We start from the raw sequence: 56,833 nt of genomic DNA, 5'->3' as shown, positions 1-56,833 counted from the left end.
TGTAGGAAAGCGCATAGGCCGCCTCTGGCAGACCATCGCCGCTGGCAATGGCGACACCCCATCCCTTCAGCAGCGCAACGCGTCCGCCGGCTCAGCGGTCACCGAAGGACGCATAGTCGGTGCATCGCGTAGCAGTACACCCAGAGACCGATGGTCAGCACCCACACGCCGATGTCGACGAGTGAGAACCTGGGGCCGAGGATGGCCCATCGGTCCATGAACCCGAACGTGATGACGAGCAGGCACAGCTGGGACGTCGCGGCGATCAACGCTGTCAGGGTCGCCCGGCGGGAGCGGAACAGCAGCAGCAGGGCCGCCGCCAGGCCGGCGGCGATGTTGATGGTCCAGAAGACAGCCGGAATCGCCGGATAGTCGGTGAAGTACGCGATCTGGGCAGGGCCGTAGCCTTGTTCGTCGAAGTACCCCTGGTTCAGCGTCCTGGTCAAGACGTAGTCACGCGCGCCGACGAGGTACAGGGCCAGTAAGACGAGCCCCACGACCCACAGATGCCACGGCCTTGCCGCACGACGTTGCTTGGTCTGCTCAGCTCGATCCATCGGCTCTCCTTGGTGGTTGAACATTGCGGTGAGCCCGAGGACGGCATGCTTCCCTTCATCGACTCGCTCACCAGACTCGGCCAAGCCCGAATCGCAGGCCATCCCCGAGCGGGCACCGGACGCGCCCTGACATGTCGCCTCATAACGCCGTGGCGACTCCTAACGCGAGCAGGAGAGCAGCCGGCAAGGCGAGGTGTATCCAGCTCCAACGGGACGCCGTCCTGCGTGTGAGCGGCAGGTCCGGCCAGCGGAAGACGGCCAAGCCTGCGGCCACGGCCAGCACGCCGGCTCCGCAAATCCACACGATGGGCGTTACGGCATCCCAAGGGCCGGCGTTGCGCGCCACGAACAGCAGCAACAGTGCCCATAGTCCTCGACCGACGACTGACAGTCGGTCGGGCACGCGGTTGCGAGCGGCTGACACCACGAGCCAGAGGCCGCTGAAGGAGAAGAGGATCATCACGATCGCCGTCATGGGAGAGCGGCTCTCGTCATCAGATTTCTCTATGCCGAGCAGGCGCAGCCCCACGGCGTCCACCGGTTTGTTGGTGTTGCTCAGGACGACTACGCCGCGTCCGGTTGCGCGGTCGAAGCCTACGTACGAGGTGAACCCGCCGGTGGCGCCGTTGTGCCAGGTGATGCTCTTGGCGCCGTAGCGGGTGGTGAACCAGCCGTAGCCGATGCGCTGGCGTTCGTTCTGGCTCCAGCGCGGGGTGGCGGCGTCGGCACCCGGGGCGGTGCCGTTCATGGCAGCGCCGACCAGCTTGGCCATGTCCTCCGCGGTGGACCAGACACCGCCGCCCGCCGCTGCGTGACCGTGGCTGCGCCAAGGATCCATGGCCAGGCCGTTCTCGGCTCGGCCCGTGGCACGGTCGGGTGGGAGGTCGTCCTGAGGGCCGAGTGCCACGGTGGAGGTCATGCCCAGCGGGGCCAGGACACGCTTGCGCAGGAGGTCGGCATAGGTAGTGTCCGAGCGCTTGGCCAGGGCCAGGCCGAGCAGGGCCATGCCCAGATTGGAGTAGGCGACCTTGCCTCGCTCACCGGCCCTGACAGCCGCCGCGTCGGCCAGCACTGTGTCGGGACCCGCGCTTCCGTACGGGTCGGCGCCGGTGTACGGGCTCAGCAAGGCACCTGCGATGATCTGCGGCGTCATGCGGAGCCGGGGTATGCCGGAGCGGTGCGAGGCCAGCTCTGCCAGGGTCGCCGGAGTGGACAGGCCCGCGTCGGGCAGCAGGTCACGGACCGGCGTGTCAGGGGACAGGCCGTCCTCGGCCAGATCCGCCAGGATCATGCCGGTCATGGGCTTGGCGATCGAGCCCACCTCGAACGGTGTGTGCTCCTCGACAGGACGAATGCCGTCCGCGGTGCCTATGCCTGCGAACCGAGATCGGCCTTGCTCCAGTAGCGCCACCGACAGGCCTTGGTAGCCGTCCGCGCCGGCGAGGTCCCGCACCTGGCGAGCGAGAGCGGCGTCGCCGGACGTCTGCGGGCCGATGGCCGGTGGCCGTGGAGCCACGAACAGGGCGAGGGCGAACACCGCCAAGGCCGATAGGGCCACGCCCAGCTTCAGGACCACGTCAGTCACTCCTGGTCGAGGTCATGCGTTCTCCTTCGCCACCCGGGTGATTCACCCTTTCGCCGAGCACACGCAGACCTCCTCAACCTCGCGGCGACCTTTACAGACGGCGTTCGACGCGGTTTTCCAACGGGCGCTGCGCTCTGTCCTCGCTGCGGCTCGAGCGGCGCCGGCTGGCGGCTGCAGGCGCTGCATGGGTCGTCGCCTCGAACAGATGCCAGGCGTCCAGATCATTGCATGGCAGGGACTCGCATGTTCCTCACGTAGTGGTGCTGTACACGCTGTGCGAACAATTAGAAGACGGGATGCTGGGTTGGGTGGTCATATCCGGACGGCGGTCGGTCCGCAGCCAGCGCCCTAAGAAGATCGACCTTTAGATGCGGCCGACCTCCACCACCGCGGGGCCTGACCGCGGTCACACCGGTGCGCGTTCCGCCTCCCGCCAGGTGAACTGCGGCTGCCAGCCGAGCACCCGGGCCGCCTTGCCGACGTCCCACACGGACGCGTGCCCAGGCAGCGGCCGGCGGATGACGGTGTCCGGGTGGTGGCGGCGCATGAGCTCCGCGGTGGGCACCTCGCTCAGGGTGTCGGCCGCGGCCACCGCGAACACCTCCCAGCCGATACCCTCGGCGGCCACTGCGGCGGCAAAGGCTCGGGCCAGGTCGCGCACCTCGACGTACGCCCACAGACCCCGGCGCAGGAAGCCTGGCTCGGCTCGCTCCCGGCGGACCCGCTCCCGCAGCAGCTCGGGGGTGCCGATGGCGGGGAAGCGCAGCGCCGCCACCGACAGCCCGGTTGCCCGGTGGAACATCGCGCAGGCGGCCTCGTCGGCTTGCTTGGACAGGGCGTAGCCGTCTTGTGGACGTACGGGGTGTGCCTCGTCGAGTGGCGCGTACAGCGGGGACAGCTCGTGCGGCCCGCCGGAGATGCCCAGCACCGACCCGCTCGACGCCGTCACCACGCGCGGCACGCCCTCGGCGGTGGCGGCGTCGAGCACGGCGTACGTGGCCGCGGTATTGGTGGTGTAGATCGTGTGCCCGGGGCCGATACGCGGGTTGGGCATGGCGGCGAGGTGGATGACCGCCCGGGCACCCCGGAAGACGGGCCGCAGCGCGCTGGGGTGCCCGATGGGCATGGTGTACACGCGCATGCCCGGGGGCGTCGGCGCGGCCACGCGGTCCACGCCGACCACCTTCACGCCGGCCGCCACCAGGTGCTCGACGACCGCCCTGCCGAGCCGTCCCGCTGAGCCGGTGACGACGACGGCGTCCTGTGGCTGGATCATGGCCGGTCCTCACACCATGTGAACGGATTCGGGGCGGTGGATGAGCTTCTTGAAGGTGTCGAGCCGCTCGCCGTCGAGCACCCAGGTGCCGTTCGGGGACTCCACGCCCGAGTTGAAGTACGACAGGGCCACCACCCCATGATCCAGCGCGTACTGGTACGCGTCGACCAGCCAGGCGGCGGACTTGCCCGGCTCCCGGGAGGCGTGGCGGACGCCGTACTCGGCCACGAACAGCGGCTTGCCCCACTGGCGGCAGGTGGCGACGGGCCCGCCCCAGATCTTCTCCGGGGTCTTCCACGGGCGGTAGTTGGGCTCCGAGGTGTCGTAGGTCCACCAGGGGTTGTAGTCGTCGACACCGATGAGGTCGGCCTCGGGGATGTGCCAGGCCTCGACGTCGTCGCCGCCCTGCCAGATCCAGCCGTTGAGTATCGGGGTCACGGCGATGTTCGGGAACCGGTGCAGGATCGGGGCGGCGTGCTTGTACATCGCGCGGTAGGCCGCGGGCGTCTGCTCGCCGCGCGGCTCGTGGTGCAGGCAGAACCAGACCGGGCCCGGCACGCTGCCGAGCGCCGAGGCCACCTTGCGCAGCCAGGCGTCGTGTTCGCCGTCGGCGACCTCCTGCCAGGGGCCAGGCAGCTTGGTCGAGATGACGGGGATGCGATGGTGCTTGATGTCGTCCAGCGCGACCCGCCGCATGTCACGCCACTGCTCGTCATTGACGTACTTGAAGTAGCTGCGGTGGCAGCCGAGCGTCGTGCCGATGCCGGCCTCGAAGACCGGCACGGTCTGCTGCGGGCCCATCGAGGACCCATACACGATCTTGCCCTTGCCCGGGTCGCCGGGGAAGCGCCCCCTCCGCCACCGGGGCGTGGCCGCCGCAGCCGGGGCGGTGGGCAGCATACCGAGACCCGCGGCGCTTAGCGCGGCCGCGCCGCCGAGCAAGATCGAACGCCGCGATGGCGTGCTGTCGCCTGTCATCTCCTTCTCCTTTGATCAAAGTCGAGGTATTAACTTCTAGCAGAAGTTAATTGTCAAGGCCACCCCTTGGTACGATCTGGGCAGGGATGGCTCACCCATTGACTGCCTGGTCATCGGACGTTTAACTTCATTTCGAAGAAAATATGCCCCGATGGTGCTAAAGGGGAGTGATGCCATGCGGAGCCCCAGTGCGGCCTCTCGCGCCGCGGCGACGTTCGACGTGCGCAGGCACAACGTGGCCGCGCTGCTGCGGGCCCTGCTCAGGGAAGGGCCCGCTCCGCGCATCGATCTCGCCGAACGCCTCCGCCTGAGCTCGGGGGCCACCACCCGCATCACGGCCGAACTGACCCGGGCGGGGCTGTTGGAGGAGTTGCCTGCACTCGTGTCCGGTGACGCCGGTCGCCCGCGCGTGCCGCTCGACCTCGCCTCTACCCGCTTCCACGCCGTGGGCATCCACGTCGGCCTGCGCCGCACCACCATCGGCCTGGTGGACCTGCGCGGCCGGCTCGTCGGCAGCGCCGTGCGGATCACGCACGACGGCGAGCTCGACCCTGCGGTCGTGGTCGCCGAGGCCGCCGAGCGCGTGGCTGAGCTCGCCAGGGAGACCACCGCGCAGATCATCGGCACCGGCTTCACCACCGTCGGCCGGGTCGACGGGGCCTCGGGCCGCATAAGAGACCAGGACGTGCTCGGCTGGACCGACGTCGACATCCCAGCGCTGGCGGCCGGCCGCTTCCCCGGCCTCCTCGTCGTCGAGTCGACCCAGCGCGCCCTGTGCCGGGCGGAGATGTGGTTCGGAGCCGATCGGGCCGTACAGGACTTCGTGCACCTGTTCATCGGCAACGTGATCGGCGCCGGCATCGTCATCGGCCGCGAGCTGCACCACGGTCAGGGCGACGGTGCCGGGCAGATCGCCCATCTCCCGCTGTCCCGGCCCGCTCAGATGCCGTGCGAGTGCGGCCGTGGCAGCTGTCTCATGTCAGTCGCCGGCGATCGCGCCGTCGTCGGCCGTGCCATGCGCGAAGGGCTGCTCGGCGACGGGCAGACGATCTACGACCTGGCCGAGCTCGCCCGCGGCGGTGGCGCCCTGGCTGATTACCTGCTGCGCGAGCGCGCCCGCGCGATCGGGGAGGCCGTCGTGATCGTGATGGACCTGCTGGCGCCTGACCAGGTCATCGTTTTCGGCACGCCGTTGCTGGTGCCCGACCACATCAACGAGATCCGCGGAGAAGCGCGGCGGTGGATGCGGCGGGAGTTCGACGCGGAAAGCTTGATCAAAGCGAGCGCCCTCGACGACAACGCGCCGGTGATTTCTGCCGCCACCTGCGTGCTCGAGCGCTTCTATGCCGACCCTTTCGCGCTCATTGGCTGAGCTTTTTCTGACCCCTGAAGTCAGTTGGCTCTATTAGCTTATGTCAGAAGTTAATATTGGCCCCTGCCGCCGTGGGGCAGGGGCCACCGGTCCGCTACCGCGTCAAGTCTTGACGAAGACGGCCGCGTAACGACCGCTCTCGCTGTTCACCTGCACCGGATAGAGACCTCGAGCGCGCTGCTGGTCGAATCGCCACTGGTAGCCTGAGCCAGACATCTCGATGAAGTGCGACCAGGAACGCAGGCCATCCTTGCGCCAGACGGCCGTGTACGTGCCGTCTGGGCCTACGGCCACCTGCGTCGGCCGGAAGCCCTGCTTGGTGCGCTTGGCGTACTCGGCCTGGTGCTGCGCGGCCGTCTTTCCAACGGTGTAGAACCAGCTTCCGCCCGGGTTGGCCGTCCAGACGCCCACGTAACGCGGATTGGCGGCGCCGCCGTACACGTCGACGGACGTGAGCACGTAGCCGGCCGATGACAGCTTCTGGTTGATCGACGCGAACTGGTTGGCACTGATGTTGTACCGCGTCTGGAACTTGCCGCTCTTCTTCTCGAAGATGGCGGCGAACTTCACGCTGCTGCCCGAGCCGGTCGCGGATACCGAGTACGGCTGGTACCCCTTCTTGATGAAGTTGGCGTACCGCCTCAGGTAGGCGGGGTAGGACATCTCATGAGAAATCCCCCAAGCCGGGCCGCTGCGTCTGATCCACACCGCAGCGTACTTGCCGCCGTCCGAGATGTTGACGGTGATAGGGCGGTAGCCCTGCTTTGTGAGCGTCTTGGCGTATGCGGCGTGCCGCCCGGCGCTCGTCGCGTGGTAGGCGATGTAGGCGGGATTTGCCGCCTCCGCCCCTGCAGGTGAGACGACCGCCGCGGGCGCCAAGACACCGGCCGCCACCGCCATGGCGGTGGCGATTTTCCTGATCACAGGCACTTCCCCTTCCGAGGGCTAATTTCTGTGGACGGAAGTTAAACCGAGCCTGACTGGGGCTGTCAACCAGAGTTAGCTGTCCTCGAGAGAAAACCACCGCCCTCGGCCCGGTCAGGGACGCCACGGGCGTGCTCCGCAGCGCCCGGCCCACCCGTCGTCATCCAGCCATACGCGTCACCTGTGGCCTGTGCACGCCAGCGAGGTCGTAAATCTCAGCGCTCGGCCATGTCGCAATGCGCCCAGTCGCTCCCAAAAGGCGTTGACCAGCTTCCACCGGCCTAGCCGCAGAGCGCGATTGTAAGAACAGTGGCCCCCGGTTGCGACCACTGCTTGCCGTTCATGGCCGGCAGGAAGCCCGCCGAACTCACTGGGAGTCCGCTCCCGCGGCATCCAGGCAGGTGCCGCTGTCGATCACAAGGTGCGGATAAAGATTCCGCCGTAAGCAAGCGGAAGCCATACCCGAGCGACATATCCGGGCTCGCTGGGGGTTAGTTAATCCGGCCGCATGAAAAGCACTCATGTGCCAGCTGACAAGGATGCTCCAAGGACGTGCGCACGTCCTTTCGCCACCAGTGCACAGTTTCTTGTCGATCGCTGCACGGCATGGGTTGTCGGCGAGGCGGTCACGCTGTCCTGCCGCATGATGAGGGAGTGACCCTATTGCCTCCTTCGCGTTCTCGCCGTCCGTCTTACCGAGGGGTCTTCTGGAAGTCGTATGCGGCTGCGGCCGCTTACTTCTTCGTGTTGGGAGTCATTGCCGCAGCCGGTGATCTCGGCGCCGTGGCGGCGATCTGCCTATCCGTATCCGCCGCATGCGCGGGGGCTTTCGGCCATTTCTACGCCCGCCGCCGCAGGTAGACCGGCCGGCGGTTCGCATGTGGTGCAGCCCGAAAGGCATGCCGCGGATCGATCCTGTGGCTCAAGCCGGGCCGTGACCGCAGGAACACATGGCCGAGGAACGGCCACCGGAGCGCACGGGCTCCGGACGATGTGTGACCGCGGCAGACATGCGTCTCTCAAGGATCTTCTTCGTTTCGTGGCCAGAGCATGCCGCTCGGGAGCGGCTCGGGGAGCCCGCATCGGGACGACAGGTCCACTTGACACCTTATCGATCAACGATGTGGAGCCGTGCTGTGCCCCTCGACAGATCCACCCGCCTGAAGCGGACGGCGATCGTCGTCCGCCTTCTTCTGGTGCTGTTCGCCGCCATGATGGTCTATGAGGTCGGGCGTGCGGCCTTGACCGGTGGAGAGAACGCCTTCAGTTCCAGCGGGACCCGAACCCTGGTGTGTGTCGCATCACCGAGCATCCTTGATGTGAAGGGAAATTTCGCTGAGGACCCCCGACGGGACCCCCAACGCCGGAGGGTCATGGACACGAGCAGTGGCGTCTACGACGACCCCTACCCCGTGGAGAAGGGAGTCGAGTTCAGCTACCCGCTGCCTCAGATCTGCAAGGACGACTCCAGCCTCGGCACGCAGTTGCTCTATCAGACGTCACGGTTCGCCACCCCGCTCGTGTTGCTCATCGCGCTCTTCCTCCTCGACCGGCTGATCATCGGCGCACGACGAGAGAGTGGTTTCGATGCGGTGGTCGTCCGCCGGCTGCGGTTCCTCGGCGCATTCCTCATCGTCAGCACAGTCGCGGCGTCGCTCTACACGACCATCGTCGAGACCGGGCTGGCCGTATCGATGGTGGCCAGTTCCGTTAGGGACGTATGGGAGATGGCCCTGTTCGGCTGGGCCTTCCCGTGGGCGTTCCTGATTGCCGGGCTAGGGCTCGTGGTGATGTCGAAGGTCGTCCGCGTCGGCGCCCACATGCGCGAGGAACTCGAAGGAACTGTCTGATGCCGCCCGCTGAAAACCCCGAGCACTCCATCGAGGTACATCTGGATGGGTTGCTCGAAGAGCGCGGCATGACCGTGGTCGAGCTGGCTGACAAGGTGGGGATCACCAATGTGAACCTGTCGATCCTCAAAAACAACCGAGCCAAGGCGATCCGGTTCTCGACACTGAGCAAGATCTGTGAGGTCCTCGGCTGCCAGCCCGGCGATCTCCTGTCCTTCGCACCCCGCTCTTCCACCGATTGATTGCGTAACCTTTCCAGGCCGTGACGAATAGCGCTCGGTGTGGTGGCAGGTATCCGGGGCCGCCCCCCGCCACCTGCGCACCGGATATCTGGCGCAGATCGGGTTCAATCTTGACATCCCGGCGAACCCACGACTGGCTCTATGCGTTCAGCCTGTTGTAGCGTTCCGAGCCTTTCGGGAGGAGTTGCCGAAGGTCGGAAACAGACGTGGAGCCCCCGGTAGAAGAGTTCTCACCACATGTAATCCCAGCTCCGGAAGGCTCCACGTGATTGCTCATCGTGCCACGCTGGACGTCTCCCGCGCACTCCTTCAGCACGTCGCCCGCCTCCTGCATAAAGAAGGCCCACCAGCATGCCGGCAACCTCCAACCCCTCTCGGCGCCAACGGCCTGCCGTGTGGATCGGCGAGGTCGAGCCCGGCTCCGTCCATGACCTGTCCGCCGCCCGCGCGCACGTGCTGGGCGCGCTGTACGCCGCAGCACGTGGCCTGCCCACCCTCGCCGACAGCGGCGACAACGGCGCCGGAATCGGCATCCACACGCCGATCAGGAAGCCCGAAGGCAACCAAATCCTCAGCCCAGACAACCGCACCTACAACCGGCTCCTACGAGCCCTGCGCTGCCTTATAGGTCAGGGTTGTTCGCGAACGCGGTGCAGTGCGGTAGTGGCGGCGGCGAATTGGGAGTCGTCCAGGAGCGTGCGGCCCCAGTCCAGCAGGGGTCGGCGCGCTTGCTGGATGCGGGTGGCCATCTCGCGGCCGTGGGCGGTCAGGGTGAGTTCGACGTGGCGGCGGTCGTGTGGAGACGGATGGCGCTGGATGAGGTCGGCGGCTTGGAGGCGGTCGGCGAGCCGGCTGGGATTGCCGGTCTCTGCGATGAGGCGCGTGCCTAGTTCGCCCAGGGTGAGGGGTTGGTCGTCGGCGAGGATGAGGATCGCTTCGGCCTGGACCACCGTGATGCCCAGCGGCTTCAGGGCTTCGCTGAAGCGCCGGTTGATCTCCCGATGTGCGGCCTTGACGGCGAGTACGAATTCCAGCACCTGGTCCACGGGCGGCAGTCTACTTGAATCGATGACATGACATAGATATTGTGTGTCATATCATTAGATGTCATGACGTATTTCTGGAGCGTGGTATGCGCGGCCCCGTCCTGTCACGAACATCAACGTTTCACTTCGAAGCGGTCCGGGCACTGTGGTCCAGCCCGTTCAACGGAGCCGACTACGGCGAGGTCGTCTCCGCGGTCTCGCGGGTACGCCCAGGTGACTTCGAATCCTGGCATCGGCAATGGACCCGCCTGGCCATGACCGCGTACGCCCGCGGCGAACAGCTGAGCGACCGCGTCTCAAGAGGTAAGGCGCTGCTGCGGGCGAGCAACTACATGCGCACCGCCGAGTTCTACCTCGAACCCGGCGACCCTCGTCGCATGAACTGCGCGAGCCGTTCCCGGACCTGGTTCGATGCCGGACTGGCAGCCCTCGGCGTGGACGCCACTCGCTCGCGCACTCCGTACGAGGGCGCCGAGATGGAGACGATCTTCCTGCGGTCACCGCACCCCGGCGCCCGGGACGTGTTAGTGGTGCATGGGGGCTTCGACTCGACGCCGGAGGAGTTGTACTTCGTCATCGGCGCCGGCGCGCTGGAGCGGGGCTTCCACGTGCTGCTGTACGAGGGGCCGGGGCAGGGCAACCTGCTGCGGGAGTTCGGGATGCCGTTCACGCCACAGTGGGAACGGCCGGCCGCCACGGCGATCGACTCGCTGGGACGGCACTGCGGTCCCGGCGCGATCATCGGGGTGGGGGTGAGCTTCGGTGGCCACCTGCTGGCCCGGGCGGCCGCGATGGAGAAGCGCTACGACGCGATCGTGCTGCTCGACTACTTCCCCGGCATGTTACGAGCCTTCGCCCACAAGATGCCCCGGTTGCTGCGCGGGCGGATCGGCGCCATGCCCGCCTGGCTTCAGCTGCTGATCAGGCTGAACGCACGTTACGACGCTGAGCTGCGCTGGGCGCTCGGCAACGCGCTGTGGACGTTCGGAGTGACCACTCTTCCCGAACTGATCGCAGAGATCGGCAGATACGACGACGGTCAGTGGGCGGACACCATTGAAGCCGATGTCCTGATCCTGCTGGGCGAGGACGAGCACTTCTTCGACAACCGCCTCGCCCACGACTTCGCCCGCCGGCTGACCAGCGCGCGCTCGGTCCAGGTGCACGAGTTCCCCGGGGCCGAAGGCGGCGGCCTGCACTGCCAGAACGGCGCCGTCCACCTCGCCCACGAGGTCATCTTCGACTGGGCGTCCACCATCAAGGGAGCAGGCCGATGAGCAAGCCGATCAAGCACGGGCGGATCGTGGTGCAGCGCTTCGGCGACGCCGGAGTGCTGAGACAGGCCGATGCGGTCACCTCCGCCCCTGGGCGCGGCCAGGTCCGCATCAGGGTTCTGGCCGCGGCGGTCGGCTACACCGACGTGATGGCGCGCAAGGGCGAGTACATCTTCCAGCGCGGGCTCCCGTTCACACCCGGATACGAGGTCGTGGGCGAGGTCGTCGACCACCACGCGGAGCCGGTGCCGCCCTGGCTGGTGCCTGGTGCCCGGGTCGCCGCCTGCCTGACAAGGATGGGCGGCTACACGGAATACGCCAACGTGCCCGTCCGGCTGCTGGCCGCCGTACCGGATGGCCTGGACACCCGAGCGGCGGCGGCGCTCCCGCTGGACTACCTAACCGCGCTGAGCCTCCTTGACCGCCACAGCCGGGCCCGCCCGGGCGACACCGTGCTCATCCACGGCGCGACCGGCGGCGTGGGCGACGCGCTGTGCCAACTCGGCGCCCACCGGGGCCTGGTCATGTACGGCACCGCCTCCGAGCGCAGCCTGCACCGGTTGCGCGACTACGACATCGTGCCCATCGACTACCGCCGCCAGGACGTCGCCCAGGTCGTACGCGCCAAGCACCCCGAAGGCGTCCGGATCGTCTACGACCACCTCGGTGGCTCCAGCATGCGCGCTGGCCATCGCCTCCTCGCGCCGGGCGGTGTGCTGGTCAGTTACGCCTTCATGGGTCGGCCAGGACACGTGCTGGCCGACACCATCCGCGGCGCGCTGCGCAACAGAATGCTGAACCTGCTGCCTGGCAAGCGCACGGCCCTCTGCACGCTGCCCCGGGAGATCGCCGCAGACCCGTCCCAGCACCGGGCACTACTCACGCACCTCTTCGAGCTCGCACTGGGGCGTCACATCCGGCCACGAATCGGGGCCTGCTTCCCACTCGCTGAGGCCGCCGAGGCACACCGTGCTCTGGAACGGCGCGAAGCCCCAGGCAAGATCATTCTCACCACATCATGAACCGGTAAGCAACCGCCTAACGGGTCAGCATGCCAGTGTTGATCGTGGCCAGCAGCCCGTACTTGCGGCCCGGGGCGTGGCGCACCCCCTCCCCCGTGGCCACAACAGACTCACACAGGAAAGCGGAACGCGATGCTTGGAAAGGGATGGCCCACCTGCAGGTGGCGACCTGGAGCAACCGGATCATCGATGACCACTCGTATCGTGCAATCGTCACCGTCTCCAGGAGTGGGCTCGGCGGGCGCATGGTTGATCTCGGTGTGGCCGTTCTGGGGGTGAAGAGGGTTCCGCCCCCACGCAACATCTGGTTGTACGGGCGTTCCAGGAACCCATTCCTTGACCGTCCGAAATGAGCCAAAGTGCGTGGCCGCAACCAAACATCGCAGAATTCGTACCGGAGCCCGATCTCTTCGCGTGTGCGAGCGTTCGGCCGTACGATCGTGGCGCAGGAGACCGGGTAAGCCATTGATGGCCGATCAACTTGGGTTGGCAGGCGTCGTGCCCCTGGGTGCTTGGCCGGTCTCGTTTCCCCCGCCGGTTTGCTTCCGCAGGCCGATCATTTGCTGAGGTCGTAGCGCGAGGTCGATGGCACGGCGCAACGCGGCGCGCACCTGATCGGGTCCGTCACCTTGCTCCATGCTGAGGATGGCGGTGGCGTTGAGTGCGCCGAGCACCGCGCCCACCAGTGCCGCCGCATCAGTCCGGCTGATCAGCTCTGGTGCCGCCCGATGCAGCGCCTCAACCAGCTCACCCTGTGTCCGCAACATCTGGTGCACCAGCCGCGCCTGGACCGACGGTGTGGAGGCGAGCAGCTTCACTCGTAGCGCGGCCAGCCCGCTTGGCACGTCCGAACGCCAGGTGTTCTCGACTATCGCCTGCGTAGCGCGTTCAAGAACCTCCGCCACGCTCTCGCCGGGCCGCCACTCCGCGATCGCCCGCAACCCTTCGTCCAGGCGCTCCTGCGCGGTGCCGATCACGACATCCTCTTTGGTGCGGAAATGCAGGTAGAACGTCCGTTCCGACACATCGGCGGCTTCTGCGATTTCGATCACCATGGTGCGGTCGAATCCCTTCTGCTCGAACAACCGCATGGCCGCATCCACCAGCGCCTGTCGCGTCTGGAGCTTCTTGCGCTCTCGTCGCCCCGTAGCCTCAACCATGCTCTCAGACTACAGTGACTGAATTTTTTGCGCTGCTGTACTCGCAGCATCGCTCCCTTGTGGTGACGGTGGAGACACGCACCGCCTGGCAAGCCGAGCAGCTTGCAACGCACCTATGTGGGAGATCCGCTGCAACGCCCTGTCTGTGTCGCTCACGGTGCTCGCTTGAAGTGCCGGCCATCCCCGTCGTGCCGCCGGCCATGTTGATGCAGTAGCTTGTGTTGTAAGGTAGCTATATAAATGCAGTAGCTGTATAAAATGGAAGGAGATCATGGAGAACATTGCGGATGCCACCGTTTTCATCACCGGCGGGGCGCAGGGCGTCGGACTCGGCCTCGCCCGTGCCTTCGCCCGGGCCGGCGCTCGGATCGCGCTGGCGGACGTCGATCGTGACCAGCTCCGAGCCGCCGAGCTGGAGCTGTCGGCCCTGGGCGAGGTGAGCGCGTACGCATTGGACGTCCGCGACCGCGACGCCTTCGCCCGCATGGCCGACACGGTCGAAGAGCGGCTCGGCCCGGTTACCGTGCTCTGCAACAACGCCGGGGTCGCTGCCGCTGCTGCCCCGTCCGCGCTGACCTACGAGTTGTGGGACCACGTGCTGGGTATCAACCTGGGCGGCACGGTCAACGGCCTGCAGACGTTCCTGCCCCGCATGCTGGACCGGGGCGGGCCGGCCCAGATCGTGAACGTCGCCTCCGGCGCGGGGCTCGTCGCCAGCGACAAGATCCTCTACGTCGCTTCCAAGTTCGCCGTGGTCGGTCTGTCGGAATCGTTACGGCAGCACAGGGAGCTCAGTGAACGCGGCATCGGGGTGACCGTGGTCTGCCCCGGATTCGTGCGCACCCGCGTCATGGCCAACAGCGCCAAGCTCGATCCCGGCGGCGGGCTGCCCGCCCATGAGGCACGCGACGCGCTGTTCGAGCGCTTCGGACTGCCGGCGGACGTGGTCGGTGAGCAGGTCGTGCAGGCCGTGCGGGAGAACAGGCTATACGTGCACACCGACCGGATGCTGGCCGGTCCGATCGAGCAACGCACCCGGGCCATGCTGGAGGCGATGCCGCCGGAGACCGAACGCGACCGACAGATCGCCGCCGCGTTCGAACACGCGATCAAGTCGACCATTCTGTCCGGATGAGCGGGGAAGTGCGATGCGAATCTTGATCTCGGGAGCCAGTGTGGCCGGCCCCGTGCTCGCGTACTGGCTAAACCGGTATGGCTTCCGGCCCACCGTGATCGAGCGGGCTCCCACTCTCCGCAAGACCGGCGGACACGCCGTCGACCTGTTCCGCCCCTCACTGCGGATCGTCGAACGTATGGGCCTGCTACACACCATTGCGGACAATGAGGTCGGCACGGAACGCGTGACGTTCCTGATGGAGGGCGCCAGTCCCATCCGGCTCGACCACCACAGCGCACTGGGCGTGACCAACGGCAGGCACGTCGAGATCATGCGCGACGACCTGAGCGAGATCTTCTTCGATGCCACCCGCGATGACATCGAATATGTCTTCGACGACTCCATCACCTCCGTCGACGATGGCCAGGACGAGGTGCGCGTCACCTTCGGGCACGGGTCACCCCGCTCCTTCGACCTGGTGATCGGCGCCGATGGCCTGCACTCCAACGTCCGCGGACTGGCCTTCGGTGAGGAACACCACTTCTCTCATCACCTCGGCGGCTACGTGGCAGTGGCCACCGTTCCCGACCACCTCGGGCTCTCCGCCGAGATGATCACTATGGCCGACCCCGGCCGCATGCTGGCCATGTACAGCCCGCGGCAGATGGACGAGGCTCGGGTGATCTTCATGTTCCGCACCCCCGGCCGCCTCGACTACCACCACCGCGACACCACGCGGCAGAAGGAACTGCTGCGCGAGCACTTCGGCGGGACCGGCTGGGAGGCGCCCCGGCTGCTCGCCGAGCTGGACCGTGCCCCAGCCTTCTACTTCGACGAGATCACACAGCTACGCCTGGACAACTGGTCGCGGGGCCGAGTGAGCCTTGTCGGCGACGCCGCGTACTGCCCCGGGCCGGCGGTCGGCGCCAGCACCAGCATGGCCGTGATCGGGGCGTATGTGCTCGCGGGTGAGCTGGCCGCCGCCAGCGGCGACCACACCGCAGCCTTCCCCGCCTACGAGCGCGAAATGGCCGGTTACGTGCGGAAGGCGCGGGCCTACGCTGTACGGATGGTCAAGCAGGTGATTCCTGGCACCCGGGCTCAGGTCTGGGCGGGCGCCCAGGCCCTGCGCCTGATCGGCGCGCTGCCTGCCCAGATGGGGCGCGCCCTGTCCAAGCGCATCAACAGCACGGGCGTTCATGAGGACGTCGAGGTCAAGAACTATCCCGACAGCCTGCAGGACTGACCGCGACGACACAATGCTCAAGGCCACCTGAGTGGCTCAGGCCGTTGCACCGGACGCTTTGAGCGGCGCTCCTTCGAGGGTTTGCGATGGGACGCCGTCGACGCGGCCACTGCGGTCAATGACACAAGTGACAACCTGGGGACTTCCCCCAAGGCCAGGTAGTTAAGGTTGCCCGTGGCGCTGTCAAGCCCACGAGTTCTCAGGACATGGGAACGGAGATCCAGTAGAACGGTGATCTTCCACAACCAGCCGTCGAAGAACTGGATCTCCGTTGCTTGCCGAGTATGCCAGCTCTGCTGTTTCCCGCGCTGTCGAGACGGACTCTTCGCCCCGCTCGGCAGCGGGGCGATTGTTCGCTCCCGGGCATTTGGGGGAGTTGACCGCGCTCGTGCCGTTCGAGCTCGTCGATGCGGTCCTTGATGAGACCCGCGGCGTTCAGCGTCGTCTGCGCGCTCTGCCCTCGCGTGTCGGGGTCTACTTCCTGCTGGCGATGTGTCTGTTTCCCGAGGTCGGCTACCTGCTGGTCTGGCAGAAGCTGACGGCTTCGCTGGCTGCCTTGCCGGTCGTGACGCCCATTGCCAAAGCGCTGCGTGATCTGCGCCGCAGGGTCGGCGGCGCGCCGATGCAGCGCCTGTTCGGGGTCCTGAGCGGACCGCTGGCCCAGCCCACGACGCCCGGAGTACGGTTCGGGGTCTACCGCACGGTCTCCTTCGACGGCTGCAGTTCTCTCAAGGCCCCCGACACCGTCCGTAACCGGGCCTGGCTGGGCAGCCCTGGCCACGGCGGCTATCCCCTGCTGGAGCTGATGACGCTCGTCGAGACCGGAACGCGGGCCTTGATCGGCGCGGTCTTCGGCCCCACCGGCGAGGGCGAGAGCGGCTATGCCCGCCGCCTGCTGCACCTGCTGAAGCCCGACATGCTCGTGTTATGGGACAAGGGCTTCGACGGCAACGCCTTCCTCGCCCAGGTCAGCGCCACCGGCGCCCAGGTGCTCGGCCGGCTGCGCAGCAACCGGCGCACCCCCATACTGGCCATGCTCACCGACGGCTCCTACCTGTCGATGATCGGCGCCTTGCAGATCCGCGTCATCGAGGCCCGCATAACAGTGACCTGCGGCGACGGCACCACCTTCACCGGCACCTACCGCCTGGCCACCACATTGACCGATGCCCGCCGCTACCCGGCCGCCGCCCTGGTCAGGCTCTACCACCAGCGATGGGAACACGAGTCCGCCTACTACGCGCTCCGCCACACGATCATGCAAGGACGGATCCTGCGCTCAGGCGACCCCGCCGGCCTGGAACAGGAGATGTGGTCGGTGCTCACGCTCTATCAGCTCCTTCGCACGGCGATGGTCGACGCCGCCGAGTCCCGGCCCGGCACCGACCCCGACCGCTGCGGCTTCTCCATCGCCCTGCACGCCGCCCGCGACCTGGTAATTCAGCCTGGCGACAACCCCGGCAACGCCACCGGCCTGGTCGGAACCATCGGACGCCGCGTCCTGGCCGCGCTTCTGCCACCCCGCCGCCCACGTGTCAGCACCCGCAAGGTCAAATCGCCCATCTCTCGTTACAACGAACGACTCGACGACGGCAGACCCGACCACAGCCGCACCATCACCGACCTCGACATCACCCTCCTGCCACCCCCACCCACACTGCCTGCCGCCTCCCGAGACGAGCGACCCATGGCCCCGACCGACCGCCGCAGACAACAACAGGTCCTGGCCCTCTTTCACCAAGACCCCAACCGCCCCTGGAAGGCCCGTGACATCGCCCAACACCTCGGCGATGTCACTCTGAACACGATGTATCGGCAGCTATCGCGCTGGGCCGCCAGCCGACTCATCCACAAGATCAAACCAGGCGTCTACACCGCCGACCCGATCTCCGCAGCGCCCTTGCCAGCAGCCCAGAAACCTTAACTACCTGGCCTTGGGGGAAGGCCCGGGGCCGAACTCGGTGATGTCGGTCAGATGGTCCCGATATGACATCTGGTCTCCTTCGGACAGGGATCGGGGGTGAGCAGACCGTAGCTCTCCGCACCGACAGATCTCGCTCGACAAGCTGGCCGTCAGCGGGGACCGCTGGGGCCTGGTTCGCCGAAGGTGGTGGTGCGGTTGTAGCACGCGGCGGCTGTAGGCCAGATGCCACCTTTGTGCGGCGCAGCCCGTGCGGGGTGGCGATGGTGGCCGCATGTCTGCGGGCCATCTTCGCCACCGACGAGCGGTGCTTGTTGGCCAGAGTCTGGAGTGAGCGCCCGCCGCGGACGATGGCTCAAGACGCGCACCGCCCCACGCAGTCTTCTCGCGGGGCGGTACATACAAAAGGACGCCATTCCTCGGCGTGCGCCGAAAGGATTTTTCTCCGGCGCACGCCGAGGAATGGGTTCATCAGCCCTTGACCCAGTACCAGTCCTGGAAGCCCCCCCAACCGCCGTTACAGTTGAAGGTGCGCAGGTTGTTCTGATTGCTGTAGTCCAGGCACAGGCCGGTCGCCACGTTCATCAACTCGTTCGTGCGAACGGACCTCCACCTCTGGTAGCCGCCCCATCCCCCGTTGCACCGCTCTGTGCGCAGGTGGAGATTGGGGCTGTCGTCCAGGCATTTGCCCGTCTGGTGGTTGAGGAACTCGTACGTGCCGTCGGCGAACCGACCCGTTTCCCAGATCTGGTAGTTCAGGTCGTTGCACCCGATGGCGCGCAGCGCGATGACGCTATCGTCCAGGCATCGAGCCACGCCGTCTTCGGTGCTGTAGTTGGCGAGCACCCAGTTGCCCGCGTTTGCGGGGACCTCAGCTGCGGCGGGACTCGCCGTCAGCGAGAGCGCGGCGCCTGTTACTGCCACTGACATCGCCACCGCGGTGACGACTCTACGCAGCTTTGCCGCTGTGCGTCGGGCTGTTCCGTAGCCCGTGAATCGCTTTTTCACCCGGTTACTTTCTCGGACGAAAGCCAAGATCGGCTATCATTTCGATGTTTCCCGAAGACTTTCGTCGTAGGCCGACGACATCGCCAGGGCCGGATTCAGTGGGGGTCCCCGTAGCAAACGGCGGAAATCTAACGGATTTAGGTCTGACCTGCGGGTGGTCCTGCTGTATGCGGGGGCCCGCGAGGAGGAGTGCGCACGGCTGGAGGCCGACGACGTCGCGATCATCGCTCGCACCGGTACGGTCCGCCTCCACGGCGAGGGTGACCAAGTTCGTACGGTCCCTATCCCGCCGACCGCCCGGGGCCGCTGGCGTGGCCGCCGTCCTGTGCATCGTCCTGTCTGAACGTATACCGGCCTGGACCCGGTTGTTCCTGCTGAGTTGACCGGCTCGGGAGAAGACGGACGAGAAGAACCGGGCGAGGAGAAGACGGGACGGAGAACATGAAATAGGGATATTCGCCATCGGCGATCTGATGGCTGACCCCGTGACCGGAACGACGCCGTCGGAAAGCAACGCATCAAGGTGATCCGCGAGATCGCCAAGCATGCGGATACCGTCGGCCTGGATGTGTTCGCGGTCGGCGAGCACCATCGTCCCGGCTATGTGCCGCATGGGTTCGGCCACAAGCGGCGCGCGGGATCCGCCGCGGCCGTCAACGAGACCGCCTTCAAACTCGGCGGCAGCCTCGGTGTCGCCGTCCTGGGCAGCGTGGTCACCGGTCACCTCACCGGCCGTATGTCCACCGAATCGGCTGCGCGCGACCTGCCAGCGTTCGCCAGCGAGTCTATTACCGGCGCAATAGAGACGGCGGCCCGACTCGGCGGACAAAGCGGCGACGCACTGGCCCGCGGCGCGTTCGTGGCCGGGTTCGCGGACGCCGCGCTCATCGCCGCTGGGCTGGCACTGGCCGTGGCGTTCCTCACCGCTCTGTTCCTGACCGATCCGCATCACCGCGACCTCGAGGAGAAACTAGAATAACGAGCCGCTTGGTACGTCCTGTCGAGAAATATGCGCTCATTGACGGCCGGCGGCTGGCCTACGTCGACTTCGGCGGTGCCGGGATCCCGGTCCTGGCCCTGCACGGACATTTCGGCCGGGCCAAAATGTTCGCCCCGCCGGCCGCCGCCCTCGCCCCCGCCTACCGGGTCGTCTCCCTGGAGCAGCGTGGCCACGGCCACAGCGACGGCGGCGACTTCAGCCGGGAAACCTACGTCGCCGACGCTGCCGCGTTCGTGCGTCACCTCGACCTCGGCCCGGTGGTCGCGCTCGGCCACTCGATGGGCGGGGTGACCGCCTTCCAGCTCGCCGCCAGGCATCAGGACCTCATACGCGCCCTGGTCGTCGAGGAGGGCGGGGCCTACAACCGGCAACCGGAGATCCCCCACCCGGTCCTGGACGTACGATGCCTGGCCCCGCCGCGCCGCCACCCTGCACGAGCTGCGCAGTCAGGTCGATGCCCGTGGCATCCCCGACGCGAGCTACTTCCTGGAGAGCGCGCCCCGACGCCTGCGGCTTCCTGTTCGACTACGCCGACATGATGGATTCCCAGCAGGCCATGGTCGACGACTGGTGGTCCGACTGGCTCGGCTCGCGCTGCCCGGCCCTGTTGTGCACGGCCTGGACAGATTCGTCCTGCCCACCACGATGGCCAGGCAGATGGCCGACCGGCGGTCGGCCACCGAGCTGCGGGAGCTACCCGGTTGCGGGCACTGGGTGCACGACGACGACCCGGCCGGTTTCGCCCGGGCCGTACGGGACTTTCGACTCGCGGGTGAAATGCGGTGATATGCCGCGCACCCCGGTCGACTCGTAGGATCCGGACACATGGGCTCAATGACGCCGGAGATCCGGCATGGCAAGGTCTCGCTCGGGGACATGACGATCGCCTTCCGCGAGATCGGCGTCCCTCGCGGGGTGCCGGTGGTGCTGCTGCACGCGTGGGGCAGCACAGCCGGGACGTGGGACGACTTCGCGGCCCGGATGGCCGCCCGTGTCCGCCACGTCCTCGCCCTGGACCTGCGGGGGCATGGTGACAGCACCTGGACGGGGACGTACTCGCTGGCGTCGATGCGCGACGACGTGCTCGGCTTCCTCGACCACCGGGGGATCGACCGGGTGGACCTGGTCGGGCATTCGATGGGCGGGGCCGTCGCCGTCCTGGTGGCACAGCGGCAGCCCGGCCGGGTCCGGCGCCTGGTCGTCGAGGACACCCCGCCTCCCCCGGAGACCCCGCCGGGGGAAGCCATCGCCCCCATGGCCGAGCCGGCCACCCCGCTGCCGTTCGACTGGCGCTCGTTCGAGCCGATCATCACGGAGATGAGGACGCCCGACCCCGGCTGGTGGGAGTGCCTGAAAGCGATCCGTGCGTCCACACTGCTCATCAGCGGCGGGCCGAGCAGTCACGTCTCGCCGGGCGCGCTGGCCCGGATGAGCGGGATCATCGGCGACTGCCGGCTGGTGACCGTCGGGGAGGCCGGGCATCGCGTGCACAGCCTGAAGCTGGAGGAGTTCTGGTCCGTCACCGCTCCCTTCCTCTGCGCGGAGCACTGAACCAACTCCCCGGGATGCAGGCGGGAAGGGAGAGGTCTCACGTTCCCGGAAGGACCGTTCACGATGGCTCTATCCTGCTTGGCCAGGTCGTCGCGCATGGACCGGTCAGCTACCTGTGGCCGGCGCAGTAGATCGGTGGCCACCCGAGCGGCGACTTCCTCATCACGGGCCAGGTCGTGGATGCGCTCGACTTTCTCCTGCACGGTGACCGCGTGCTCGACCTGGTGGCCGACCAGTCGCTTGGCGGCGTCCATCGTCCAGCGGCGGGTCCCGCTGCGCTCGTGCAGCGGCGGTTCGGCGAGCCGGGCGTACCGTTCTTGCTCGTCGGTGATGGAGGCCAGGATCCGGTAGATGCTCAAGGAGATGCCCGGGCGCCGGTGCTGGGCCGGCCAGCGGGAGGCGATCCAGCGATAGTCCTTGATCGTGTTGTACGGGATTACCAAGTCGTCCGCGAGCATCTGCAGGGACTGGCTGACCTGGAACTCTTCCTGCTGGGGTGCTGCCTGGGCGGCCGCCGTGAGAGCGCAAAGGCTCGAATTCCACGGCGATATCGCCCAGGGCGAATTGCGCCTGAGTCTGCTGTTCGACGAGGCGTCGGCCTTCGGCGACGAGCTGCTCGTAACGTTCTTGGGTGACGTGCCCGATCATGGCATGGTCAGGAAGGCCGGTGGGCTCTGATGATCAGGTCGGTGGTCTGGTGAGCGATCTCCCGGATCTCCTCTTCGGTCAGGGGCTGTAGGCCGCGCAGCGAGCGCACCTGCCCCTCGGCGCTGAGCAGCATGACGAACTGGTGCGCGGCCAGCGCCGGGTCGGGTACGGCGAGCTCCCCGCGGCGGTCGCGTTGGGCCAGGTAGGCGGCGACCACATTGCGGATGGCCTGTCCGGTGCCGTCGTCGCGCCAGGACCGTTGCAGCTCCGGGTGGTGAGGCAGTTCGGCGATGGTGAAGGACTCTGCTGGTTAACTCGTTTCAGGCGGTCAGGGTTGGTTCGAGTCGGGTCAGTTGGCTGGTGCGTTTCCGTGCCAGGGGGTGACCGTTCCACCAGGCGTGTAGTCGTATCAGGTTGATCGCGATGGCGCAGACGATGTGTTCGAGGTGGACTTTCTTGATGCCGCGGTAGCGGGCGCGGCGTAGATCGGTGACGGTGACGGCTTGATGGATGGTGGCCTCGATGCCGCACCGCAGGGCGTAGCGGTCGCGCCAGGCGGGGGTGGTCTGTTCGGCGCGGGCGGTGTCGAGGGTTTCCTGGATCGCCCGGGGGTGCAGGGTGAGGTGGCGGCCGCTGCGCTGGGCGCTGGTGCACAAGGTCCGCACCGGGCAGGGGCGGCAGACGTTGAGCGGGAAGGCAGCGACGATCATCGGCTGTTGCTTTTGCCGGCAGGGTGTCCAGGAGGTGCTGGTTTGTCCTTGCGGGCAGGTGACCTGCCGGCGTTCCCAGTCGATGGTGAAGGCGGTGCGGTCGTAGCCGTTGCGGGTGCGGGCCTGGACGGAGTTGTCGGTCCGCAACGGCGTGATCAGAGCCAGTTGGTGGCGCTCGCGGGCCTGGACGATGAGTTCGGCGGAGGAGTAGCCGGCATCCAGGTAGTGCTCGGCGGGCAGCAGTCCGCGCCGGGCCAGGTGGCGGTGGATGGTGGCGGTCATCGCCGTGTCGGGCATGGTGGCGTCGGTGGTGGCCACGTTCGTGATCAGGTTCGGCGGCGTGGTGCCGGGGCGGTCGTGGGTGCCGTCCTCAGTGAGGGCGGTTTGGGCGTCGGCGGCGTCATCGGTGGGGTGGCAGGTTTCGCTGATGTGCACCTTGTAGCCGTTCCACACCAGCTCGCTGCCTTTGGCCGCCCAGCGGGTGTCGAGGTCGTGGGGTGAGGCCAGCCGGTATCTGCCGGGCGGCAGTCCCTCGCCGCCCTGGTTGAGGTCCTGCCGCCGTTTGATCACCTGCCGTCCCCCGCCGGTCAGTGGTGCGCACATAGTTTTGGATCAGCATGACGCGCAGCGTGTCAACGGCCGGCAGGTGGCGCAGCCAGACGGGGGAGAACGGCGCATACACGGCCTCGACCAGCGCATACCCGTCCGCCCCATAGACGCGCGCCAGTTCCTCTTGCTTGGTCTTGGAGGTGGGCATCCGCCAGGAATCGGCCCGCAACTCATAGCGCTCAGCCCAGCCGGGCACCTCCAGCACCTGTTGCACCCAGCCGGGCGCGGCCACCGCCAGCGCTTCCAATGCGGCCCGCACACATTCCCCGGCCAACTCCACCCGGTTCACATCCCGCACCGCGGAAACCACGTGGGTGGAGTCGGTGCGCTGCTTGCCACCCGCCGCCAGCATGCCGCGCTCCTGCAACGCCGACAGCAGCAGATCCAGCGGCGTTTCCTCCAGCTCATGAGCGATCACCCGGGAGCGGAACTCACTCAGCACGCTGGCGTCAAAGCCCGGGTCGTCCAAGTCCAGGCCGAGGGCGTACTTCCAGGTCAGATCGGTGGCCACCGCTTCGGCGTGAAGGGTGTCAAAACTAGGCCCAAGGCTCTGACCTGCGTCTCTCATGACTGCACCCCGTTGGTCAGCTGGCTCGTTGGTACTCGTTGATCAGCCCGCCGAGGACTTGGCGGCGCTCGATCCGGCCCGTCGGCAGCGGGATCAGGTCGGATTCGTCGGTGGGAGCTCGGAGGCCGAGGGAGCGGTGCGGCCGGTGGCGATTGTAGTGATCGGCATATTCGTCCAGCACGGTGCGAAGGTGCCGTTCGCCGAAGATCAGCAGCCGATCGGTGCATTCCGTGCGTGCGGTGCGGACCCATCGCTCGGCGAACGCGTTCGCGCGAGGCGACCGCGGCGGGATCTTCAGCACGTGAATGTCGTCGCCTGCGAACACCTCATCAAAGCTGTCGGTGAACTTCGCGTCGCGATCTCGAACCAGGAACCGGAACGTCCCGGCCCGGTCCTTCAGTTCGGCGAGAAGATTACGGGCTTGCTGGGCGGCCCATGCGCCGTCAGGGTGGGCGGTCACGCCGAGCACGTGCACGAACCGGGTGCCGACCTCCACCACGAAGAAGACGTACAACCGGCGCAGCGTGACGGTGTCCACCGTGAAAAAGTCACAAGCCAGCGTGCTCGCGGCATGGGCGCGCAGGAAATCACGCCAACGGTCATCAGCTCGTCGCGGCGCCGGACCCAAGCGCGCCCGTTTCAAGACCCGGCGAATCGTCGCACCGCTGACCCGGTGGCCCAGATGCCGCAGTTCGCCGCGAATGCGCTCGTAGCCCCAGCGCGGATTCTCCCGCGCCACCCTCTGGATCAACGTCACGACCGCCGGATCGGTCGCAGGCCGTCCCACCCCGCGGTTCGGGTAGGTCTAATGACGCGCGACCAGACGCCGGTGCCAGCGCAGCAGCGTCCCCGGCGTCACCAGTCGGTGGGCCCGCAGCATCGCCGGGAGTCCGCGGGCCAGCGCGGACAGCACCGCTCGATCTGTCCACGACAGCCTCGGACGGCCCACCTGACGGCCCACCTGACGGCCCACCTGACGGCCCACCTGACGGCGCAGCGCGGCGACCTCGTGCCGTAGTACGAGGATCTCCATTCTTGGAGGCGTCGCTACGGGCCAGTAGCGTCAGCCAGCCCACGATGCGGCAGAAGATCAGATAGAAGAGACGGAGCGCCACGAGCTCGAGGATGCCCGGCCCCGACCACTGCTCCGACCCGGGAGCCGAGACAAACCCGCAAGGCCCGAGGCCGACGACATCCCCGGATTCCCCGGGCCACCCAGCAACCTGAGGGTCACCCACGTCGGCGACGGATACGTCGACCTCGACTGGGACCCCAGCCGCGATACGGGGGCTTGGTATCAGGTTCACTTCAAACCGTACGGCGGCAGCGGATGGTACATCCTCCCCCTCAAGGCCCTCGACTCGAAGGCACGGGCGGAGAAACCGTTGTGGAACAACTTCCGCTACGAGTTCCGGGTCGTCGCGGTCAACCGCTACGGGCCAAGCTCCGCCACCAACACGGTGGAAGCCACTCCGAGGATGACCCGGCCCCGGGCCCCCACGGGTCTGGCAATCACGGGCACCGGCGATGGCAGGGTCGAGCTGTCCTGGCAGCCGAGCCCGGATCCCCCCGTCTATTACTGGGTGTTCTTCAAGTCGGCCACCTCCAGCGACTGGTACTACTTCCAGGTCCCGACTCTGAAGACCTCCGCCCGGCTCGGATACCCGCTGTGGAACGACCAGCCGTACGATTTCAAGATCGTCGCGGCGAACCTCGTCGACCAGAGCCCAGCGTCCAACGTGGTGCGCGGCGGGCCTAGACTCCTACCCCCCAGGCACCGACCGCGCTCAGGGCGGATGGCCACCTGGGATACGTCAACCTCGACTGGAATCCGAGCTCGACGAGCAACGTTTATTACTGGGTCTGGTATCGGCGAGTAGGCGGTTTCTGGCACCGGGCGCGTTACCCGGTCGTGAGGACCTCGCTCACCTTCAAATACGTCCAGTGGGGCGACTACGAGTTCAAGGTGACGGCGGAGAACAGGGCGGGCACCACCGACAGCAATGTCGCGTACGGCACCCTCTGGACCAGTAAACGTTCGCTGTTGTACCTCATGACGTTGAACACCGATTCCAGCCGCAACATGTTCTGGCAGGCGCGAAACGCCCTCGACCACTACGGGGTTTACAACTTCAACTGGAGCACCGACCTCTGTTCGCGCCCCGGGCCCGACCAGCCGCTGGTCTGGGGGTGGGGACCTATATTCGGGTTCAAACGGGTGGACTTCAGACCGCCATGCACCCGCCATGACTTCGGCTACCGCAATTACCCCGACGTCGGCTGGACCAGTGCCAGTAAAAGGCATCACCTGGACACCGTCTTCTATGCGGAGATGCGGCGCGAGTGTGATATCCAACTGGATTGGCGGTACAACGCGAACTGCTATCTGGTAGCCCACACCTACTGGAGCGCAGTACGGATGCGCGGCCACTTCTGATTCATTCGTCTTCGTCCGTCATAGTCAGCCAGCGGAACCGGCCGGAGCCGGCAGCGTAGGTGGCCTGGAACGTGCAGGCGCGCTCGCTCCGGATCTGGCCGGCGACTCGAAGCGCTCCTTGCCGGCCCCGGAACGAGGCCCTGCTCTCGAGCAGGGCTTCGCCGCCTGCCGGAACGATGACGAGGCACAAGGGTTGTCGGTGTCGAGCGTCCCCCTCGGCCCACCCGCCTGACAGCGCGGGGGATGCCGAGCGTACGGTGAACGTATGGCGAGTTCTCGCCGGTGTCGGCAGTGCTGGCGGCCGTTACGTGCCACGGTCAGAGCCGACGCCGAGTACCGCGGCCCTGCCTGCGCGCCGTTCGGTCGGGCTTCGGTCGAAGCCACCAGGCGTCAGCCGAGTGCTCGCAGATGGCGGGCCGTCAGGGAGCCCGGCGCGTGGACGAGGTCGCGTGGCGGGCCCTGGAAGACCACCTGCCCGCCGTGGCGGCCCGGCCCGGGGCCGAGGTCGATGACCCAGTCCGCCCGGCTGATCACGTCGAGGTCGTGCTCGACCACGACCGCCGTGGCGCCGCCGTCGACCAGGCGGTTCAGCAGTTCGACGAGGCTGGCGACGTCGGACATGTGCAGCCCCGCGGTTGGCTCGTCGAAGATGTAGACGCGGCCGGGCCGGTCAAGCTCGCTCGCGAGCTTGAGCCGTTGCCGCTCCCCGCCTGACAGGGTGCTCAGCGGCTGTCCAAGCGGCAGGTAGCCGAGCCCCACGTCCACGAGGCTCTCGAGCACCCGGCGGATCCGCCGTTCGGGGAAGACCTCGAGCGCCTCCCGTGCCGTGAGGTCGAGCACCTCGCTGATCGTGCGACCGCGATGGCGGTACCGCAGGACGCGAGGGGTGAACCGGCGGCCGTCGCACTCCTCGCAGGTGCTGACCATCGGGTCCATGAACGCCAGTTCCGTGTAGATCACGCCGAGCCCGCCGCACCGCGGGCACGCGCCTTCGGCGTTCGGGCTGAACAGCGAGGCGCTCACCCCGTTCTCGGCGGCGAAGAGCGCGCGGACGGGATCGAGGATCCCGGTGTACGTCGCGGGGCTGGAGCGGCGGGACCCGCGGACCGCGGCCTGGTCGACGAGCACGGCGTCGGTACACACCTCGGGCAGGAAGCCCCGGATGAGGGTGCTCTTGCCGGACCCCGCGACGCCGGTCACCACGGTCAGCGCCCCGACCGGGATGTCGACGTCGACGCCGTCCAGGTTGTGCCGGGTGGCGCCGCGGATCTCGATGAACCCCGCCGGGCCGCGCGTGATCGCCAACGGCCGCGGCCGGTGCCGGAGGTGCCGCCCCGTCGCCGAGCCAGACTCGGCCAGCCCGGCCACGTCGCCCTGGTAGACGATCTGGCCGCCGTCCAGGCCGGCTCCCGGCCCCAGGTCGATCACGTGGTCCGCCACCGCGATGACGTCGGGGTCGTGCTCGACGACGATGACCGTGTTCCCCTTGTCACGCAGCTCACGCAGGAGCGCGGTCAGCTGGGCCACGTCGTGCGGGTGCAGGCCGACGCTCGGCTCGTCGAAGAGGTACGTCATGTCGATGAGGCTGCTGCCCAGGTGGCGTACCATCTTGACCCTTTGTGACTCACCGCCGGACAGCGTCGAGGTCGGCCGGTTCATGGTGAGGTAGCCGAGCCCGACCGAGATCAGGCGCTCCAGCTGGGTGATGACGGCGGCGGCCACCGGCCGCGCCTCCGGGGCGTCGAGTGCCCTGATCACCTCGACCAGCTCGCCGGCCTCCATGGCCGCGCACTCGGCGATGTTACGACCGCCGACCCGGCTGGACAGCGCGGCCTCGGAGAGGCGGGCGCCGTGACAGGTGGGGCAGGGTCCCGCGGTGACCACCCGTTCGTAGGCCTCCCGGGTCCTGCCCCTGAGCGACTCGACGTCCTTGGGCAGCCAGATCCGCTCGAAGCGCGGCAGCAGCCCCTCGAAGTTGGCGGCCGGCCCGCTCCGGCCGCGCGGGCTCGCGGGCACGCCCTCGCCGTGCAGGAAGGCCTGCCACTCCCACGGCGTGTAGCCGGACAGCGGCTTGTCGAGGTCGAACAGGCCGGATTCGGCGAACGTCCGCCACATCCAGCTTCCGACCTGGAACGTGGGGAAGAGGATGGCGCCCTCGTTGAGCGACAGCCAGCGGTCGACGAGCCGGTCGACGTCGACGGTACGCGTCGTGCCCAGGCCCTCGCACCGCGGGCACATGCCTTGCGGATCGTTGAAGGAGAAGGCGTTCGAGTACCCGGCGAACGGGCGGCCCGCCCGCGACCAGAGCAGCCGCATGAGCGCATAGATGTCGGTGATGGTGCCGACCGTCGAGCGGGCGTTGCCGCCGAGGCGCCGCTGGTCCACGACGATGGCGGCGGACAGGTTCTCGATCTCGTCCACGTCCGGCCGGCCGTAGCGGGGGAGCCGGTTGCGGACGAACGCGGTGAAGGTCTCGTTGAGCTGGCGCTGGGCCTCGGCAGCGATGGTGCCGAAGACCAGCGACGACTTGCCGGACCCGGAGACGCCGGTGACGACCGTGAGCCGGCCCTTCGGAACGGCCACGGTGACGTCCTTCAGGTTGTGCTCCCGTGCTCCGGCGATGCGGATGTGATCGCGTGCCATGCGGTGAAGCTAGGCCGGGTTGTGGTCAGATCATGGCCACAATGTGCGAACCTGGCAGAATGCCCGATCCGAGCAAGCGGCTGCTGGAGCTCCTGTCGCTCCTGCGGGACGGCCGGGCCTGGCAGGCCGCCGCGCTCGCCGAGGCGCTGCGTACCTCTCCGCGTACGCTGCGGCGCGACATCGAGCGGCTGCGCGACCTCGGCTATCCGGTCTCCTCGCTCCGGGGTCCGGGCGGCGGCTACCAGCTCCTGGCGGGCCGCGCCATGCCGCCGCTGGTGCTCACCGACGACGAGGCCGTGGCGACCGTGGTCGGACTGCGCTTCGCCGCGCTCTCCCGCGCCGACGGCGCCGTCGCCGCGGCGGACAGCGCGCTGCGCAAGCTCGGCCAGGCACTCCCGCCGCGGCTGCGCCATCGGATCGAGGCGCTGTCGGCCTCCACCGAGGCCGTGTCGCGGGTGGCCCGGCCGTTGGACCTGCGGACCGTGCAGCTGCTGGGCACCGCCGCGCACACGCACCAGGACGTCCGTTTCCACTACACCAGCCGCGCCGGGCGCAGTACGGAACGCCGGGTCCAGCCGTACCGGCAGGTGCTGTTCGGCGGCCACTGGTACCTGCTCGGCTGGGACGCCGACCGCCAGGACTGGCGCACGTTCCGCCTCGACCGGATCGATCGCCTCGCCGTTCCCGGCACCACGTTCATTCCGCACGAGCCGCCCTCCGGCGAGGCTGTGGCCTTCCCGCAGGGCAGCCCCTGCCATGGCGTGGTGCGGTTCGCCGCCCCGCTGGCCCACGTCTCCGGACGGCTGATGGCCCAGGCCGGCTCGCTGGAGGCGATCGACGACGACACGTGCCGCTACGTCACCGCCGCCGACTCCTGGGAGTGGCTGGCCGTCATGCTGGCCGCGGTGGGCGTGCCGTACACGATCGAGGGGCCGCCCGAGCTGGTCGGGTGCTCGCGGCAGCTGGCCGAACGCATCGCCGCCGCCACGCGACAGGGCCCCGGTGTTGACAGTTCGGAGAGTCGGCGGCGATCTTAACCACACGAAGATCAATAGGGCCGAGCGGAGGTGAGCGATGAAGCTGATCAGCCTGGGGTTGCTCGCCGGTGTTCTCGTGACGGTGACCGCCGTCCTGGTGGCTCGCCGGCGCTATGTGGTGGTCACCGTCAACGGGACGAGCATGGCCCCGACACTCAGCGACGGCGACCGCGTCCTGGTCCGGCGGCGCCGGCTCGACCAGGTGCCCAAGGGCGACGTCGTGGTGCTCGAGCCCCCGCTCGATCCCACCGGGAAGATCCTGCCCGGCCCTCTCGGTACGGACGGCCGGCACTGGAACATCAAGCGCGCCGTCGGCCTCCCGGGAGACCCCGTGCCGCCGGGGATCGACGGCAGTGTGGACCGCGTGCCCGCGGGCTCGCTGGTGGTCTACGGCGACAACCCCCATAGCGTCGACTCGCGGCAGCGCGGCTTCTTCGCGGGCGATCGCCTGCTCGGGGTCGCGCTGCGAAGGCTGGGCGGATCCGCCCTGTAGGCGGCGTGAGGTGAAGTTCCGGCTTCTCGGGCCGCTGCGGACGCCGGATACCTGTTACGGGTCGAGCCGGAGGAGTTCGACCTGTTGCAGTTCGAGGCGCTGTCCGCGCACGGCCGCCAGGCGGGATCCCAGCGGCGCCCTGGACGCGTACACCCGGGCCCTCGCGCTGTGGCAGGGGATGGCAGCCGAGGAGGTGCCGCTGGGGCCGAATGCTTAATCCGACTGTCAGCTCCTCAGCGAGATGACTTGCCCGGGCTGGGCGTGGTTCTCCTTGCCGAACAGCAAGGCGGCGCTCTTCTCGGCCGCAGCCGTGGCTACCTGTGGGTAGACGGAGGTGTAGGTGTCGGCGGTGAATGCGCTGGAGGTGTGGCCCAGGGTTGCCTGTACCACCTTCATCTCCACCCCGGCGGCCAGCATCAGCGAGGCCGCGCCATGGCGGAGGTCGTGAAGGCGGATGGGCGGCAGGCCGGCGAGGTAGGCCAGCCAGAGAAACTGGTCGGAGACGTGCTGAGGATGCAGGCGGCTGCCGTCGGGCTGAGTGAACACGAATCCGGTGTCCGTCCATGCCTCGCCCATGGCCAGCCGTTCCTGCAGTTGCTGCTGCCGGTGGACGCGCAACACCCGGGCGGTGTCGGTGTCCAGGGCGATGGTCCGCACTGAGGCGTCGGTTTTCGGGGTGCCCTCGTGAACGTCCCAGGCCAGCTGCACGAGCTGCCAGTTGACGGTCAAGGTGTGGCCGTCGAGGTCGACTTCCTGCCAGCGCAGCCCGCACGCCTCGCCCCTGCGTAGCCCGCGCAGGGCGATGAGCTGGTAGAGGGCGAACAGGCGGTGACGGCGGGCTTCTTCGAGGAACAGGCGGGTGTGCGCTGGCGTCCAGACCATGACCGGGGAGGGGCGTGGCACGCTGGTGTAGGCGTCGATCGGATCGACCCGCTGCCCGCCCCGGCGCTGCTTCTCCGTCTCTCGGTAGGTGTGGTAGTCGGTCTGCCAGGCGCGGACTCGGTCGTCGGTCCATACCAGCGGCTTGGGCCGGGTGTGGGCAGGCATCAGCGTCGAGCACGGCATCGATGTCCAAGCGCTTGTCCCCAGAGTCGAGATCTACGATGCCCTGGTTTCATCAGGTACGGGTTCAGCCGAGAACCGGCAAACCGGCCATGAGTCGATCTTCGTTACGTGTTGTGGTCAGCGTCGAGCGTCGCCAGATCCGCCTTCGTCTCGTCGAGCGCTGCGGGTATCCACCATCGGTACTTTTCCGCCGCCTCGATCGCGCGGGTCAGGTGCTCGCGGGCCTCGCCGGTCGCGCCGAGCCCGGCATACGCCCGGCCCAGCGCTCTGTGCAGGTTCTTCGCGATGATGGTGTCCTGCTTCGCCTCGGCCAGGCCCAGCTCCGCCACCTCGATGGCCTCCTGCCAGCGCTGCGCGGCGACCAGAGCATTGGCCAGGCCGTGCAGGACATCTATTCGTGTGCCGCTCGAATATTGAGTTACGTGGTCTGAGCTGCGGTTAGGCGGCGTGGTGGTATTCGTTGATCGTGCCTGTGACGACGGGTTTTCGGCAGACGGATCCTAGGTCGTTGAGGTCGGTCACGTCGCGGGCGGGCTGCGTTGAGGTCTCCGGGGGACGTTGTTGTCGGGACTGGTGCGGCCGGTGCCCGTTGTAGTGGATCACGTATTCGTGGAGCACACGGGCCAGCTGGCGTTCGTTGAGGATCAGGATGCGGTCCAGGAGTTCGCGGCGCAGGGTGCCGATGACGCGCTCGCAGATGGCGTTCATCCTCGGTGTCCGCGGCATGGTGGTGACGATACGTAGCCCTTCGGCTTGGAAGACCTTTCGGAAGCCGGAGGTGAAGAGCGGGTCCCGATCGTGGATCACGAATCGAAGCCCGGCGATACGGTCACCCAGGTCCATGACCAGGTTGCGGGCTTGCTGCGTGGTCCATGCTCCGGTCGGGTGTCTGCTGACTCCGGCCAGGTGCAGTCTCCGGGTGCCGTGCTCGATGAAGACCAGCACATACAGCCGGTTGAGAAGCACCGTTTCGACTACGAGGAAGTCACACGCGACGATCGCGTGGGCTTGAGCGGTCAGGAACTGCCGCCAGGTCGGCCCTGCCCGGCGGGGCGCCGGATCGATACCCGCGGCGTGCAGGATCTCCCATACCGTGGAGGCCGCGATGTTGTAGCCGAGGCGCGCCAACTCGCCTTGGATTCTCTTATGCCCCCAGCGCGGGTTCTCCCGCGCCATCCGTACGATCAGCGCCTTGACCGGCCGGTGGGTGCTGGGCCGTCCGGGGCGTCGCCTGTCGGTGAAGGTCCACTTCCGCGCCACCAGGTTGCGGTGCCAGCGCAGAATCGTCGCCGGGGTGACCGGGAAGGCTTCTGCCCACCGGCGGCGGTGGACCAGCCGAGACAATGCCGCGAGCCAGAGCCGGTCGGTGCGGTCCCACCGTGGTCGGCCATTGATCTGACGGCGGAGTACCTGGTTCTCGTGCCGGAGCGCCAGCAGTTCAACGTCCTTGGACAGATCAGAGCGGACCAGCACCGTCAACACGGCGAGCAGGCACCTCACCAACCGGTAGACCAGCGATAACAACACCTTGAGATGGTCGCAGCGGCAGCTCTGAACGCGCAGCAAAACCCCAGCCCGCAGCACGGAAGCCGTGTTTTCGAGCGGTACAGGTGTGCGGTGCCGGGCCAGCAACGTGGCCGGGGTAATCGGGGAGATTTCCGCCCATCGGGAGCGGGGTATCAGGTGCGAGAGCGCTGCGAGCCACAGGCGGTCGGCCGGCTCGTAACGCATCCGTGGGACCTGACGGCGTAGGACCGCGTTCTGATGCCGAAGCGCCAGCAGTTCCGCCTCTTTGGAGACGCTCCTCTGTAGCAGTAGCGCGGGCAAAGAACAGCAGGCCCGAGTAACGGCGTACACCGTGGACAAGGCGATTTCTTCATCGCCTGCATGACCCAGCTGGCGGCCGGGTGCGTCGCCACTCTAGGTGGAAGTCCGGCCAGCCCGGTGAGCGCGATGGATCGATAGCGGAACATCCAGTGATTGTGCCGGATGTCGTCGTTTGGGACTTCTCGGGGCAGCCGGCCTCCACCCACGCGGTGGTCAGGGTCCCGGGCGACCACCATGACGCTTCCCGGGCGCGCGAGCACCGGCCGGCAACGCGTCGGCGAACTCGGGAAACCGCTCCAGGTACTCGGTCGGGTTGATGACACCATGGATGACACCACCGGGCAGGGTCATCGACGCGTTGAGGTCGACGTACTTCATGCGCCGATCATGTCCGGGAGCGTAGAGATGCAACCGAACCCACAGTGTCATAGGTCATAGCCGAAGGCCGCCACGGTAGCGAGGCGGGTGCGCCCCCGCAGGGCTCGACCTCGCGTTCGACGAGCAGCACGTTCACGCGTGCGTCGTGGGGAGGCAAGACCACCGGGTCGATCGCGAGCAGCATGAGTGGTGGTTCCACGGGGCAGCGTGCCTGAGCTCGCCCCAGCTGTTAGCAAGGGCGACAGGAACCCGTAGGGTGCCCAATTTCGCCCCGGCATGGTCTGGGCGTTGGGCTCCCGCACAAGCCGGGCGGCGTCGTTCGTCGGGAGCACCGAAGATGCCCGGACGGCGGAGGCTTACGGTTCGTTCATGCCGCATCTCGCGCTCGACGACCTCTACCGCCTCGCCGTCCCTTCCGATCCCCAGGTGCGTCCCGACGGGGGAGCGGTGGCGTACACACTGACGACCGCCGTCCGAGATTCCGACGAGAACCGCACCGAGATCTGGCTGGCCGCTCCCGGTGCCGAGCCCCGGCGCCTCGCCGCCGGCAGCGCCGCGCGGTGGTCGCCGGACGGTCGCACGCTGGCGTTCCTACGGCCGATGGACGGCAGGCCGCAGATCCACCTGTTGCCGATGGACGGCGGCGAGCCCGCCCCGGTGACCTCCACGAAGCTCGGCGTCAGCGCGCCCGTCTGGTCTCCGGACGGCTCCCGCATCGCGTTCGCCGCACTCGTCGGAACGGGTGAGGACGGCGGGATGCCCGACCCGAACGCCCCCGTCGTGACCGGCCGACTCGACCACAAAGCCGACGGCGCCGGGCTGCTGCGCGGCCTGACCAGGCACCTGTTCGTCACGGACGTGGCCACCGGCGAGACCGTCCAGGCCACCCAGGGCGACTTCCACGCGGGCGAGCCGTCGTGGTCCCCCGACGGCCTGCGCCTGGCGTTCGCCGCCGCCATGGACGCCGACCGCGACCTGGAGCCGGGCGGGGCCGCGTACGCCGTCGACGCGGCCAAGGGCGGTGTGCCGGAGCGGCTGACGGATCCCGGCCTCATCTGCGGCGGCGTCTGGTGGCTCGGCGACCGGTTGGTCGCCGCGGGACTGGAGGGCACCGTGGTGGGGCACGTACGGCTGTTCGCGCTCGGCCCTGGCGGGTGGGCCGAGGTGGAGACGGCTCTCGACCGGAACATCATGACTGGCGCTCCCGGCTACCCCGGCGGCGTCCCGGCGCTGCTCGGCGAGGATCTGCTGTTCTGCGCGCGCGATGGTGGCTCGACGCACCTTTACCGCGTCTCTGATGGGGCGCCTGGCGAGCGGTTGGTGCCCGGTGAGGTCAACATCTCGGGGATCAGCACAGCGGCGGGGGTGGTCGCGTACGTGGCGGCGACGCAGTACAGCGCGGGAGACGTCTACCTGATGACCTCAGGCGCGAAAAAAGTAATGTCGGGCGAAATGTCGGATATATCTGGCGCGTCAGCGCCGGATATATCCCGGCTTACCGACTACGGCCTCGACGACGTCGAGTTGTTCACCGCCCGCCGCCGCACATTCACCGCCCCCGACGGCACCCAGGTCGAGGGTTTCGTTCTGCGCGACGAGACCGCGCAGATGCCCGGCCCACTGCTGCTCGATGTGCACGGTGGCCCGCACAACGCCTGGTCGCCCGTCTTCGACGGCATCCACCTCTACCACCAGCTTCTCGCCGCCCGCGGCTGGACCATCCTCACTGTCAACCCGCGGGCCAGTGACGGGTACGGCGAGGACTTCTACACCGCCTCCATCGGCGCCTGGGGGCTGGCCGATGCCCAGGACCTGCTCACCCCCATCGACGCATTGATCGCCGACGGCGTCGCCGACCCCGACCGGCTGGCCGTCACCGGCTACAGCTACGGCGGCTACATGAGCTGCTGGCTGTCGGCCACGACCGGCAGGTTCAAGGCCGCGATCCCCGGCGGCTGCGTGAGCGACCTGACGAGCCTGAGCGGCACCTCCGACCTCGGCCATCTGATGAAGGTGCACGAGTACGCCGGTGACCTGGCCGCCCAGTCGCCCATCACCCACGTCGCGGACGTCACCGCTCCGACGCTCATTCTGCACGGCGAGGACGACGACCGCTGCCCCGTCGGCCAGGCGGAGCAGTGGTTCTCCGCCCTGCGCGAGAGCCGGGTGCCCGTCGAGCTGGTGCGCTATCCCGGCGCAAGCCATCTGTTCATCCTGAGCGGGCGTCCCTCGCACAGGTACGACTACAACGAGAGGATCATCGCGTGGCTGGAGCAATGGGTCAGCGGCTCCGCGAGCTGATCGCCGAGTACGAGGTTCCCGGCTCGGCGCTGGCGTACTGGCACCAAGGCGAGCTGCACGAGTTCGCGGCCGGCACGCTGAACGTCGACACCGGCGTCGAGGCGACCACCGACGCGCTCTACCAGATCGGCTCGGTCACCAAGGTGTGGACCGCGACTCTGATCATGCAGCAGGTCGAGCAGGGCCGGCTTACGCTGGACACGCCGGTCATCGAGGTACTGCCCGAGTTCAAGGTGGCCGACCCCGAGATCACCAAGAACGTGACGATCAGGCACCTGCTCTCCCACACCAGCGGCATCGACGGCGACCAGTTCATCGACACGGGTCGCGGCGACGACTGCGTGGAGAAGTACGTGGAGGCTTGCGCGACCCTGGCACAGAACCACCCGCTCGGGGTCACCCAGTCCTACTGCAACTCCGGGTTCGTCATCGCCGGCCGGGTGCTGGAGCAACTGACCGGCAAGCGCTGGGACGACGTCCTACGCGAGGGCATCTGCGAGCCGCTCGGCCTCACCCACACCTGGACGCTGCCGGAGGACGTGCTGCGCTTCCGCGCCGCGATGGGCCACGAGGACGGCAATACCGTCCCGATGTGGGGCCTCATGCGGTCGATGGGCCCGGCCGGGCTGATCTGCGCCCGACCGGCCGACGTGGTGGCCTTCGGCCGCGCCCACCTGGAGGGCGGCCTGCTGGAGAACCCGAGCGCCATGTGGGAGCCACAGGTCGACATCCCCAACCCGTACACGCTGGGCAAGCAGTGGGGCATCGGCTGGATCATCGACGAGTGGAGCGGCCACAAGGTCATCTCCCACGGTGGCAACACCATCGGCCAGCACGCCATGCTGTGGGTCGTGCCCGACACCGGGACCGTCGTCTGCGTGACCGCCAACGGCGGCCGGAGCGGCGAGTTCACCCGGGCCGTCGCCACCGAGCTGTTCGCCGGGCTCGACGGCCTGACCGTGCCGCCCACGCCGTCCCTGCCGGAGACACCGGCCGACGTGGACGTCGCGCCGTACGCGGGCGTCTACGAGCGGGTCGGCGCCCGGATCACGGTGAGCGTGCTCGACGACGGCAAGGCCCGCCTGCACTTCGAGGCCACCGGCGAGCTGGCCGCCCTGCACGAGCCCGAAGAGTCGGACTTCGTCCCGGTCGACGAGAACCTGTTCCTCTTCCAGACGCCGGGCACCCGCGACTGGATGGCGGCCGTGTTCTTCGAGCTGGCCGACGGCACCCGATACGTGCACCTGGGCGCCCGCGCCACTCCCAAGGTCAGCTGAGGAGATCAACATGGACCTGCGGGATCGCCTCGCCGAGGCGGCGCGCGAGCACGGCGTGCCCGGCGCGGCCGTCGCGGTGTGGCACGACGGTCGGCTGCACGAGGCCGCCACCGGCGTGGTCAACACGGCCACCGGTGTGGAGACGACGACGGACAGCGTGTTCCAGGTCGGCTCCACCACGAAGGTGTGGACGGCCGCGCTGGTCATGCAGCTCGTGGAGGACGGCCTGGCCGAGCTCGACAAACCGGTGGGGGAGTACCTGCCGGACTTCGCGTTCGGCGGCGTCACCGTCCGCCAGTTGCTGACGCACACGGCCGGCTTCGACGGCGACGTGTTCGAGGACACCGGGCGCGGTGACGACTGTCTGGACAAGTTCCTCGTCCACCTGCGCACCGCCGGGCACGTGCACGAGCCGGGTGAGCTGTTCTCCTACTGCAACGCCGGCTACTGCGTGCTCGGCGCGCTGGTGGCCAAGCTGCGCGGCGGCACCTGGGAGCAGGCGTTGCGCGAACGCCTGCTCACCCCCCTGGGCGCCACGCACGCGGCGCTGTTCGGCGAGGAGGCCGTGCTCTTCCGCGCGTCGGCGGGCCACGTCGGGCCGGACGCCGCCGTCTACCCCGGCTGGCAGATGCCCCGCTCCAACGCCCCGGCCGGCTCCACCATGTGCCTGGCACCGCGTGAACTGGTCGCGTTCGGCCGGGCGCTGGCGGCCGGCGGCCTGGCGCCGAACGGCACCCGGCTGCTGTCGGAGGAGTCGGTGGCCGCGATGCTCACGCCGCAGGTCCACGTGCCCGGTGGCGGTGGCGCGCTGTCCGACCGGTGGGGCCTCGGTGTGGAGCTGTTCGACTGGGGCGCGTTCGGCCACGACGGTGGCACGCCCGGGCAGAGCACGTTCTGGCGTGTCGTTCCCGAGTCGGACTTCTTCATCGCGATGAGCGGGAACGGCGGCTCGTTCTTCGGCCTCATGGCTGACGTGGCGCGACCGGTCATCGAGGAAGCGACCGCCCTGATGGTGCCCGCGGAGCCCCTGCCTCCGGAGGCGCCGAAGCCCGTGGACGGCACCCCGTACGCGGGCCTCTACACCGGCCCCCAACTCGGCTACGAGGTCGCCGCCGCCGGAGACGGCCTGGACGTCACGCTCATCCCCGGCCCCCTCATGGAGAGCATGGGCGCCGCCCGCACGACCACCCGGTACGTGCACCTTGACGGCGAGTCGTTCATCGCCATCGAGGCCGAGGGCGGCCGACACGATGTGGTCACGTTCGTGATGCGGGACGGGAAGGCCGCCTACCTGCACAACGGCCGTGCGGTGGCCCGTGCCTGACCTGCGGGCGGTGTTCGCCGAAGCGGGCGTGCGGGGCTTCTTGCACGCCAGAGAGGTGGACGGCGACGCCGAGATCGGGCTGGACCCGGACGAACCCGTCGTGCTCGCCTCGGTCTTCAAGATCGCGATCGCGCTGGAGTACGCCCGGCAGGCCGCCGCGGGCGAGATCGGCCGCACCGAGCGGCTCACCGTCACCGCGGCCGACAAGGACGGCGGCATCGGCACCTCCGGCTGCCTCGACGACGTGTCGCTCACCCTGCGCGACCTGGCCCACTTCATGATCACGATGTCCGACAACGCGGCGACCGACGTGCTGCTCCGCCGCGTCGGGCTCGACCGGGTCAACGGCACCCTCGCCGCGCTCGGGCTGCGCCGCACGCGGCTCATCGGCGGGTGCGCGGAGCTGTTCCAGCAGGTCACCGAGGACATCGGCGAGGACTGGGACGCCGCCACCCAGGACGAGCTGCGGGCCATGGCCGTACGCGACCCGGCCCGCACCACCGCCGGCACGCCGCGCGAGACCACGACGCTGCTGAGCCTCATCTGGCGCGACCAGGCCGGCTCTCCCGAGGCGTGCGCCGAGGTGCGGAAGGTCATGGGCGAGCAGATCTGGCCGCACCGGCTGGCCGCGGGCTTCCCCGACGAGGTGAAGGTGTCGGGCAAGACGGGCACCCTGTGGGGCATCCGCAACGAGTCGGGCGTCGTCGAGTACCCCGACGGCAAGCGGTACGCCGTCGCCGTGTTCGTACGCAGTGACGTCATTCGATCCCGCCTGCCCGCCGCGGACGCCGCCATCGGCCGCGCCGCCCGCCTGGCCGTTGACCGGCTACGCTGATGTCGGTTTTCGTGGACTATCGTGAGCGTGTGAGGACCCGTCCCCGTGCCAGCCTGGGACGAATCCTGCAGGACCTCGGCACCACCGTCCTCGACGTGGCAGCCTCACCCGGTGATCTCGACGCCGAGGTCACCGGCGTGCACATCTTCGATCCGCTCGACGAGCTGATCGTCCCGGCGGGTGGGATCCTGCTTGCGGTCGGCGTGCGGGGGGCCGCGGAGATCTGCTCACTCATCAAACTCGCGCCCGCCGCCGCAGGCGTCGTCGTGAAGCTGCCCGTGGACGTCGACGAGCAGGTCCGCGCCGCCGTGCTGGAGACCGGCGTCGCCGTGCTCGGCCTCACCAGGGCCGCCTCCTGGGCGCAGGTCGCCGCGCTGCTGCGTTCCCTGCTGGCCGAGGCCGACCTGGCCGAGCCCGAGCAAGGACCGCAGGGAGACCTGTTCTCGCTGGCCAACGCCGTCTGCGCGCTGCTCGATGCGCCCGTCACCATCGAGGACAGGTCGTCCCGGGTGCTTGCCTTCTCCGGCCGGCAGGACGAGGCCGACCCGGGCCGTGTGGAGACCGTCCTCGGCCGTCAGGTGCCCGAGCGCTACCTGCGGATGCTCGACGAGCGCGGCTTCTTCAAACAGCTCTACCAGAGTCGCGAGCCCATCTACATGGAGCTCGAGGACGAGGGTGTGATCAACCGGGCCGCCGTGGCCGTGCGCAGCGGCGACGAGATCCTCGGCTCCATCTGGGTGGCCGTGCGCGAGCCGCTCAGCGAGCAGCGGCAACGCGCGCTCGCCGACGCCGCCAAGATCGTCGCGCTGCAGTTGCTGCGGGAGCGGGCCGGGGCTGACACCCAGCGGCGCCTGCGCGCCGACCTGCTGTCCACCGTGCTGGCCGGCGGCGGCGACGCGCCCGAGGCGGCAGGGCGGCTGGGCATCGCCACCGCCCGGCTCTGCGTGCTGGCCGCCCAGCTCGTCTTGGAGGATGCCGCCGCCGACCCCGCCCGCGGCGAGAGCGATCGGCAGCGGTTCTGCGACGCGCTGGCGCTGCACGTCGCCGCCATCCACCCCAAGGCCGCCGCCGCGCTCGTCGGGTCCGTCGCGTACGCCGTGCTGCCGCTGCACTCGATGGGAGACGAGGAGGCGCGGGCCGTACGCGTGGCGGAGAGCTTCCTGGCCAGGGTCGGGCCCCGCCATGCCGCCAACATCGGCGTGGGCCGCCTGGCCGCCAACCTTTCGCAGGTGGCCAGGTCGCGCGCGGACGCCGACCGGGCGCTGCGCGTGCTGCGCGCCCGAGACACCACCGGTCAGGTCGCCGGCTACACGACCGTGCACTTCGAGTCGCTGCTGCTGCAGGTCGCCGACGTGGCCGCGGCCGAGGAGCAGACGCCCACCGGTCCCTATCAGCGGCTGCTCGACCACGACGCCGAGCACGGCACCGAGCTGGCACCCACCCTGCGGGCTTATCTCGACGCGTTCGGCGACGTCAACGCGGCCAGCGCCCGGGTGCACGTGCACGCCAACACCTTCCGCTACCGGCTCAAGCGCCTGGTCGAGATCAGCGGCCTCGACCTGTCCGACCCCGACGCCCGGCTCACCGCGATGCTGCAGATGCGGATCTTCGGTCGCTAGCACGAGCCTTCCCGGCTTTTTCGTGTGCAGGCACATAGAACCGGATCTGCGCAGGCAGGAAGGTTGTGCACACCCCCCGTGCTCGTCTGGAGTCCTCATGACAAAACCAGCAGTCGCGGCCCTCGCCGGGCTCGCTCTGCTCACGGCCGCGTGCGGAGGCACGACGAGCGGTCCCGAGCAGGGCAAGCCGGCCACGGGCGGCACCTTCACATTCGCGATCCCGGCCGACCCCGGGGCCCTCGACCCCGCCACGGCCGTGCTGACGGTCACCAACAACGTGCTGTCCCTCGCCTACGACACGCTCGTCTCCGTCGACGAATCGGGGAAGACCGTCCCCGCGCTGGCCGAGAAGTGGGATGTCAAGCCCAACTCGGTCACCTTCACCCTGCGCAAGGGCGTCACCTGCTCGGACGGCTCCCCGGTGACCCCCTCGAACGTGGCCGACAACGTCAATCACATCGCCGACCCCGCCACCAAGTCGCCCATCTACGGCGTGCTGGTGCCCGCGGGCATGAAGGCGAAGTCCGACGACGCCGCCGGCACCGTGACGCTGTCCACGCCCGAGCCGTTCAGCTTCATCCTGGAGAGCACGCGGGCGATGTTCATCGTCTGCGGCAAGGGGGTGAAGGACCGCGCCTCGATCGCCCGGGCCACCTCCGGCAGCGGGCCGTACCAGATCACCGAGGCCGTCCCCAGCGACCACTACACGTTCAAGGTCCGGCGCGACTACGCCTGGGGTCCCGCCGGCGCCACCGCCAAGGATCTGCCGGAGACGGTGGTGATGAAGGTCGTGCCGAACGAGCAGACCTCCGCCAACCTGCTCATCACCGGCTCCCTCAACGGTGCCGCCTTCAACGGTCCCGACCGCTCGCGCGTCGAGGCGTCCCCGAGCGTGACCAAGCAGTCGATCTCGGCGAGCAACGGCCAGTTCTTCTACCACCAGGGTGAAGACCGGCCTGCCCGCGACCCGGAGGTCCGCAAGGCCCTCACACAGGCGCTCAACCTCCAGGAGCTGGCCGGCATCGCCTCCGGCGGCACCGGCAAGCCGGCCACCGGCCTGGTCTTGGCGCCCCGTCCCTGCCAGGGCGACTCCGTCGCCGGGCACGTGCCCGGCTACGACGCCGCGGCCGCCGCGACCGCGCTCGACGCGGCCGGGTGGAAGCTGGGCGCCGACGGGTTCAGGGCCAAGGACGGCAAGCGGCTGAGCCTGCGCTACATGTACGCCACCACCCGCGGCCCCGGCTTCCAGGCCGCCGCCGAGTACATGGCCGAGGCGTGGAAGAAGCTCGGCGTCGAGGTGAAGCTGAACGGTGTGATCGACACGAAGCTGTCGGAGTCGCTCAACGCCACCCAGGACTGGGACGTTGTGTGGCTGCCGATCGGCGTCACCCTGCCCAGCCAGCTCGTCGGCTTCCTGTCGGGGCCGTCCGCCCCCAAGGGCGCCAACTTCGCCCACCTGGCCAACAAGCGCTACGAGGAGCTCGTCGCCAAGGCGAGCAAGCTCCCCGCCGCCCAGGCCTGCCCGCTGTGGCTGGAGTCGGAGTCGGCCCTGTTCGAAAACGCCGACCTGGTGCCCGTGGTGGACAACACGACACTGGTGGCAGCGAAGGGCGCCACGTTCACCACCACGGCCGGGGCCCTGGTGCCCACCTCGATCCGCCTCACGCAAGGAGACTAGTGAGCGACCCCCGGACCCCGGAGCATCCGGGCAGCAAAGCGGGGAGCACGGCTGCGCGAAGGACGCTTCGTACGGCCGTGCGCCGGATCGTGCGGTTCGCCGTGTCGCTGGCGGTGCTGCTGGTGGCGTCGTTCGCGATGATCCACCTCATCCCGGGCGACCCGGTGCGTGCCTCGCTCGGACCGGCCGCCCCGATCGAGCTGGTCGAGGCCCGAACGGCCGCGCTCGGTCTCGACCGCCCCCTGCCGGAGCAGTTCATCACGTACGTCGGCAACGTCCTGACCGGTGACTTCGGCACGTCCTTCCTGACGGGGGAGGCGGTGGGCGACGTCATCGCGGCCCGCCTGCCGAACACCCTGACCCTGGCCCTCCTGGCCACCGCCGTGGCGCTGATCGTGGCGGTGCCGCTCGGCATGTGGGTCGCCGTACGCACCGAGAACGGCCGCAATCGCGGCACCGACCTGGCCTTCGGCACGGTCACCGGCACCGCCGTGGCAGTGCCCGAGTTCCTGTACTCGATCGCGCTGGTGGCCGTGCTGGCCGTCAGCCTCGGCTGGTTTCCGCCCGCAGGCAAGGCCGGGCCGCTCACGTACGTGCTGCCCGTCGCAGCCCTGTCGGCCGGGCCGATCGCCATGATCGCCCGGATCACCCGCGTCGAGACCCTGCGAGAGCTGGGGACCGACTACGTGCGCCTGGCCCGCGCCAAGCGGCTGCCCACGGCCCGGCTCCACCTGCGGCACGTGCTGCCCAACACCCTCACGGCCACCCTGACCGTGGGCGGCCTGCTGCTGACCTCGCTGATCGCCGGCAGCGTCCTGGTCGAGTACGTCTTCGCCTGGCCCGGACTCGGTCTGAAGATCGTCGAGTCGATCACGCAGAAGGACTACCCGGTCGCGCAGGCCGTGATCCTCGTGTACGGCGCCATCGTGCTGATCGTGAACCTCGTCGTGGACCTGGTGCTCGGCGCGCTCGATCCCACTTCGGAGATCAAGGAGGTCTCGGCCTGATGCGGGCCAGGACGGCACCGGACGGCCCTCGGGCCGTGGACGGCGGCGCGGAGAAGGAGAACGGCATGCCATCCGAGCGCGCGAAGAAAGGGGCGAGGCCCCGGGATAGCGTGTGGCGCAGTGCCCCCGCGCTGATCGGCGGCGTGCTGGTGCTGCTCATGGCGGTGCTGGCCGTGGCCGGGCCCATCATCTGGGGTGAGGCCGCAGAACGCATCGACGCCGGCGCCATCCTCCAGGGCGCCTCCGCCGAACACCCGCTCGGCACCGACAACCTGGGCCGGGACCTGCTCGCCCGGGTCCTGGTGGCGGGCCGTTACTCGCTGGCGCTGGCGATGGCGGCCACGCTCATCGGCGCCGTCGGGGGCATCCTGCTCGGCGCGCTCCCGTCCGTGCTGCCCCGCCGGGCCGCCCGGATGGTCACCGGCGCGGTCAACGCCCTGATGGCCTTCCCCGGCCTGCTGCTGGCCATGTTCACGGCGGTGGCCAGCGGGCTCGGCGCGCGCGGTGCGGTGCTCGGAATAGGCGTGGCTATCGCGCCCGGCTTCGCTCGGCTCACCCAGACCCTGGCAGCCTCGGTCGCCGGCGCCGACTACGTGGCCGCGGCCCGCATGCTCGGCGTGCCCCGCCGCCGCATCCTCGCCCGGCACATTCTGCCCAACATCGCCGAACCGCTCATCCTCAACCTCGCCCAGTCGCTCGGTGGCGCGCTGCTCGGCCTGGCCGGCATGTCGTTCCTGGGCCTCGGCGTGCAGCCGCCGGACTTCGACTGGGGGCGCCTGCTGTTCGACGGGTTCGCGCGGATCTACGTCACTCCCGTGGTCGCGCTCGGTCCCGCGGCGGCCGTGGCACTGGCCGGCATCGGCTTCAACCTGCTGGGCGACACCCTGGCCAGGGCCGCCGCCCGCTCCTCGGCCGGGCAGCACGATACCGTCCGCCCTGAGCCGCCGGAACCCGCTGGAGAGCCGGACCCGGACGCCGTCCTCGAGGTCCGCGACCTGACCGTCTCGTTCCCGGGCGGCTCGACCCCCGTGCGCGGGCTGTCTCTGACCGTGGCGCCGGGGGAGATTGTCGGCCTGGTGGGGGAGTCCGGCAGCGGCAAGAGCCTGACCGCCGCCGCCATCGGCGGCCTCGTTCCCTATCCCGGCTCAGTGACGTACGGCCGACTGCGCCTCAGTGGCGCCGACGTCGCCACCATGTCCGGCAAGGAACTGGGCACCGCGCTCGCCATGGTGTTCCAGGACCCGATGGCCTCGCTCAACCCCGCGCTGAAAGTCGGCGGCCAGCTCGCCGAGGTGGCCGTCGTCCATCAGGGCGCGAGCCGCGCGGATGCCCGCCGCCGCGCCGTCGACCGGCTGGGCCACGTCCAGCTGCCCGACCCCGCCAAGCACGCCGCCCAGCATCCGCACGAGCTGTCCGGCGGCATGCGCCAGCGCGCGGTCATCGCCATGGGCCTCATGGGCACGCCACGCCTGATCATCGCCGACGAGCCCACGACCGCTCTCGACGTGACCGTGCAGCGGCAGATCCTGCGGCTGCTGCGCGAGGTCGTCGAGGAGACGGGCGCGGCCCTGCTGTTCATCTCCCACGACATCGCCGTCGTCGGCGAGCTGTGCGACCGCGTCGTCGTCATGTACGCAGGTCGTGTGGTCGAGGAACTGCCCGCAGACCGGCTTGCCGACGGTGCCGTGCACCCCTACACCAAGGCGCTCATCGCGTCCCTGCCCGACCTCGACACCGACCGGAGCCGTCCGTTGGCCGGCATCCCCGGCACCCAGCCGGCCCCGGCGCAGGTCGGCATGGGCTGCGCGTTCGCCGACCGGTGCTCGCTCGCCACCGAACAATGCCGGACGCAACGTCCCGAACTCGTCGTCCATGGCCCGCGGCAGCGGGTCGCCTGCTGGGAGGTCACCTCGTGAGGATCGAAGGGCTGACCGTGCGCTACGGCGGCTTCACCGCGGTCGACGACGTCACCCTGGAGATCCCCGAGGGCCACGTCGTCGGCCTCGTCGGCGAGTCGGGATCGGGCAAGTCGTCGCTGGCCAAGGCCGTGAGCCGGCTCGTGCCCTACACGGGTGGGATCGAGGGCGCGTCGCGGGTCCAGATGGTCTTCCAGGATCCGTACGCGTCGTTGGACCCGCGTATGACGATCGGCGAGACGGTCGGGGAGGGCGTCGAGAAGCGCCGTCGTGCCACGGAGGTGCCGCGGCTGCTCGGCCTTGTCCAGCTGCCCGCCGAGCTGGCCGCGCGTTACCCGCGCGAGCTGTCGGGCGGTCAGCGGCAGCGGGCGGCGATCGCCCGCGCCCTGGGCGGGGACCCCGCCCTGCTGGTGGCCGACGAGATCACCGGCTCGCTCGACGTGTCGGTCCAGGGAGCGGTGCTCAACCTGGTCCGCGGGCTGCGCGACGAACTCGGACTGTCGATGTTGTTCATCTCGCACAATCTGGCTGTCGTCCGGTACGTCGCCGACACAATAGCCGTCATGCACCACGGCCGGATCGTCGAGCACGGACCCGCCGAGCAGGTTGTCGGTGAGCCGGCACATGACTACACGCGCGCGCTGCTGGCGGCGGTGCCACGGCTCAGAGGGTGATCCACTCGGTGGAGGTGGTCACCTCGTCGAGCACCTCCGGGATCGGCGCGACGCCGAGTCCGGGGCCGGTCGGCACCTCCAGGTGCCCGTCCGCCAGCTCGAACGGCTCGGTGATGTCGGTGGCGTAGTAACGCCGCGAGCCCGAGGTGTCGCCCGGCAGCCTGAACCCGGGCAGCGCCGCGAGCGCCACGTTCGCGGCCCGGCCGAGCCCGGTCTCCAGCATGCCGCCGCACCAGACGGCGATACCGTTGGCTCGGCACAGGTCATGGACGCGGCGCGCTTCGAGGTAGCCGCCGAGCCGGCCCGGCTTGATGTTGATGATGGAGCAGGCGCCGAGGGCGATCGCCGCCGCGGCGTGCTCCGCCGACTCGATCGACTCGTCCAGGCAGATGGGCGTCTTGAGCTGCTTGGCCAGTTTGGCGTGCTGGACGAGGTCGTCGTTGGCCAGCGGCTGTTCGATGAGCAGCAGGTCGAAGGCGTCCAGACGGGCCAGCCGACGGGCGTCGGTGAGGGAGTAGGCGGCGTTGGCATCCACCTGGAGCAGCAGGTCGTCGCCGAACCGCTCGCGCACCGCGCGCACGGGCTCGACGTCCCAGCCGGGTTCGATCTTCAACTTGATGCGGACGTAGCCATCGTCGAGGTAGCCCGCCACGGCGTCGAGAAGTTCCGGGATCGAGTCCATGATGCCGACCGACACCCCGCAGGGCACTCGGGTCTTCGCCGCGCCGAGGAACCGGCCGAACGACTCCCCGGACGCCCGCAGCTGTGCGTCGAGTACGGCAGTCTCCAGGGCGGCCTTGGCCATGCGGTGACCCTTGATCGGGGCGAGCGCCCGGGCGACGTCGTAGACGCCGAGCGTCTTGGGGAGGGCGGGCAGCAGGAAGCGGCGGATCACCTCGGCCGCGCCGTCGGCGTACTCGGAGGAGTAGAGCGGCTCCGCCATGGCCACGCACTCTCCCCACCCCTCGCCGTCCGGGGTGATCACCCTGACCAGCAGGATGTCGCGAGAGGTCTCCGTGCCGAACGAGGTACGGAACGGCGCCACCAGCGGCATCGCGATCCGCCGCAGCTCTACTCCAGTGATCTTCACACTCTCTCCACTACATAGCAGGACTTCTCGCAGAACCTGGTCACCTGACGGCCTTCGGCCATCAGGTCTCCCAGCACCTCGCGGACGGCGTGGCGCCAGGCCTTAGCCGTGCCCGGATCGGTCCGCCGCAACGCCTCGATGTCGGCGGGCAGACCGACCAGCACCGTCGCCGCGTCGGCGCGTCCGACGACTGGCCGCCCGCCTTCGTCCGCGAGCGCCACGACGGCGTCCTCTGGCATCGGCGTGACGTACGGCTCGCGGCGTGCGAGTGCTTCGACGTGGGGTGCGGTGAGCGGCCAGGAGACGAACAGGCGGTCGGAATCGTCGCCCTGGTTGATGGCGTCTTCCATGATGCCGTAGAAGCAGGGCAGGTACTCCTGGGGGTGAGCGCCGAGTTTGGCCAGGTTGAAGTGCGCGTTGCGGCGTACGAGAGGGTCGTAGGTCCAGGTGATGCGCTCCAGGCCGCGATCCAGGGCCCAGCGCCGCTGGTGTAGCTTTAGCTCCAGCCCGACGCCCCGCTGCGCCGTCGTGCCGGTGATGTGGGAGTGCAGCGCGCCGCCCGCGGCGAAGAACCCGACCGAGCCGCCGACGAGCCGGTCACCGTCGAAGGCCCCCGCCACGTAATTGCCGGCATGCGAGAACGCACACATCAGTTCGAGCGTGACGGGCGGGTCGCCGCGTTCGAAGTGCCAGATCTCGTTGTACAGCTCAAGGAGCCGCTCGAACTCCGCGATCTCATGGAGCTCCCTGACCGCGATCAACTTACCGCCTTTCCTCCTGGATGTTCACTGGCGACGGTATGCCATGGTGCGGTCGGCGTATTCGTGCCGGACCACCAAGAGGAGGCGCGCGTTCGTCGAAGCGCACGGGACGGGCTCCGGGCGTCCCGTGCGTCACAGGTCGCCGAACCGCTCCGAGGCCTCGGCCGGCGCGTGGCCGAGCACTCTCAGAGCACGATGATCTTCTTCAGCCCGATGGCCAGCCGGCCGGTCACCCCGGTGCCGACCGCCTGCCCCACAGGCTCTGGGCGAAAGCCGTATAGTGCGTGAACTCGCCGTCCGTGCCCGCTCGAGAGCAGGAAGAACGGAGTTCCCCCATGCCGGTGGAAGCGCTGCGGGTCCAGCGGCTCCCCAAGAGAGGGCCGGGGACGCCGTGACGATGACACGGGACGCGCGGAAGTTTCCACATGCCGGCGAGAGGACGCCTGCCTGCGGTAGTCCTTGGGACTGACTCCGTACGCGGCATGGAAGGCGTCAAAGGCGCGGCCTCTACGGGAGATCTTGAAGGAGCAGGGCATCGATCCGTCTCCCGCACGGGCGGCCACCAACTGGGCCGCGTTCCATTACCTCGTCGGGATGGGCGGAGCCGGGCGGGCGGCGTTGTCGCTGTGTCATGCCCGCTTCGTGAGGGCACGCCAGAAGGCGTCGAAGGGGGAGCACTTGCTCTCCCGGAAACATGATGTATCGGCGCTATCCCGGGATGGGTGGGCCGACGTAGGTGGTCCAATCCGCGTGAGGTTCGCCGCCTTCTTGTGTCGTGGCCCGGGTCAACCGCTGAAGAGATGACCGAGCTTCAGCAGCAACTCGTAGACGCCGTAGGCGAAGGGCAGGCTCACCCAGGCCCAGGCCAGGAGCATCAGGGGAATGCGGCCTGATGCTCCGCCGTGCTGGTCTGCCATCATGATCCTCTTTGTGTGGTGGCCACGGTGTCCTGTCCGCCGACCCCCGTGGCCTGAGGTTCGTGGAACTTGGCGTTCACGGGACGGATCAGCTCGTTGGCCAGGAAGCCGATCGCCTGCAGCGCGATCATGATGTAGAGGGATGTCGTGTAGAGGGCGGGGCCCGTCTTGCCGGCGGCCTTCTGAGAGTCGGCAATGGCGTTCACGATCAGCGGGCTGGCGTGCGGTGTGCTGGTGCCCTGTGGCACGCGGGCCGGGCCGGATGCGCTGGGACGGACGTCGAAGTCGAAGATCGCGGTTGGCAGGTAGACGGTGGCGCAGGAGTTGGGGATGTCCACGACCCCCGACATCCGGCCCTCGATAGGTGCGGCCCCGAGCAACAGGTATGCCTGCTCGGGGCTGTAGCCGAACGTCGTCAGGTAGTCGATTCATCCTCGGTCAGGGCTCGGTCCGCTTCAACCTCCAAGGCGTGGATCAGGCCACCGCTGCCCGCGTTCGCGAGGAGCTTCGGGCCGGACTCGAGGCCTACGAACATCCGGGCGGAGTTCGCATCCGCGGCTCCGTATGGCTGGTGAGCGCCGTCCGTCCCTGAACGCCAGGCCGGCCGCGTGCAGGCCGGGGTCCAGCTCGCATCTCCCCGCGAAGTCGAGGAGGCGCTCGTCGAAGCCGCCGACGTACAGCAGGCGCAGGGCGATCACAGACATGCGGTGGCGTCGCGACATCATCTGGGCGGTCAGCTCGTCGACCTGCTTGGACAGCGCGTACTCTGGTCGATGGTCTCCAGCCGGTTTATCGTGCGGCAGAGCGTCGACTTCCCCGACCCCGAGCGGCCGATGAGAACGACCACCTCTCCGCGGTCGATACACAGGTTGATGTCGCGCAGCACGTACAGGGAGCCGTAGTGCTTCTTGACATGATCCAGCACGATCAGGGGACCAGGCACCCGTGTCGAGGCCGGCTGCGGAGGATTTCCTCCGGCGATCGACTTCGATGTCATCACGTCTTCCGATCTGAAGGCAGAGGGTGGTCATGACGTCCGCTCCGTGAGTGCCGGCGTCAGCGGATGGACAGCTCGCGGTACGGCGAGTTGCTGATGATCCGGGCCAGACCCATGCGCGTCAGATCGAGCGTCTGGAAGCTACCCGTCACGATGAGCTCGGTGAGGGCCCGGCCGACGGCTGGCGCGTGCATGAGCCCGTGGCCGGAGAAGCCGGTCGCGAAGTAGTAGTTGTCGAGCCGGCCGGACCAGCGGTCGAGGATCATGTTCCCGTCGAGGCGGTTCTGGTCGTACAAGCCGGCCCAGGTGGAGACGAGCTTGAGTTGGTCTGTGGCAGGTACGCGTTCGACCAGGGCGGGCCACACGACGTCCTCGAAGTAGGACGGGTCGATACTCAGGTCGAAGCCGGCTGGGGCGTCGAAGTCGACCAGCGCCGCGGTGAGGCCGACGCTCTCCGGGCGGACGGCGAGCCCGGCCGGATCCTTGATGAAGGGGTATCCGGTGAAGTCCGTCTTGGTCTCGACGTAATGGTCGTACCGCCGCATCGGCTCGACCGGCAGATGCAGGCCGAGCTGAGCCGAAAGACCGGGGCCCCAGACGCCGGCCACGTTGACGAAGCTTTCGCCCTCGACGGTGCCGCCCGACTCCAGCCGCACCGCGGTGACGCGTCGTTGCGCGGTCTCGAATCCGACGGCCCGGCCTTTGATCATCGTTGCTCCGAGCCGCCGGGCCCTGCTGGTCATCCCCCGCAGGAAGCTGTGTGGATCCAGCCAACCGTCTCCCGGCGAGAGGATCGCGGCGCCCAGGTCCTCGGTGTGAAGGTGCTCGTAGAGCTCCCTCAACCGCTCCGGCTCGAGCCATTGTGCGTCGACTCCGAGGCGGACATGCTGCTCGTAGTCCAGGCGCAGCTGCTCTGCGCGGCTGGTGCCGGCGACGAACAGGTAACCCTGCCTGCGCCAGGCGAGGTCCGGTACATCGTTGCCCTCGACGCTGCCGTCTGGGGCGGTCCAGGTGCTCCAGCGGTCGATGATCTCGTGCGTGTACTGGGACATCAGCACGTTCTCCGGTCGGGTGAACAGCTGACGGATCCCTCCGCTTGCCGCCGACGACGCCGCGAGCTCGTGACTGGGGTCGGGTTCGATCACCGCGACCGTGAGGGAGGGTTCGGCTTCGAGGAGGTGCCACGTGGTGGCTGCTCCGACGACACCCCCGCCGATGATGACGACGTCGAAATGCCTTGTACTGATGGCTCTCTCCTCTTGGCTCGCTCAATGTGGGTGACCCAATCATCCAATTACCAGTCACGTCAAGGCTTTGTGGAGTATCTTCTCGCTTGAATGATCGCCTCGATCTGTGGGATTCGCCCCGTTGGCAGGGCCGCTGACGCTGTAGGGTTGCCTCATGTGGTGGATTGGAAACCCCAATTGAGCGCGGCAGCTTCCGAGCGCCCCTCGGCTCTGCGGCTCGAGCCGACCCAGCGCAGGTATGAGCTCGTCGTGGAGCGCGTCCTGGAACTCGTCGACGCCCAGGGCCTGTCCCCCGGCCAACCGCTGCCAACCGAACGAGAGCTCGCCGACCTCTTCGGGGTCAGCAGGAACGTCGTCCGCCAAGCCTTCGGTGTGCTCGAGGAGAGAGGCATCATCCGGACCGTCCGCGGATCGGGACGCTACCTGCGCGACCAGAGCGCCCAGACCGCCGACGAACACACCGGGTCGCGCGCCTCACTCGAGGTCGCGTCGATCGCTGACGTCCTCGAAGCCCGCGCCCTTGTCGAGGTCGAGGTGACGGTCCTGGCCTGCGAACGCCGCACGGCCGAGCAGGCCAACCAGCTCCTGCTTCTCAGCAGCAGACTCACCTCATGGGAGGACAACCTGGCGTTCCACACGGCCGTCGCCGCTGCCACGCAGAACTTCATGCTGGAACGGCTCGTCCGTGAACAGGCCAAGCTCGCCGGGGAGCTCCACATCCGAGACCGCTACACCGACCCCGACGAGCTCGAGCGAATGCGACACGAACATCGCGCGATAGCGGAGGCGATCATGGCCAGAGACGCCGAGGCCGCGCGGGCCCTTTCGCGAAGGCACCTCACGAGAACACGCGATCTGGTCTTCGAATCCCTGCGACCCGTGAACAGGGCTCAGTCTGGATCCACCGCTGGGGATCTGACGAAAGAACTGTGAAATTAGGGAGAGGCGCCCTTTGACCTGGGATGATGGGAGTGCTCTATGCTTTCAGCCGCCCAGCCGGAAGGACACCTCGTAAGTGCGTTGCGATATGAAGCCGTTCGTGGCGATTGGCTATGTCCGTCTGGAGGTCGGCGATGCCGAGAACGTAGCCCGCGTCAGTGTCTGAGACGCGCCGTATCACTTCCGGCTCTCTACGGAACGGTTCTCCCGCCACCGCTGCACCGCTGTTTGCACGGCCACTTCGTCTTCAACAGCATGAGCGCGGGATGCGCGTGCGACACCCAGGAGCACCTAACCGCCGGTGACCAGAACACCGCGACCTGCCCCCGGCCGCCGTCGCCCTTGCGATGCGCATGTGGGGCCGCCTGCACGGCTTGATCTCCTTGGAGGTCTACGGCCATCTCGGCACGCAGACCAGCGATCCCGCCAAGCTCTATCACGCCGAACTGCTCTACCTGCTCAGATCCCTGGGGCTCGACGTGGAGCATGCGCGCCACCTGGGGATCCCGCGATCCTCGGCCTGAGCCCTCTGGACGATGTGCCGCAGAAGGAGATGACGCCGGCCACAGATAGCGCCCTGATATCCGTGGCACTGCTGATCATGACCGGCGACAACGAATGCGGGCCGCTACGTGAAGCGGCCCTGTTATCTTTGGCCGCGGCAAGGAGGACGCCGTGCCCGCCGTGACGCCGCTGCCGACAGCCCAGCGCCTGAGGCCCGGCTGAAGATCTTTACACACTTGAAGTGACAACCTCGACGTTCTGGGCCATCACCGAAAGAAGGCTGGCGTTATCGAGACGGAGGGCGACCACCGGTGGGCCATGGAGATAGTGGAGGCCGCCGGTTTCGGCACGAGGTAGGGTATGCCCTACCCCTTTCTGACCTGCGTCCCTGATCGTGGTCGTGGGGCCGGGATTGGCAGCCTGTCACCCATGAAACGGATGGTGATTCCGGCGGCCATCGCCGGCCTGCTTTTCGCTGCCTTCCCACCCGGTGCGCAGGCAGCGGAGACGAAGATCGACTGGAAGCCGTGTGCGCAGGCGCAGGGGGTCGATCCCCGGCAGGAGTGCGCGAGCGTGAAGGTGCCGCTGGACCACGACAAGCCCCACGGGAAGCAGATCACCCTGGCCGTCTCCCGGATCGCCACCGCGCTGCCGGGCAGGCGGCGTGGGGTGTTGCTGTTGATTCCTGGCGGGCCCGGCGGCTCATCGATCAACAAGCCGAGCGCCCTGGCGCAGCGGTTGCCCAAGGAGGTGTCGGAGCAGTACGACCTGGTGGGCTTCGACCCGAGGGGTGTCGGCGGCAGCAGTCCCGTGTCGTGTGGCCTGGATCTGGCTGATCTTGGGTCCTCCTTGATGAAGGGGTGGCCCGGCAAGGACGGCGACATCACTGCGAACGTTGCCTGGGCGCGTCGGGTCGCGCAGGCGTGCGCCCGTAACGGCGGGGACGTGCTGTGGAGCATGAGCACGCAGACCGAGGCCAGGGACATCGACAGCCTGCGCGCCGCGCTGGGGGAGCCGAAGCTGTCCTACTGGGGAGTCTCCTATGGCACCTATGTGGGTGCTGTCTACGCGACCTTGTACCCGCAGCGTACCGACCGGGTGGTGCTCGACAGCAACGACGACCCCGACCACCACCGGGTCGCTCGCGGCTGGGTGGAGAACTACGGCGTCGCCGTGGAGGACCGCTTCCCCGACTTCGCCGCCTGGGCCGCCTCCCGCGCCAGCACTTACCAGCTCGGCAACACACCCGAGGCGGTACGCGAGAGCTTTCTCGACCTCGCTGAGCGGCTGGACGAGCAGCCGCTCCCGTGGCCCGGCAACAACCCGCCCCGACTTGACGGCAACGTGTTGCGGGACACCATGCTCGGCGCGCTGTATTCCGACACCAGCTTCCCCGCGCTCGCCGGGCTGATGAGGGCCGGGCTGGGAAAGAGCTCGCTACCCGAGCCGCCGCGGGTCCCGGAGGCTGCGCTGCAGAACACGCTCGCTGTGGTCATGGGCACCATCTGCAATGACGTCGAGTGGCCTCGTTCGATCTCCTGGCACCAGCGCCGGGTGCTGGAGAACCGCGCCGAGTATCCGCTGACCGCGGGGATGCCCGCCGGGATGGGTCCGTGTTCCTTCTGGCCGGCGCCCGATGAACCGGCCGTCCGGGTCACCTCGCACGGCCCGTCGAACATCCTGCTGATCAACAACCTGCGCGATCCCTCCACCCCGTACAGCGGTGCGCTGAAGATGCGCCGGGCGCTGGGCGACCGGGCCGTCATGGTCGCCGTCGACTCCGGAGGCCACGGCGCGTACTTGGCTAACGGCAACGCCTGCGGCGACCGGACCGTCTCCCGGTTCCTGGCGGACGGCACCCGCCCCCGGTACGACACCGTCTGCCCACGCGTAGGCTAAGCAACAGTTCTTGAGCTTAGTTCGCCGGATCTTGCTCCTCCTTCCGCACACGAGGCCTGCGACCTACGTCTTCCTCTGTCTCTGTTCCTTCAGTCGTAGGTTCTCGCCTAATGCCGCTGCTGGGCCAGGCAGAGCATGCGGGTATACGTGCACCGATGATGGAGATCGGCTCGGTCGTCACCGATCAGCAGCGGGCCGAGGAGTGGTCGCTGTCGCGAGCAGCCTGCGACAGCTCCTTGGGCGGGCCGAAGCGGGCGCGGCCGCCGGGCTGGGCAGGCATGGACAGCTTTCGAGCAGCACCACCGCTGGTGGGCAAGTTCACCGTCCGGCGGATGCGGCTGCTCACCGAGCGCGTCGAGCAGGTCACCGCCGAGCACCTGGACGCCATGGAGAAGGCCCGTCGGCGGACTTGGTGACCGCGTTCGCCAAGCCCATCCCCGCCATCGTCATCTGCGAGCTGCTGGGCGTGCCGTACGAGGACCGGGGTCGCTTCCAGGAGAACATCGACAAGTTCCTCGGCGGCGAGGAACTCATCGCCGCCTACATCGCGACCCAGCAGTACCTCGCCGAACTGGTGGCCGCCAAACGCGCCAACCCCACCGACGACGTGCTCAGCGACCTGCTCGACAGCGATCTGACCGACGAGGAGCTGAAGGGCATGGCCCTGATCCTGCTGTCGGCCGGCTTCGGCACCACCGCCAACATGCTGGCGCTGGGCACCTTCGCGGTGCTGCAGAATCGGAGCAGCTCGCCGCGCTGCGCGCCGACCCGTCGCTCACCGAGGGGGCCGTGGAGGAGCTGCTGCGCTACCTGAGCGTCGCCAAGCAGTTCTACCGGGTGGCGCTGGAGGACGTCGAACTGGGCGGCCACACCATCCAGGCCGGCCGAGAACGGCGCCGACACCGGCACGCTCCTGGCCTGCACAGGCCACACCTTCGTCACCGGCCTGACCCGCCACTCCCTCACCTCACCCGTCGGCAAGAACGCCGCGACCCCCACCGCCGAGGCTGACCGGCCCGGTACCGCGGCCCGTTTCTGCCGATCCAGATACGCCGGCCACCAGCAGGTGCTCGCGCATCGCTGCACTTCCTTTACGGGGGTGACGCTGCCACCTGGCCGCACATCCTCAATGCCCGCGAAGGCCGCGATGGAGCCCGCCAGCGCCCATCCTCGGTCTCGCGTTCGCCTACCTGGGCGCCCAAGAGGCGCAGCGCCAGCGGGCAGCCACCGCCCTGATCACGCCCCAAAACCCCAGCTCGCGACAGGAAGCCGAGTTTCCGGGCGGGACAGGCCGCCGGCACACTCGGACGGCTCCTCACCCGCCACAAGGGCCACGCCTTCGACACCGACATGCGGCGCCGGATTAGCGCGATCCTTCGGCCTCCTTCGGCCCATGCAGCGTACTGCGGCCACCACATGGCGAGATTAAGGGACTTATGGTACCGTATACAAGTACTGATCGTCCCCATGTGCGTCGGGAGAAATGTTCGTCTTGGGGAGATCCTTTTCAATGTGCTCTGGCTTCGATCGGGGAGATAAGGATGTGCTCGATTTCCTTGGGTGACGACGACGCGGAGCTGCGCCCCGCTGGAGCCGTGGCGGGCTGGGGGTCCCTGGCGCGCATCGATCCAGGGGGCGCAAGTTCATCCGCGCTACGAATGGGAGCCCCCCCACCTCGTCTGCTACCCGGTATGGCTGTACCCGCACGACCGCTGGAGTGACCAGCAATTCGCTCTTGGCCCACACCACGATGCCGTGCGCGAGGCGATCGAACATCAACTGAACCTGCATCACGCCTGATCAGGAAGGGATCTTCAAAGCGGCTCCTCCTGGCCAGCCGTACTCATGAGCAGCCCGTCCCGTGCCGGCAGAAGCGTGGAATGAGACCCGACTCGCTCAGCGCCTCCAGAACGGCTGCCTCACCGCGACGGTCCGTCCGTCGGCGGGAGGTCTGTATTCACATGGCCACCCGGACTTTTGTACGGGCAAGGTGCCGCGGCCGCTGAAGTTGAGCAACTGCCTCTGCTCGTCGAACTCCTCCCCGATCGTGCGAAGCGCTGTCCGCAGCGGGTCTCGGGCGGTCAGCGAGAGCCCATCGCCCATGCCCGCACGCTAGAGCCGAAATTGCCGGGGCTGGAGGTGTCCATCTACGCGGGCGTGATCAACCTGTTGGAGGAGCTGAGGAGCGGGCGATTCTGTCTCACCTGTTCGTGGTACACGGCCTGGCCGTGGTCCAGCATCTGGCCGATCGCATGGCCGTCATGTACCCGGGCGGGATCGCTGAGATCGGGACGGTAGCGAACT

General features: G+C 68.4%; 50 protein-coding genes and 5 pseudogenes. 30 read left to right on the top strand and 25 right to left on the bottom strand.

Features of this window, described 5'->3' with window-relative positions:
* Positions 1-98: 98 nt before the first annotated feature.
* The 4 genes from ACQPWU_RS47970 to ACQPWU_RS47955 all read right to left on the bottom strand — a co-directional run bounded on the left by ACQPWU_RS47970 (position 99) and on the right by ACQPWU_RS47955 (position 4,396).
* Positions 99-557 (bottom strand): hypothetical protein, encoded by a 459-nt coding sequence (locus tag ACQPWU_RS47970; protein WP_433432892.1) that lies wholly within the window; start codon positions 555-557, stop codon positions 99-101.
* A gap of 139 nt (positions 558-696) precedes the next feature.
* Complete coding sequence (locus tag ACQPWU_RS47965; RefSeq protein WP_433432890.1) at positions 697-2,133, bottom strand: serine hydrolase domain-containing protein; 1,437 nt, start codon at positions 2,131-2,133, stop codon at positions 697-699.
* 415 nt (positions 2,134-2,548) lie between these two features.
* Entirely contained in the window at positions 2,549-3,418 is an 870-nt protein-coding gene (locus tag ACQPWU_RS47960; RefSeq protein ID WP_433432888.1) for an NAD-dependent epimerase/dehydratase family protein, read from the bottom strand.
* A gap of 9 nt (positions 3,419-3,427) precedes the next feature.
* Positions 3,428-4,396, bottom strand: coding sequence for a hypothetical protein (locus ACQPWU_RS47955; protein ID WP_433432886.1), 969 nt, complete (start codon positions 4,394-4,396; stop codon positions 3,428-3,430).
* Positions 4,397-4,571: 175 nt separating this feature from the next.
* On the opposite strand from ACQPWU_RS47955, the gene ACQPWU_RS47950 reads away from it, so the two are divergent.
* Positions 4,572-5,768, top strand: a complete 1,197-nt coding sequence (locus tag ACQPWU_RS47950) for an ROK family transcriptional regulator (RefSeq protein WP_433432885.1) — start codon at positions 4,572-4,574, stop codon at positions 5,766-5,768.
* 102 nt (positions 5,769-5,870) lie between these two features.
* Here ACQPWU_RS47950 and ACQPWU_RS47945 read toward each other — a convergent pair whose 3' ends face one another.
* The gene (locus ACQPWU_RS47945) at positions 5,871-6,692 is read right to left on the bottom strand and encodes a hypothetical protein (protein WP_433432883.1); all 822 of its coding nucleotides are present in this window, start codon (positions 6,690-6,692) and stop codon (positions 5,871-5,873) included.
* A gap of 1,136 nt (positions 6,693-7,828) precedes the next feature.
* Here ACQPWU_RS47945 and ACQPWU_RS47940 point away from each other — a divergent pair.
* The 3 genes and pseudogenes from ACQPWU_RS47940 to ACQPWU_RS47930 all read left to right on the top strand — a co-directional run.
* A complete protein-coding gene (locus tag ACQPWU_RS47940; protein WP_433432881.1) occupies positions 7,829-8,542 on the top strand; it encodes a DUF2975 domain-containing protein in 714 nt (237 codons plus the stop codon).
* Positions 8,542-8,784, top strand: a complete 243-nt coding sequence (locus ACQPWU_RS47935) for a helix-turn-helix domain-containing protein (RefSeq protein ID WP_433432879.1) — start codon at positions 8,542-8,544, stop codon at positions 8,782-8,784. Before ACQPWU_RS47940 ends, ACQPWU_RS47935 begins: the two co-directional genes overlap by 1 nt.
* Positions 8,785-9,135: 351 nt before the next feature.
* Positions 9,136-9,372 (top strand): annotated as a pseudogene (locus ACQPWU_RS47930) (hypothetical protein); the annotation flags it as partial.
* Between the two features lie 41 nt (positions 9,373-9,413).
* On the opposite strand, the gene ACQPWU_RS47925 reads toward ACQPWU_RS47930, so the two are convergent.
* Entirely contained in the window at positions 9,414-9,830 is a 417-nt protein-coding gene (locus ACQPWU_RS47925; RefSeq protein WP_433432877.1) for a MarR family winged helix-turn-helix transcriptional regulator, read from the bottom strand.
* Between the two features lie 86 nt (positions 9,831-9,916).
* On the opposite strand from ACQPWU_RS47925, the gene ACQPWU_RS47920 reads away from it, so the two are divergent.
* Entirely contained in the window at positions 9,917-11,107 is a 1,191-nt protein-coding gene (locus ACQPWU_RS47920; RefSeq protein ID WP_433432876.1) for an alpha/beta fold hydrolase, read from the top strand.
* Complete coding sequence (locus ACQPWU_RS47915) at positions 11,104-12,126, top strand: quinone oxidoreductase family protein (protein ID WP_433432874.1); 1,023 nt, start codon at positions 11,104-11,106, stop codon at positions 12,124-12,126. Before ACQPWU_RS47920 ends, ACQPWU_RS47915 begins: the two co-directional genes overlap by 4 nt.
* Before the next feature lie 476 nt (positions 12,127-12,602).
* On the opposite strand, the gene ACQPWU_RS47910 is transcribed toward ACQPWU_RS47915, so the two are convergent.
* Positions 12,603-13,286, bottom strand: a complete 684-nt coding sequence (locus tag ACQPWU_RS47910) for a TetR/AcrR family transcriptional regulator (RefSeq protein ID WP_433432872.1) — start codon at positions 13,284-13,286, stop codon at positions 12,603-12,605.
* A 271-nt stretch (positions 13,287-13,557) separates the two neighbouring features.
* On the opposite strand from ACQPWU_RS47910, the gene ACQPWU_RS47905 reads away from it, so the two are divergent.
* From ACQPWU_RS47905 to ACQPWU_RS47895, 3 genes are all read left to right on the top strand, one after another.
* On the top strand, positions 13,558-14,421 hold the full coding sequence (locus ACQPWU_RS47905) for an SDR family NAD(P)-dependent oxidoreductase (protein ID WP_433432871.1): 864 nt from the start codon (positions 13,558-13,560) through the stop codon (positions 14,419-14,421).
* 13 nt (positions 14,422-14,434) lie between these two features.
* Positions 14,435-15,649, top strand: a complete 1,215-nt coding sequence (locus ACQPWU_RS47900) for an FAD-dependent monooxygenase (RefSeq protein WP_433432869.1) — start codon at positions 14,435-14,437, stop codon at positions 15,647-15,649.
* 271 nt (positions 15,650-15,920) lie between these two features.
* On the top strand, positions 15,921-17,573 hold the full coding sequence (locus ACQPWU_RS47895) for an IS4 family transposase (protein WP_433432867.1): 1,653 nt from the start codon (positions 15,921-15,923) through the stop codon (positions 17,571-17,573).
* Positions 17,574-18,041: 468 nt separating this feature from the next.
* Here ACQPWU_RS47895 and ACQPWU_RS47890 read toward each other — a convergent pair whose 3' ends face one another.
* On the bottom strand, positions 18,042-18,500 hold the full coding sequence (locus ACQPWU_RS47890) for an RICIN domain-containing protein (RefSeq protein ID WP_433432865.1): 459 nt from the start codon (positions 18,498-18,500) through the stop codon (positions 18,042-18,044).
* Between the two features lie 601 nt (positions 18,501-19,101).
* On the opposite strand from ACQPWU_RS47890, the gene ACQPWU_RS47885 reads away from it, so the two are divergent.
* From ACQPWU_RS47885 to ACQPWU_RS47875, 3 genes and pseudogenes are all read left to right on the top strand, one after another.
* The gene (locus ACQPWU_RS47885) at positions 19,102-19,557 is read left to right on the top strand and encodes a hypothetical protein (RefSeq protein WP_433432863.1); all 456 of its coding nucleotides are present in this window, start codon (positions 19,102-19,104) and stop codon (positions 19,555-19,557) included.
* A 125-nt stretch (positions 19,558-19,682) separates the two neighbouring features.
* Positions 19,683-20,364 (top strand): annotated as a pseudogene (locus ACQPWU_RS47880) (alpha/beta fold hydrolase).
* 39 nt (positions 20,365-20,403) lie between these two features.
* Positions 20,404-21,129, top strand: a complete 726-nt coding sequence (locus ACQPWU_RS47875) for an alpha/beta fold hydrolase (RefSeq protein WP_433432861.1) — start codon at positions 20,404-20,406, stop codon at positions 21,127-21,129.
* An 89-nt stretch (positions 21,130-21,218) separates the two neighbouring features.
* Here ACQPWU_RS47875 and ACQPWU_RS47870 read toward each other — a convergent pair.
* Positions 21,219-21,587: pseudogene (locus tag ACQPWU_RS47870) on the bottom strand (DUF6192 family protein); the annotation flags it as partial.
* Between ACQPWU_RS47870 and ACQPWU_RS47865 the strand changes: the two are divergent.
* Positions 21,547-21,807, top strand: coding sequence for a hypothetical protein (locus ACQPWU_RS47865; RefSeq protein WP_433445593.1), 261 nt, complete (start codon positions 21,547-21,549; stop codon positions 21,805-21,807). The pseudogene ACQPWU_RS47870 and the gene ACQPWU_RS47865 overlap by 41 nt on opposite strands.
* Here the strand turns inward: ACQPWU_RS47865 and ACQPWU_RS47860 are convergent.
* From ACQPWU_RS47860 to ACQPWU_RS47840, 5 genes are all read right to left on the bottom strand, one after another.
* Complete coding sequence (locus tag ACQPWU_RS47860; RefSeq protein ID WP_433445471.1) at positions 21,785-22,042, bottom strand: TetR/AcrR family transcriptional regulator C-terminal domain-containing protein; 258 nt, start codon at positions 22,040-22,042, stop codon at positions 21,785-21,787. The two genes, ACQPWU_RS47865 and ACQPWU_RS47860, sit on opposite strands and share 23 nt — an antisense overlap.
* A gap of 55 nt (positions 22,043-22,097) precedes the next feature.
* Positions 22,098-22,805 carry a transposase gene (locus ACQPWU_RS47855; protein ID WP_433445470.1) on the bottom strand — a complete coding sequence of 236 codons (708 nt, stop codon included), beginning with the start codon at positions 22,803-22,805 and terminating at the stop codon, positions 22,098-22,100.
* Between the two features lie 82 nt (positions 22,806-22,887).
* A complete protein-coding gene (locus ACQPWU_RS47850; RefSeq protein WP_433432860.1) occupies positions 22,888-23,607 on the bottom strand; it encodes a transposase in 720 nt (239 codons plus the stop codon).
* Between the two features lie 73 nt (positions 23,608-23,680).
* Positions 23,681-24,421, bottom strand: a complete 741-nt coding sequence (locus ACQPWU_RS47845) for an integrase core domain-containing protein (protein ID WP_433432858.1) — start codon at positions 24,419-24,421, stop codon at positions 23,681-23,683.
* Between the two features lie 48 nt (positions 24,422-24,469).
* Positions 24,470-24,697: a hypothetical protein gene (locus tag ACQPWU_RS47840; RefSeq protein WP_433432856.1), complete on the bottom strand. Its 228-nt coding sequence runs from the start codon at positions 24,695-24,697 to the stop codon at positions 24,470-24,472.
* A 352-nt stretch (positions 24,698-25,049) separates the two neighbouring features.
* On the opposite strand from ACQPWU_RS47840, the gene ACQPWU_RS47835 reads away from it, so the two are divergent.
* Positions 25,050-25,544: a hypothetical protein gene (locus ACQPWU_RS47835; protein ID WP_433432854.1), complete on the top strand. Its 495-nt coding sequence runs from the start codon at positions 25,050-25,052 to the stop codon at positions 25,542-25,544.
* A 32-nt stretch (positions 25,545-25,576) separates the two neighbouring features.
* Complete coding sequence (locus ACQPWU_RS47830) at positions 25,577-26,101, top strand: phospholipase A2 (protein ID WP_433432852.1); 525 nt, start codon at positions 25,577-25,579, stop codon at positions 26,099-26,101.
* Positions 26,102-26,491: 390 nt separating this feature from the next.
* Here ACQPWU_RS47830 and ACQPWU_RS47825 read toward each other — a convergent pair whose 3' ends face one another.
* Positions 26,492-28,744 (bottom strand): ATP-binding cassette domain-containing protein, encoded by a 2,253-nt coding sequence (locus ACQPWU_RS47825; protein ID WP_433432850.1) that lies wholly within the window; start codon positions 28,742-28,744, stop codon positions 26,492-26,494.
* Positions 28,745-28,803: 59 nt separating this feature from the next.
* Between ACQPWU_RS47825 and ACQPWU_RS47820 the strand changes: the two genes are divergently transcribed.
* Both ACQPWU_RS47820 and ACQPWU_RS47815 read left to right on the top strand, forming a co-directional pair.
* Positions 28,804-29,781, top strand: a complete 978-nt coding sequence (locus tag ACQPWU_RS47820; RefSeq protein ID WP_433432848.1) for a helix-turn-helix transcriptional regulator — start codon at positions 28,804-28,806, stop codon at positions 29,779-29,781.
* Between the two features lie 37 nt (positions 29,782-29,818).
* Positions 29,819-30,274: a S26 family signal peptidase gene (locus ACQPWU_RS47815; RefSeq protein WP_433432846.1), complete on the top strand. Its 456-nt coding sequence runs from the start codon at positions 29,819-29,821 to the stop codon at positions 30,272-30,274.
* A gap of 225 nt (positions 30,275-30,499) precedes the next feature.
* Here the strand turns inward: ACQPWU_RS47815 and ACQPWU_RS47810 are convergent, their stop codons facing one another.
* From ACQPWU_RS47810 to ACQPWU_RS47795, 4 genes are all read right to left on the bottom strand, one after another.
* Positions 30,500-31,321 carry a site-specific integrase gene (locus ACQPWU_RS47810; protein ID WP_433432844.1) on the bottom strand — a complete coding sequence of 274 codons (822 nt, stop codon included), beginning with the start codon at positions 31,319-31,321 and terminating at the stop codon, positions 30,500-30,502.
* A gap of 122 nt (positions 31,322-31,443) precedes the next feature.
* Complete coding sequence (locus ACQPWU_RS47805) at positions 31,444-31,668, bottom strand: hypothetical protein (protein ID WP_433432842.1); 225 nt, start codon at positions 31,666-31,668, stop codon at positions 31,444-31,446.
* Between the two features lie 109 nt (positions 31,669-31,777).
* On the bottom strand, positions 31,778-33,070 hold the full coding sequence (locus ACQPWU_RS47800) for an integrase core domain-containing protein (RefSeq protein WP_433432840.1): 1,293 nt from the start codon (positions 33,068-33,070) through the stop codon (positions 31,778-31,780).
* Positions 33,071-33,379: 309 nt separating this feature from the next.
* On the bottom strand, positions 33,380-33,544 hold the full coding sequence (locus tag ACQPWU_RS47795; protein WP_433432838.1) for a hypothetical protein: 165 nt from the start codon (positions 33,542-33,544) through the stop codon (positions 33,380-33,382).
* 369 nt (positions 33,545-33,913) lie between these two features.
* On the opposite strand from ACQPWU_RS47795, the gene ACQPWU_RS47790 reads away from it, so the two are divergent.
* From ACQPWU_RS47790 to ACQPWU_RS47750, 9 genes are all read left to right on the top strand, one after another.
* Positions 33,914-35,845: a S9 family peptidase gene (locus tag ACQPWU_RS47790; RefSeq protein WP_433432836.1), complete on the top strand. Its 1,932-nt coding sequence runs from the start codon at positions 33,914-33,916 to the stop codon at positions 35,843-35,845.
* Positions 35,809-37,122 (top strand): serine hydrolase domain-containing protein, encoded by a 1,314-nt coding sequence (locus ACQPWU_RS47785; protein ID WP_433432834.1) that lies wholly within the window; start codon positions 35,809-35,811, stop codon positions 37,120-37,122. Before ACQPWU_RS47790 ends, ACQPWU_RS47785 begins: the two co-directional genes overlap by 37 nt.
* 10 nt (positions 37,123-37,132) lie before the next feature.
* The gene (locus tag ACQPWU_RS47780) at positions 37,133-38,446 is read left to right on the top strand and encodes a serine hydrolase domain-containing protein (RefSeq protein WP_433432832.1); all 1,314 of its coding nucleotides are present in this window, start codon (positions 37,133-37,135) and stop codon (positions 38,444-38,446) included.
* The gene (locus tag ACQPWU_RS47775) at positions 38,439-39,281 is read left to right on the top strand and encodes a serine hydrolase (RefSeq protein ID WP_433432830.1); all 843 of its coding nucleotides are present in this window, start codon (positions 38,439-38,441) and stop codon (positions 39,279-39,281) included. The genes ACQPWU_RS47780 and ACQPWU_RS47775 overlap by 8 nt, the downstream gene beginning before the upstream one ends.
* A 29-nt stretch (positions 39,282-39,310) precedes the next feature.
* Positions 39,311-40,900 carry a PucR family transcriptional regulator gene (locus ACQPWU_RS47770; RefSeq protein WP_433432829.1) on the top strand — a complete coding sequence of 530 codons (1,590 nt, stop codon included), beginning with the start codon at positions 39,311-39,313 and terminating at the stop codon, positions 40,898-40,900.
* A 97-nt stretch (positions 40,901-40,997) separates the two neighbouring features.
* Positions 40,998-42,578, top strand: a complete 1,581-nt coding sequence (locus ACQPWU_RS47765; protein WP_433432827.1) for an ABC transporter substrate-binding protein — start codon at positions 40,998-41,000, stop codon at positions 42,576-42,578.
* Positions 42,578-43,585 carry an ABC transporter permease gene (locus tag ACQPWU_RS47760; RefSeq protein WP_433432825.1) on the top strand — a complete coding sequence of 336 codons (1,008 nt, stop codon included), beginning with the start codon at positions 42,578-42,580 and terminating at the stop codon, positions 43,583-43,585. Before ACQPWU_RS47765 ends, ACQPWU_RS47760 begins: the two co-directional genes overlap by 1 nt.
* On the top strand, positions 43,585-45,501 hold the full coding sequence (locus ACQPWU_RS47755) for a dipeptide/oligopeptide/nickel ABC transporter permease/ATP-binding protein (RefSeq protein ID WP_433432823.1): 1,917 nt from the start codon (positions 43,585-43,587) through the stop codon (positions 45,499-45,501). Before ACQPWU_RS47760 ends, ACQPWU_RS47755 begins: the two co-directional genes overlap by 1 nt.
* Complete coding sequence (locus tag ACQPWU_RS47750) at positions 45,498-46,175, top strand: ABC transporter ATP-binding protein (protein ID WP_433432821.1); 678 nt, start codon at positions 45,498-45,500, stop codon at positions 46,173-46,175. The genes ACQPWU_RS47755 and ACQPWU_RS47750 overlap by 4 nt, the downstream gene beginning before the upstream one ends.
* Here ACQPWU_RS47750 and menC read toward each other — a convergent pair.
* The 6 genes and pseudogenes from menC to ACQPWU_RS47720 form a co-directional block, all read right to left on the bottom strand.
* Complete coding sequence (menC, locus tag ACQPWU_RS47745; protein WP_433432819.1) at positions 46,165-47,265, bottom strand: o-succinylbenzoate synthase; 1,101 nt, start codon at positions 47,263-47,265, stop codon at positions 46,165-46,167. The two genes, ACQPWU_RS47750 and menC, sit on opposite strands and share 11 nt — an antisense overlap.
* Positions 47,262-48,026 carry a GNAT family N-acetyltransferase gene (locus ACQPWU_RS47740; RefSeq protein ID WP_433432817.1) on the bottom strand — a complete coding sequence of 255 codons (765 nt, stop codon included), beginning with the start codon at positions 48,024-48,026 and terminating at the stop codon, positions 47,262-47,264. The genes menC and ACQPWU_RS47740 overlap by 4 nt, the downstream gene beginning before the upstream one ends.
* A gap of 785 nt (positions 48,027-48,811) precedes the next feature.
* Complete coding sequence (locus tag ACQPWU_RS47735) at positions 48,812-48,946, bottom strand: MFS transporter small subunit (protein ID WP_433432815.1); 135 nt, start codon at positions 48,944-48,946, stop codon at positions 48,812-48,814.
* On the bottom strand, positions 48,943-49,362 hold the full coding sequence (locus ACQPWU_RS47730) for an acetamidase/formamidase family protein (protein ID WP_433445468.1): 420 nt from the start codon (positions 49,360-49,362) through the stop codon (positions 48,943-48,945). Before ACQPWU_RS47730 ends, ACQPWU_RS47735 begins: the two co-directional genes overlap by 4 nt.
* A 341-nt stretch (positions 49,363-49,703) precedes the next feature.
* Positions 49,704-49,868, bottom strand: a pseudogene (locus ACQPWU_RS47725) (ATP-binding cassette domain-containing protein); the annotation flags it as partial.
* Positions 49,869-49,999: 131 nt separating this feature from the next.
* Positions 50,000-51,157: an NAD(P)/FAD-dependent oxidoreductase gene (locus ACQPWU_RS47720; RefSeq protein ID WP_433445467.1), complete on the bottom strand. Its 1,158-nt coding sequence runs from the start codon at positions 51,155-51,157 to the stop codon at positions 50,000-50,002.
* A gap of 207 nt (positions 51,158-51,364) precedes the next feature.
* On the opposite strand from ACQPWU_RS47720, the gene ACQPWU_RS47715 reads away from it, so the two are divergent.
* The 4 genes and pseudogenes from ACQPWU_RS47715 to ACQPWU_RS47700 all read left to right on the top strand — a co-directional run.
* Positions 51,365-52,120, top strand: a complete 756-nt coding sequence (locus tag ACQPWU_RS47715) for a FadR/GntR family transcriptional regulator (protein ID WP_433432813.1) — start codon at positions 51,365-51,367, stop codon at positions 52,118-52,120.
* 326 nt (positions 52,121-52,446) lie between these two features.
* Positions 52,447-52,650 (top strand): TetR-like C-terminal domain-containing protein, encoded by a 204-nt coding sequence (locus tag ACQPWU_RS47710; RefSeq protein ID WP_433445465.1) that lies wholly within the window; start codon positions 52,447-52,449, stop codon positions 52,648-52,650.
* A gap of 409 nt (positions 52,651-53,059) precedes the next feature.
* The gene (locus tag ACQPWU_RS47705; RefSeq protein WP_433432811.1) at positions 53,060-54,529 is read left to right on the top strand and encodes an alpha/beta hydrolase; all 1,470 of its coding nucleotides are present in this window, start codon (positions 53,060-53,062) and stop codon (positions 54,527-54,529) included.
* Between the two features lie 290 nt (positions 54,530-54,819).
* Positions 54,820-55,414: pseudogene (locus ACQPWU_RS47700) on the top strand (cytochrome P450); the annotation flags it as partial.
* Positions 55,415-56,833: the final 1,419 nt, after the last annotated feature.

Origin of the sequence: Nonomuraea sp. CA-141351 (assembly GCF_050944675.1) — a bacterium.
In the GTDB taxonomy this organism is placed as follows: domain Bacteria; phylum Actinomycetota; class Actinomycetes; order Streptosporangiales; family Streptosporangiaceae; genus Nonomuraea.
The sequence above is the reverse complement of the archived record's forward strand: the minus strand, read 5'-3'. Positions and strand labels throughout refer to the sequence as shown.

What these genes read in the sequence shown, in the direction of transcription:
- ACQPWU_RS47920 (WP_433432876.1), top strand. Translation starts at nt 9,917, where the DNA reads ATGCGCGGCCCCGTCCTGTCACGAACATCAACGTTTCACTTCGAAGCG.
- ACQPWU_RS47910 (WP_433432872.1), bottom strand. Translation starts at nt 13,286, where the DNA reads ATGGTTGAGGCTACGGGGCGACGAGAGCGCAAGAAGCTCCAGACGCGA.
- ACQPWU_RS47900 (WP_433432869.1), top strand. Translation starts at nt 14,435, where the DNA reads ATGCGAATCTTGATCTCGGGAGCCAGTGTGGCCGGCCCCGTGCTCGCG.
- ACQPWU_RS47795 (WP_433432838.1), bottom strand. Translation starts at nt 33,544, where the DNA reads ATGAAGTACGTCGACCTCAACGCGTCGATGACCCTGCCCGGTGGTGTC.
- ACQPWU_RS47970 (WP_433432892.1), bottom strand. Translation starts at nt 557, where the DNA reads ATGGATCGAGCTGAGCAGACCAAGCAACGTCGTGCGGCAAGGCCGTGG.
- ACQPWU_RS47950 (WP_433432885.1), top strand. Translation starts at nt 4,572, where the DNA reads ATGCGGAGCCCCAGTGCGGCCTCTCGCGCCGCGGCGACGTTCGACGTG.
- ACQPWU_RS47790 (WP_433432836.1), top strand. Translation starts at nt 33,914, where the DNA reads ATGCCGCATCTCGCGCTCGACGACCTCTACCGCCTCGCCGTCCCTTCC.
- ACQPWU_RS47820 (WP_433432848.1), top strand. Translation starts at nt 28,804, where the DNA reads ATGCCCGATCCGAGCAAGCGGCTGCTGGAGCTCCTGTCGCTCCTGCGG.
- ACQPWU_RS47840 (WP_433432856.1), bottom strand. Translation starts at nt 24,697, where the DNA reads ATGGAGATCCTCGTACTACGGCACGAGGTCGCCGCGCTGCGCCGTCAG.
- ACQPWU_RS47955 (WP_433432886.1), bottom strand. Translation starts at nt 4,396, where the DNA reads ATGACAGGCGACAGCACGCCATCGCGGCGTTCGATCTTGCTCGGCGGC.
- ACQPWU_RS47810 (WP_433432844.1), bottom strand. Translation starts at nt 31,321, where the DNA reads ATGCCTGCCCACACCCGGCCCAAGCCGCTGGTATGGACCGACGACCGA.
- ACQPWU_RS47875 (WP_433432861.1), top strand. Translation starts at nt 20,404, where the DNA reads ATGGGCTCAATGACGCCGGAGATCCGGCATGGCAAGGTCTCGCTCGGG.
- ACQPWU_RS47905 (WP_433432871.1), top strand. Translation starts at nt 13,558, where the DNA reads ATGGAGAACATTGCGGATGCCACCGTTTTCATCACCGGCGGGGCGCAG.
- ACQPWU_RS47825 (WP_433432850.1), bottom strand. Translation starts at nt 28,744, where the DNA reads ATGGCACGCGATCACATCCGCATCGCCGGAGCACGGGAGCACAACCTG.
- ACQPWU_RS47815 (WP_433432846.1), top strand. Translation starts at nt 29,819, where the DNA reads ATGAAGCTGATCAGCCTGGGGTTGCTCGCCGGTGTTCTCGTGACGGTG.
- ACQPWU_RS47765 (WP_433432827.1), top strand. Translation starts at nt 40,998, where the DNA reads ATGACAAAACCAGCAGTCGCGGCCCTCGCCGGGCTCGCTCTGCTCACG.
- ACQPWU_RS47735 (WP_433432815.1), bottom strand. Translation starts at nt 48,946, where the DNA reads ATGATGGCAGACCAGCACGGCGGAGCATCAGGCCGCATTCCCCTGATG.
- ACQPWU_RS47705 (WP_433432811.1), top strand. Translation starts at nt 53,060, where the DNA reads ATGAAACGGATGGTGATTCCGGCGGCCATCGCCGGCCTGCTTTTCGCT.
- ACQPWU_RS47960 (WP_433432888.1), bottom strand. Translation starts at nt 3,418, where the DNA reads ATGATCCAGCCACAGGACGCCGTCGTCGTCACCGGCTCAGCGGGACGG.
- ACQPWU_RS47780 (WP_433432832.1), top strand. Translation starts at nt 37,133, where the DNA reads ATGGACCTGCGGGATCGCCTCGCCGAGGCGGCGCGCGAGCACGGCGTG.
- ACQPWU_RS47935 (WP_433432879.1), top strand. Translation starts at nt 8,542, where the DNA reads ATGCCGCCCGCTGAAAACCCCGAGCACTCCATCGAGGTACATCTGGAT.
- ACQPWU_RS47915 (WP_433432874.1), top strand. Translation starts at nt 11,104, where the DNA reads ATGAGCAAGCCGATCAAGCACGGGCGGATCGTGGTGCAGCGCTTCGGC.
- ACQPWU_RS47800 (WP_433432840.1), bottom strand. Translation starts at nt 33,070, where the DNA reads ATGCGTTACGAGCCGGCCGACCGCCTGTGGCTCGCAGCGCTCTCGCAC.
- ACQPWU_RS47755 (WP_433432823.1), top strand. Translation starts at nt 43,585, where the DNA reads ATGCGGGCCAGGACGGCACCGGACGGCCCTCGGGCCGTGGACGGCGGC.
- ACQPWU_RS47890 (WP_433432865.1), bottom strand. Translation starts at nt 18,500, where the DNA reads ATGTCAGTGGCAGTAACAGGCGCCGCGCTCTCGCTGACGGCGAGTCCC.